Origin of the sequence: Komarekiella delphini-convector SJRDD-AB1, from assembly GCF_014831675.1 — a bacterium.
GTDB lineage: Bacteria > Cyanobacteriota > Cyanobacteriia > Cyanobacteriales > Nostocaceae > Komarekiella.
The window spans coordinates 55,324-112,994 of record NZ_VJXY01000001.1; the positions used below are offsets into that span (position 1 = coordinate 55,324).

General features: G+C 41.1%; 49 protein-coding genes and 2 pseudogenes (1 of these 51 running past the window's edge). 29 read left to right on the plus strand and 22 right to left on the minus strand.

Translation table 11 applies throughout. The features are described from left to right. The 7 genes and pseudogenes from psaB to FNW02_RS00265 all read left to right on the plus strand — a co-directional run. A pseudogene (gene psaB, locus FNW02_RS00235) lies at positions 1–194 on the plus strand (photosystem I core protein PsaB); the annotation flags it as partial. A gap of 287 nt (positions 195–481) precedes the next feature. Beyond that, positions 482–853, plus strand: a complete 372-nt coding sequence (locus FNW02_RS00240; protein WP_191755601.1) for a zinc ribbon domain-containing protein — start codon at positions 482–484, stop codon at positions 851–853. A gap of 335 nt (positions 854–1,188) precedes the next feature. Continuing rightward, positions 1,189–1,986, plus strand: coding sequence for an ion transporter (locus tag FNW02_RS00245; RefSeq protein WP_191755602.1), 798 nt, complete (start codon positions 1,189–1,191; stop codon positions 1,984–1,986). Between the two features lie 271 nt (positions 1,987–2,257). Continuing rightward, the gene (locus FNW02_RS00250) at positions 2,258–3,265 is read left to right on the plus strand and encodes a mechanosensitive ion channel family protein (protein WP_191755603.1); all 1,008 of its coding nucleotides are present in this window, start codon (positions 2,258–2,260) and stop codon (positions 3,263–3,265) included. Then, the gene (locus tag FNW02_RS00255) at positions 3,262–4,608 is read left to right on the plus strand and encodes a DUF2254 domain-containing protein (RefSeq protein WP_191755604.1); all 1,347 of its coding nucleotides are present in this window, start codon (positions 3,262–3,264) and stop codon (positions 4,606–4,608) included. The genes FNW02_RS00250 and FNW02_RS00255 overlap by 4 nt, the downstream gene beginning before the upstream one ends. A 46-nt stretch (positions 4,609–4,654) precedes the next feature. After that, positions 4,655–5,245: a hypothetical protein gene (locus FNW02_RS00260; RefSeq protein ID WP_191755605.1), complete on the plus strand. Its 591-nt coding sequence runs from the start codon at positions 4,655–4,657 to the stop codon at positions 5,243–5,245. A gap of 73 nt (positions 5,246–5,318) precedes the next feature. Then, positions 5,319–6,613: pseudogene (locus FNW02_RS00265) on the plus strand (HhoA/HhoB/HtrA family serine endopeptidase). A gap of 32 nt (positions 6,614–6,645) precedes the next feature. On the opposite strand, the gene FNW02_RS00270 reads toward FNW02_RS00265, so the two are convergent. From FNW02_RS00270 to FNW02_RS00280, 3 genes are all read right to left on the minus strand, one after another. After that, positions 6,646–7,743, minus strand: coding sequence for an AI-2E family transporter (locus FNW02_RS00270; RefSeq protein WP_191755606.1), 1,098 nt, complete (start codon positions 7,741–7,743; stop codon positions 6,646–6,648). 237 nt (positions 7,744–7,980) lie between these two features. Continuing rightward, entirely contained in the window at positions 7,981–9,822 is a 1,842-nt protein-coding gene (locus tag FNW02_RS00275) for a response regulator (protein ID WP_191755607.1), read from the minus strand. A 381-nt stretch (positions 9,823–10,203) separates the two neighbouring features. Beyond that, positions 10,204–12,372, minus strand: a complete 2,169-nt coding sequence (locus FNW02_RS00280; protein WP_191755608.1) for an ATP-binding response regulator — start codon at positions 12,370–12,372, stop codon at positions 10,204–10,206. A 182-nt stretch (positions 12,373–12,554) separates the two neighbouring features. On the opposite strand from FNW02_RS00280, the gene FNW02_RS00285 reads away from it, so the two are divergent. The 10 genes from FNW02_RS00285 to FNW02_RS00330 all read left to right on the plus strand — a co-directional run bounded on the left by FNW02_RS00285 (position 12,555) and on the right by FNW02_RS00330 (position 21,267). After that, positions 12,555–12,926, plus strand: coding sequence for a response regulator (locus FNW02_RS00285; protein ID WP_191755609.1), 372 nt, complete (start codon positions 12,555–12,557; stop codon positions 12,924–12,926). A 392-nt stretch (positions 12,927–13,318) separates the two neighbouring features. Further along, on the plus strand, positions 13,319–13,888 hold the full coding sequence (locus FNW02_RS00290) for a DUF3611 family protein (RefSeq protein WP_191755610.1): 570 nt from the start codon (positions 13,319–13,321) through the stop codon (positions 13,886–13,888). Between the two features lie 330 nt (positions 13,889–14,218). After that, on the plus strand, positions 14,219–14,863 hold the full coding sequence (locus tag FNW02_RS00295; protein ID WP_191755611.1) for a hypothetical protein: 645 nt from the start codon (positions 14,219–14,221) through the stop codon (positions 14,861–14,863). A 199-nt stretch (positions 14,864–15,062) separates the two neighbouring features. Further along, the gene (locus FNW02_RS00300) at positions 15,063–15,866 is read left to right on the plus strand and encodes a hypothetical protein (protein ID WP_191755612.1); all 804 of its coding nucleotides are present in this window, start codon (positions 15,063–15,065) and stop codon (positions 15,864–15,866) included. Positions 15,867–15,954: 88 nt separating this feature from the next. Beyond that, entirely contained in the window at positions 15,955–16,041 is an 87-nt protein-coding gene (locus tag FNW02_RS38290) for a hypothetical protein (RefSeq protein ID WP_225225360.1), read from the plus strand. 244 nt (positions 16,042–16,285) lie between these two features. Next, entirely contained in the window at positions 16,286–17,479 is a 1,194-nt protein-coding gene (locus FNW02_RS00310) for a trypsin-like peptidase domain-containing protein (RefSeq protein ID WP_191755613.1), read from the plus strand. A 215-nt stretch (positions 17,480–17,694) separates the two neighbouring features. Beyond that, on the plus strand, positions 17,695–17,847 hold the full coding sequence (locus tag FNW02_RS00315; RefSeq protein WP_225225315.1) for a hypothetical protein: 153 nt from the start codon (positions 17,695–17,697) through the stop codon (positions 17,845–17,847). Positions 17,848–17,988: 141 nt separating this feature from the next. Then, a complete protein-coding gene (locus FNW02_RS00320; protein WP_225225316.1) occupies positions 17,989–19,332 on the plus strand; it encodes an Nramp family divalent metal transporter in 1,344 nt (447 codons plus the stop codon). Between the two features lie 50 nt (positions 19,333–19,382). Beyond that, on the plus strand, positions 19,383–20,234 hold the full coding sequence (locus FNW02_RS00325; protein WP_191755614.1) for a DUF1206 domain-containing protein: 852 nt from the start codon (positions 19,383–19,385) through the stop codon (positions 20,232–20,234). A 172-nt stretch (positions 20,235–20,406) separates the two neighbouring features. Then, a complete protein-coding gene (locus FNW02_RS00330; protein ID WP_191755615.1) occupies positions 20,407–21,267 on the plus strand; it encodes an HAD family hydrolase in 861 nt (286 codons plus the stop codon). A gap of 503 nt (positions 21,268–21,770) precedes the next feature. Here FNW02_RS00330 and mutS read toward each other — a convergent pair. From mutS to FNW02_RS00350, 5 genes are all read right to left on the minus strand, one after another. Next, positions 21,771–24,377 carry a DNA mismatch repair protein MutS gene (mutS, locus tag FNW02_RS00335; RefSeq protein ID WP_191755616.1) on the minus strand — a complete coding sequence of 869 codons (2,607 nt, stop codon included), beginning with the start codon at positions 24,375–24,377 and terminating at the stop codon, positions 21,771–21,773. A 101-nt stretch (positions 24,378–24,478) separates the two neighbouring features. Further along, positions 24,479–25,108, minus strand: a complete 630-nt coding sequence (locus FNW02_RS00340) for a DUF4276 family protein (RefSeq protein ID WP_191755617.1) — start codon at positions 25,106–25,108, stop codon at positions 24,479–24,481. Further along, positions 25,105–26,310, minus strand: coding sequence for an AAA family ATPase (locus FNW02_RS00345; RefSeq protein ID WP_191755618.1), 1,206 nt, complete (start codon positions 26,308–26,310; stop codon positions 25,105–25,107). Before FNW02_RS00345 ends, FNW02_RS00340 begins: the two co-directional genes overlap by 4 nt. Before the next feature lie 204 nt (positions 26,311–26,514). Continuing rightward, positions 26,515–26,691 (minus strand): hypothetical protein, encoded by a 177-nt coding sequence (locus FNW02_RS39850; protein ID WP_348535352.1) that lies wholly within the window; start codon positions 26,689–26,691, stop codon positions 26,515–26,517. A gap of 95 nt (positions 26,692–26,786) precedes the next feature. After that, the gene (locus FNW02_RS00350; protein ID WP_191755619.1) at positions 26,787–28,388 is read right to left on the minus strand and encodes an alkaline phosphatase D family protein; all 1,602 of its coding nucleotides are present in this window, start codon (positions 28,386–28,388) and stop codon (positions 26,787–26,789) included. Positions 28,389–28,671: 283 nt separating this feature from the next. On the opposite strand from FNW02_RS00350, the gene FNW02_RS00355 reads away from it, so the two are divergent. After that, complete coding sequence (locus tag FNW02_RS00355) at positions 28,672–29,223, plus strand: PEP-CTERM sorting domain-containing protein (protein ID WP_191755620.1); 552 nt, start codon at positions 28,672–28,674, stop codon at positions 29,221–29,223. 342 nt (positions 29,224–29,565) lie between these two features. Here FNW02_RS00355 and FNW02_RS00360 read toward each other — a convergent pair whose 3' ends face one another. The 3 genes from FNW02_RS00360 to FNW02_RS00370 form a co-directional block, all read right to left on the minus strand. Beyond that, on the minus strand, positions 29,566–30,669 hold the full coding sequence (locus tag FNW02_RS00360; RefSeq protein WP_191755621.1) for an AI-2E family transporter: 1,104 nt from the start codon (positions 30,667–30,669) through the stop codon (positions 29,566–29,568). Positions 30,670–30,902: 233 nt separating this feature from the next. Next, positions 30,903–31,331, minus strand: coding sequence for an NUDIX hydrolase (locus FNW02_RS00365; protein WP_191755622.1), 429 nt, complete (start codon positions 31,329–31,331; stop codon positions 30,903–30,905). Between the two features lie 34 nt (positions 31,332–31,365). After that, positions 31,366–31,857, minus strand: coding sequence for a hypothetical protein (locus FNW02_RS00370; RefSeq protein WP_225225317.1), 492 nt, complete (start codon positions 31,855–31,857; stop codon positions 31,366–31,368). A 454-nt stretch (positions 31,858–32,311) separates the two neighbouring features. On the opposite strand from FNW02_RS00370, the gene folD reads away from it, so the two are divergent. The 3 genes from folD (at position 32,312) to FNW02_RS00385 (ending at position 34,920) form a co-directional block, all read left to right on the plus strand. Beyond that, positions 32,312–33,187 (plus strand): bifunctional methylenetetrahydrofolate dehydrogenase/methenyltetrahydrofolate cyclohydrolase FolD, encoded by an 876-nt coding sequence (folD, locus tag FNW02_RS00375; protein WP_191755623.1) that lies wholly within the window; start codon positions 32,312–32,314, stop codon positions 33,185–33,187. A 257-nt stretch (positions 33,188–33,444) separates the two neighbouring features. Then, positions 33,445–34,374, plus strand: coding sequence for a geranylgeranyl diphosphate synthase CrtE (gene crtE / locus FNW02_RS00380; protein WP_191755624.1), 930 nt, complete (start codon positions 33,445–33,447; stop codon positions 34,372–34,374). Between the two features lie 90 nt (positions 34,375–34,464). After that, the gene (locus FNW02_RS00385; protein ID WP_191756021.1) at positions 34,465–34,920 is read left to right on the plus strand and encodes a divergent PAP2 family protein; all 456 of its coding nucleotides are present in this window, start codon (positions 34,465–34,467) and stop codon (positions 34,918–34,920) included. A gap of 346 nt (positions 34,921–35,266) precedes the next feature. Here FNW02_RS00385 and FNW02_RS00390 read toward each other — a convergent pair whose 3' ends face one another. Together FNW02_RS00390 and FNW02_RS00395 are read right to left on the minus strand one after the other, a co-directional pair. Further along, a complete protein-coding gene (locus tag FNW02_RS00390; protein WP_191755625.1) occupies positions 35,267–36,040 on the minus strand; it encodes a hypothetical protein in 774 nt (257 codons plus the stop codon). A gap of 236 nt (positions 36,041–36,276) precedes the next feature. Continuing rightward, a complete protein-coding gene (locus tag FNW02_RS00395; protein WP_191756022.1) occupies positions 36,277–36,684 on the minus strand; it encodes a hypothetical protein in 408 nt (135 codons plus the stop codon). Between the two features lie 64 nt (positions 36,685–36,748). On the opposite strand from FNW02_RS00395, the gene FNW02_RS00400 reads away from it, so the two are divergent. Continuing rightward, positions 36,749–37,414: a class I SAM-dependent methyltransferase gene (locus tag FNW02_RS00400; RefSeq protein WP_191755626.1), complete on the plus strand. Its 666-nt coding sequence runs from the start codon at positions 36,749–36,751 to the stop codon at positions 37,412–37,414. A 213-nt stretch (positions 37,415–37,627) separates the two neighbouring features. Here the strand turns inward: FNW02_RS00400 and FNW02_RS00405 are convergent, their stop codons facing one another. The 3 genes from FNW02_RS00405 to FNW02_RS00415 form a co-directional block, all read right to left on the minus strand. Beyond that, positions 37,628–39,343 (minus strand): fasciclin domain-containing protein, encoded by a 1,716-nt coding sequence (locus FNW02_RS00405; RefSeq protein WP_191755627.1) that lies wholly within the window; start codon positions 39,341–39,343, stop codon positions 37,628–37,630. A 716-nt stretch (positions 39,344–40,059) separates the two neighbouring features. Further along, positions 40,060–41,745 carry a M14 family metallopeptidase gene (locus FNW02_RS00410; RefSeq protein WP_191755628.1) on the minus strand — a complete coding sequence of 562 codons (1,686 nt, stop codon included), beginning with the start codon at positions 41,743–41,745 and terminating at the stop codon, positions 40,060–40,062. Positions 41,746–41,848: 103 nt separating this feature from the next. Then, positions 41,849–42,787 (minus strand): EamA family transporter, encoded by a 939-nt coding sequence (locus FNW02_RS00415; RefSeq protein ID WP_191755629.1) that lies wholly within the window; start codon positions 42,785–42,787, stop codon positions 41,849–41,851. Positions 42,788–43,006: 219 nt separating this feature from the next. Between FNW02_RS00415 and FNW02_RS00420 the strand changes: the two genes are divergently transcribed. Next, entirely contained in the window at positions 43,007–43,357 is a 351-nt protein-coding gene (locus tag FNW02_RS00420; protein WP_191755630.1) for a hypothetical protein, read from the plus strand. Between the two features lie 66 nt (positions 43,358–43,423). On the opposite strand, the gene FNW02_RS00425 is transcribed toward FNW02_RS00420, so the two are convergent. Then, positions 43,424–44,434 carry a cyanophycin synthetase gene (locus tag FNW02_RS00425; RefSeq protein WP_225225318.1) on the minus strand — a complete coding sequence of 337 codons (1,011 nt, stop codon included), beginning with the start codon at positions 44,432–44,434 and terminating at the stop codon, positions 43,424–43,426. A 602-nt stretch (positions 44,435–45,036) separates the two neighbouring features. Between FNW02_RS00425 and FNW02_RS00430 the strand changes: the two genes are divergently transcribed. Further along, positions 45,037–45,273 carry a hypothetical protein gene (locus tag FNW02_RS00430; protein WP_191755631.1) on the plus strand — a complete coding sequence of 79 codons (237 nt, stop codon included), beginning with the start codon at positions 45,037–45,039 and terminating at the stop codon, positions 45,271–45,273. A gap of 42 nt (positions 45,274–45,315) precedes the next feature. On the opposite strand, the gene FNW02_RS00435 is transcribed toward FNW02_RS00430, so the two are convergent. The 3 genes from FNW02_RS00435 to FNW02_RS00445 all read right to left on the minus strand — a co-directional run bounded on the left by FNW02_RS00435 (position 45,316) and on the right by FNW02_RS00445 (position 49,317). Beyond that, positions 45,316–46,344 (minus strand): phosphotransferase, encoded by a 1,029-nt coding sequence (locus FNW02_RS00435; protein ID WP_191755632.1) that lies wholly within the window; start codon positions 46,342–46,344, stop codon positions 45,316–45,318. 82 nt (positions 46,345–46,426) lie between these two features. Next, positions 46,427–47,473 carry a DUF2891 family protein gene (locus FNW02_RS00440; protein WP_191755633.1) on the minus strand — a complete coding sequence of 349 codons (1,047 nt, stop codon included), beginning with the start codon at positions 47,471–47,473 and terminating at the stop codon, positions 46,427–46,429. A 2-nt stretch (positions 47,474–47,475) separates the two neighbouring features. Further along, on the minus strand, positions 47,476–49,317 hold the full coding sequence (locus FNW02_RS00445) for a tetratricopeptide repeat protein (RefSeq protein ID WP_191756024.1): 1,842 nt from the start codon (positions 49,315–49,317) through the stop codon (positions 47,476–47,478). A 223-nt stretch (positions 49,318–49,540) separates the two neighbouring features. On the opposite strand from FNW02_RS00445, the gene FNW02_RS00450 reads away from it, so the two are divergent. The 4 genes from FNW02_RS00450 (at position 49,541) to FNW02_RS00465 (ending at position 53,060) form a co-directional block, all read left to right on the plus strand. Further along, positions 49,541–51,124, plus strand: coding sequence for a DEAD/DEAH box helicase family protein (locus tag FNW02_RS00450; protein WP_191755634.1), 1,584 nt, complete (start codon positions 49,541–49,543; stop codon positions 51,122–51,124). Next, positions 51,054–52,271, plus strand: coding sequence for a DUF790 family protein (locus tag FNW02_RS00455; RefSeq protein ID WP_191755635.1), 1,218 nt, complete (start codon positions 51,054–51,056; stop codon positions 52,269–52,271). Before FNW02_RS00450 ends, FNW02_RS00455 begins: the two co-directional genes overlap by 71 nt. 116 nt (positions 52,272–52,387) lie before the next feature. After that, entirely contained in the window at positions 52,388–52,624 is a 237-nt protein-coding gene (locus FNW02_RS00460) for a hypothetical protein (protein ID WP_191755636.1), read from the plus strand. Next, positions 52,611–53,060 (plus strand): type II toxin-antitoxin system VapC family toxin, encoded by a 450-nt coding sequence (locus FNW02_RS00465; RefSeq protein WP_191755637.1) that lies wholly within the window; start codon positions 52,611–52,613, stop codon positions 53,058–53,060. The genes FNW02_RS00460 and FNW02_RS00465 overlap by 14 nt, the downstream gene beginning before the upstream one ends. Positions 53,061–53,118: 58 nt before the next feature. Here FNW02_RS00465 and FNW02_RS00470 read toward each other — a convergent pair whose 3' ends face one another. Beyond that, positions 53,119–53,808, minus strand: coding sequence for a PD-(D/E)XK nuclease family protein (locus FNW02_RS00470; protein ID WP_191755638.1), 690 nt, complete (start codon positions 53,806–53,808; stop codon positions 53,119–53,121). 208 nt (positions 53,809–54,016) lie between these two features. Between FNW02_RS00470 and FNW02_RS00475 the strand changes: the two genes are divergently transcribed. Beyond that, positions 54,017–54,553, plus strand: a complete 537-nt coding sequence (locus FNW02_RS00475) for a PEP-CTERM sorting domain-containing protein (protein ID WP_191755639.1) — start codon at positions 54,017–54,019, stop codon at positions 54,551–54,553. A gap of 279 nt (positions 54,554–54,832) precedes the next feature. Here FNW02_RS00475 and FNW02_RS00480 read toward each other — a convergent pair whose 3' ends face one another. After that, on the minus strand, positions 54,833–57,671 hold the 3' portion of the coding sequence (locus FNW02_RS00480) for a beta-propeller fold lactonase family protein (protein WP_191755640.1). 197 nt of this gene lie beyond the right edge of the window; 2,839 of the gene's 3,036 nt are visible here — the last part of the coding sequence; its start codon lies beyond the right edge, outside the window — the gene reads right to left on this strand; its stop codon occupies positions 54,833–54,835.

Consider the following 57,671-nt stretch of genomic DNA (forward strand, 5'->3'; position numbering starts at 1 on the left):
GGCAAGAGTTGATTGAAACCCTTGTTTGGGCACACGAGCGCACTCCTTTAGCGAACTTGGTTCGCTGGAAAGATAAGCCCGTTGCTCTATCTATCGTCCAAGCGCGTGTAGTTGGTCTAGCTCACTTTACTGTTGGCTATGTCGTAACTTATGCAGCATTCTTGATTGCTTCGACTGCTGGTAAGTTCGGTTAATCTGGCTAAGCTAATGTGCGTCTAAATTGCATAACTACTTTTTGTAGTTGTTAACTGTTGACTGTTGACAGTTAACGGTTAACAGTCAACCTTAATATCGAGGTAATGGGCAATTCAAATACATAACAGCTTACTAGTTTTATAGATGAATAGTAAAAAACCCCTATCGTTAGGCAGGGGTTTTTTATTAAATTAGCTGAATATTAAGATTACAATGCTTGATACAGCTCCTTTTTCCCCGCAAATAGCTAAAATCAAAGTGTTTACTTACCCAATTTGCGCTGAATTTGGCTACTGTATCTTGTCCCCGTTGCCATCAACTCGTTGATAGTCAAGCTATCAGTTGTCCGTATTGCCGCACAACACTTAAAGCTTACGGACATCCTGGCATTCCCTTACACCGTGCCGCTGGGGATGAGTATCTGTGCGACACCTGCACCTATCACGCCGATGATACCTGCAACTTTCCCCAACGTCCCTACGCCAAAGACTGTACTCTCTACCAAAATATTGAAGAAATTAAATTAGAGTTGGAACAGCAACGTTACACCAACAGTTTTATCGTAACTGTGAAAAATTGGATAAAACGCAATCAACCTTTGTTGGTAATAGTAGGTTTATTATTAGTCTGTTTGTTAATGGTTTTATCAACATCTTGAACTAGGGATTGGGTACTGGGTACTGGGAAAAAGTTTTTTCACAATTTGGTTTGGGTTTGAATCCCAATCAAAATTCGTCACTACCCCAGTCCCCAGTTAAAAAATATTTCTTTGGGTAGTAGAGTTATCGCATTAAAAAGCTAGATGGTTAGCGGTAAGAGGGTAAAATGCGTCAACTCATTGTCTAGCGAAAAAATTCGCGTAGGCGCAGCCTAACCTAGGCATCGTCTCACCCAAGCAATTCAAACCCATTTATTGAAACAGGATTTTAACATCACACCTTTAGTTGATGTCAATGTCCTAAAAACCCTTGCTAGTAGCCAATAAAACCATTTATGAGTAGTTCAAAGCTTTTAGAAAAAGAACGTAGCGAAGTTTTGCAACAGTTGGAAGATTGGCTGGAAACTCCAATGCTGGTGCTGGGTTTTGTATGGCTAGCACTATTCATCATCGAGATTATCTGGGGGCTAAATCCTTTATTGCAAACCGTTAGTATTACTATCTGGATTATCTTTATATTAGATTTTTTACTGAAATTAGCGATCGCTCCTCATAAAATTTCCTATATCAAAAGCAACTGGTTAACAGCTATTTCTCTACTATTGCCAGCCCTGCGTACTTTTCGGATTATCCGAGTTGTAAAGATACTACGAACAGCACGCGCTGTGCGAGGGCTACAACTGTTGCGAGTTGTGACTCGTGCGAACCGAGGAATGCGAGTTCTCTCAGCAAGTATTAGCCGTCGAGGGTTTGGTTATGTTGTGGCGTTAACCATGATTATTACTTTAGTAGGAGCAGCAGGGATGTATGCCTTTGAAAATGAAGTTCCTAATGAATCTGGGCTACATAATTACGGCAGTGCTTTATGGTGGACAGCAATGCTCATGACGACAATGGGTTCTGAGTATTGGCCCAAAACGCCCGAAGGACGCGTGCTTTGTTTTTTCTTGGCGTTATATGCGTTTGCCGTGTTTGGCTATGTCACTGCAACTCTAGCGACGTTCTTTATTGGTCGTGATGCCGACGATGATGAAGCAGAGTTAGCCGGGGCGAAATCGATTCAGGTGCTTCAGGGTGAAATCGCAGCATTACGCAGAGAAATTCAAGAACTATTGCATCAAAATTCAGAATGATGATAGGACTTACGCAAAAACTCTCTGAAACTCTGATTTCTCCGTGCCCTCTGTCTTTAGAAGTTCTGATGCCTGTCTTGAAAAGTTTCCTGCGGAGGGAAACCCTCCCGCAGAACTTTTCGCTCTTGGCGGGCTGCGCCAACGGATAGCGCAGCGTTAGTGACGTAGGAGCGTCGGAAACCTCCGCTCAGACTTCTCGCTGTGTCCTCTGTGGTTCGTTCCGTTACCCGTGCGTAAGTCCTGGATGAAAATTAATGAGTGAGGAAACTACATGAATGCAGAAATCTCCGCAGCTTGGGACAAGGTTCAAAGCATGATCAACGGGTTCATAGCTTTGCTACCGAATATTGTCTTAGCGTTAATTGTCTTCATCTTCTTTTTGTTTATTGCTAGCAGAATTAAGGCACTGGTTAAGCGGTTAACTCGCAACCGTCGCCAAGCCCGAAATCTGGGACTAGTGCTGGGAAGGTTAGCGCAGGGGGTGACAATTTTGATTGGGTTGTTTATCGCCCTTTCTATTGTGATTCCTACATTTAGAGCCGGTGATTTGATACAACTATTGGGAATAAGCGGTGTTGCAATTGGTTTTGCCTTCCGCGATATTTTGCAAAACTTCTTAGCTGGGATTTTAATTCTGCTGACTGAACCTTTCCAAATTGATGACCAAATTGTTTTTAAAGACTTTGAAGGAACGGTCGAAAATATCGAGACACGCGCAACAACAATCAGAACTTATGACGGGCGAAGGATTGTCATTCCTAACTCTGAGTTGTTTATTAATTCTGTGACTGTCAACACTGCCTTTGATAACCGCCGATTAGAGTATGATGTCGGCATTGGCTACGGCGATGATATTGATGTGGCCAAGCAGTTGATGCTAGATGCAATGCACAGCATAGACGAAGTTTTAAGAGATCCGGCTCCTGATGTACTGGTAATGGAACTAGCCGAAAGCACTGTTAACATCCGCGTGCGCTGGTGGATTAATCCACCACGACGGATAGACGATCTTCATTCACGGGACAAGGTGTTGTCTGCAATTAAGAAAAAGCTCGTTGCAAACGGCATTGATTTACCCTTCCCAACTCAACAAATTCTGTTCCACGACCAGACCGAAGAGACAGATGGAAACCGCTCCCGTCAGCGTGAAGGTTGGCCATCTGGTAAAGGTGAAGTACCAAAGCCTCGCCGCATCAGTGATTCGCTTAGATTACTTGCTCAAGTACGCTCCTCACAAGATGACAACGGCAAAATAGATTCTCAAATTAACAAACAATGAGAAACGTCAAGTTAAGCAAACTTTGGGATCAGCTCCACTCAAGTTACTGGTTTATACCAGCAGTTATGGCGGTGATAGCTACTGCTTTAGCCTTTACAATGCTCACTCTTGACCGTACAGGCAAGGTAGAAATTGATTATTGGTGGGTTTACACTGGTGGAGCAGATGGAGCGCGATCGCTCTTAGAAGCTGTTGCAGGTTCAATGGTAAGCGTTTCTGCTACAGCTTTTTCAATTACAATCGTGGCGCTTCAGCTTGCGGCTTCCAATTTTGGCCCCCGCCTACTGCGTAATTTTATGCAGGATACGGGTAATCAGGTTGTACTTGGCACATTTATTAGTACATTCATCTACTGCTTGCTCGTACTGCGGACAATTCATGGAGAGGGAGATGGATACAGCCAGTTTGTGCCACAACTTGCGGTTACAATCGGCATTTTACTCGCAATTATTAGCATTGGTGTTTTGATTTATTTTATCCATCATGCTTCAACAATAATTCAGGCATCTAACGTAATCCAAAATGTTAGTGCAGATTTACATTCAGCAATTGAGCGGCTATTTCCAGAAAAAATTGGGCGTGGTGAACCAGAAGATAGCCTTGGAGTTGAAGAAATTCCCATGTCTTTTAAGGAGGAAGCTTTACCGATTCGAGCTAATAATACTGGTTATCTACAAGCGATCGATGACCAAGAATTGATGAAAATTGCTTGTAAGCATAATTTGCTAGTACGCCTTAAAGTTCATCCGGGAAAATTTGTGGTTCAAGGTAGCGATTTAGTCTTGGTTTTTCCTGGTAAAAAAGTCAATCAAAAACTGGTCAAAAAAATCAATGATGCCTTTATTTTGGGTAAAGAACGTACAGAGCAGCAGGATGTAGAATTTCCGATCAATCAGTTAGTAGAAATTGCCCTACGTGCTATCTCTCCTGCCGTGAATGACCCATTTACTGCAATTCGCTGTATTGACCAATTAGGTGCTGGATTGTGTCATCTCGTTCAAAGGAATTTCCCTTCACCTTATCGCTACGATAATAATAAACTGCGCGTAATTACCGAAAGCGTAAAGTTTAAGGGACTAACTGATGCTGCTTTTAATCAAATTCGTCAGTATGGGCGGTCTGATGCCGCAGTAACTATTCGCTTGTTAGAAGCTATAGCTTTAATTGCTAGTTACACTAACAATTCTAAATATCAAGCAGCCCTGCGGCATCATGCTGACATAATTTTACAAGATAGCCGTGAGGGACTCTCACAAGAACAAGACTGCAAAGATGTGCAAGAACGGTATTACGAGGTTATCAAAACTTTAGATAAGAGCAGCACTATTAAAGATTGGGATTAACTAGAAAAATGGCATTTTAAATTAATAGTTTTATTTTAGATTAGGTATGAAAAGTATGAATTGGAAAGGTTTCCGAGTTATTGCGTGGTTTGGACAAGCTCTATTAGCAATATTTGTCATAGTCGCAGCAGTTCAAGGAAAGTGGTCAAATGCTTTGGGTCTAGCATTTTTCCTCATAGCATCTTTTGTGTTTGTTGTCCGAGATGATAAATTACCCACCTTGTTTGATTTTCTGTTTGTCTTGGCTGCATTGCTTAATGCTACTGGTTGGGTATGGAATTTATTTGGTATGCCGGGGCCTTATGACGAGATTGTTCATGCTTATACAACTTTTGCAATTACCCTCGCACTCAGTTTTTTAGTCTATAGCTCAATGTTAAATATTTTTCGGAATCATACACTCTTATATCTGGTGACAATTACTAGTTTTGGGATTGCTATTGGTGCTTTGTGGGAAGTTACGGAATGGTCTGCTGGTAAAATTCTTAATACTCAAGTAATTGAGAGCTTGGATGACACCATCATTGATTTAATTATGGACTCTCTTGGTGCTGGATTAGCAGCTTTAATTAGTCTTTGGGCATTGCAAAAATGGACAAGCCGTAAAGCAAATAATTCCCAAACTGAGACATATTAAATACTTAGGATAGATTAAAAACTATGAAAAATGGTTTAATTTAAAAATTAAGTTTTCAGGTTTGAAAGATATTATGAAACAACAGAATATACATGATAAGAATAATTATGATAACTCAAATTTATTTAATTCGCGAAGACAGTTTAATCAAAGAAAATTTGAAAATTTAGAGAAAAACTTATTGTGGAATAAATCAACAGCTCATTTGCTATCTCTTATAGGGATAATAGTAGGATTTTTGAGTAGTTGTTCGAGAGAGGTTCCTCCTTCGACTGTTCCTTCTCCTACAGTTAGTCAGCTACAGAATCAAAGCTCGCGCTCTCTTATACCAACTGCTGAGGACAGCAACTTTGTAGTTGCAGTTGTCGAAAAAGTAGAATCGGCTGTAGTTCAAATTAATACATCCCGAACTATCAGAACCGAAGTACCACAATTACCAGATACATTTAATGACCCATTCTTTCGGCGCTTTTTTGGTGAAAATCTCCCTACACAGCCTCAAGAGCGAGTAGAGCGCGGTGTCGGCTCTGGTTTTATCATTGTCCCAATGGACGAATTCTCACCAATGCTCACGTTGTCAACAATGCAGATACGGTGACGGTATCATTTTCTGATGGTCGTACTGTTGAGGGCAAAGTGCTAGGCCAAGATTCGGTGAGCGATGTTGCAGTTGTGCAAATTCCTGGTAATAACTTATCAGCAGTAGAAATAGCAAATCCTGACTCTGCAAAACCAGGACAATGGGCGATTGCGATCGGTAATCCTTTAGGTTTACAACAAACAGTAACAGTAGGTGTTATTAGTGCGATTAACCGTTCCTTAAATCTTTCCACTAGACCTAGTAGCTATATTCAAACTGACGCAGCAATTAACCCCGGAAATTCAGGCGGGCCACTCTTAAATGCTCGTGGCCAAGTGATAGGTGTCAACACTGCAATTATTCAAGGTGCTGAAGGTATTGGCTTTGCTATTCCTATAGATACAGCTCAACGAATTGCCCAGCAATTAATTACTCAAGGCAAAGTTGAATATCCTTACTTAGGTCTTCAAATGCTAACACTAACACCAGAAGTCAAACAGAGAATCAATAATTATCCCAACAGTAACGTCCGCATTTTAGCAGAGCAAGGAATTCTTGTTGTTCGCGTTATCCCTAATTCTCCTGCTGCAAGAGTCGGACTGCGCCCAGGAGATGTTATTCAAATAATTAACAATCAATCCATCACCCCATCTGAAGAAGTTCAGCAGATTCTCGAAAAGAATGGCTTAAACAATAACTTACAAATCCAAGTGCTACGCAACGGACAGAACTTACAATTTACAGTAAAACCTGAACCACTGCCATCTCCAAATAATACCCAGTCTTAAGTTTGTCAGGTAGGTAATTACTACCTGACTTATTAACTGTTTTCAACAGATGATTCAGACTTGCTATTTACCACAGTTATTACTTTTTGTTCGTGATTATTGTTTTTATTTTCATGCCAGTTGTTGAGTACATCCTCGACCAAAACTTCTTTAATCCAAGTCTGAAAGACAATTACTAACGGAACAGCCAGAAACACACCTAAAAAACCGAAGAAGCTGCCAAAAAAGACTACTGCTACTAAAGTAACTGCTGGCAAAAGAGATGCTTGGCTTTTCATCACTAAAGGCACTATAACTAGACTTTCAACCTGTTGAATTCCAAAGTACAAAGCTATAACAGCGGCAATTTTCCAAGGTTCTTCACTTAATGCTAGCAGTGCAGGTGGAATCACACTTAAGGTTGGCCCAACATTTGGGATAAATTCTAATAATCCTGCCAAAATAGCATTGACTAATGGCAATGGTATTCCCAAAATCAAGAGTCCAATATAGCTCAATGTTGCAATGACCAGCATAGTAAGAAGCGTGCCTTTTATCCAGCCAGTCAACGAGATTGCACACTTATTTAGAATGTCATCAACTCGCCGACGATAAAAGGCAGGAAATAGCATTATAAATCCCTGCCGATAGGGCAAGGGATTGGCTAATAACATGATGGTGAGAGCTATAAAAAGCAACAAACCTAAAATAATAGAAAGCGAGCTACTGACCAAGCTAAAAAAGTTGTTTATTAGCCGATTTAACCAATCTTGTAAACCTTGAGTCAGATACCTAAGTCCCTGAATATTTTCTAATAGTTGGTCAGGAATTACATTTTGTAACCAGTTGTTCCACGATCGCAACCGTTCTAGCGCCATAGGCATAATATTACCAAATTGTTGCAATTGGTCAATAAGACGCGGTACAATCAGTGCAAAAAAACCGAACAAAACGATCAATAAAAGAATAACTGATATGGTAACTGCAATTCCTCGCTTGATACGAAATCTTTGAAAAAAGCTCACTAATTGATTTAGAACTGTAGCTAAAACCACCGCTGCAAATATCACTAAAAGTATTTGCCGAATTTGCCATAAAATGTAAAGAGATATAACAAGAGCAAGAAACCCAATTAATTGTCCGAATCGCACAATGCATCCTCCGATTTTTAATATTTTCAGTGATTGTGCTGACTTTAGTTATTTAAAATTAGCTGTATTACTATATTAAAAAAGCCACTAAAAGACAGATTTTTGAAGAGTAGTGTTATATCTACCTTCCGATATAATTTAGGTATTTTATAGCTGGTTTTTTATTCAGCAACTACATTACTCTTTGATTACTCTAGCTGGATTGATTTTATTCCCTTCTTAGCTCACTGGAATTTTTTAAGGTTTTAATTTTAAGCCAGTAATTAATTTAATCCGCTCCAGACGGTTTAAAATACGGGCAATCAGTTGTGAGTCTACAATAGGTTTGCTCACACAATCATCAGCACCGATCGCAAATATTTGCTCAACAATATCTGCTTGTAAATTATCAACTAGAAAAAGTACTGGTAAAAATTTCCAGTACGGATCGTTACGCACTACTTGACAAAGTTCAATACCATTGATGTGAGGCATTTCTACATCTAAAATTAGCAAATCTGGGGAAAATTCTGTTAGAGTATCCCAAAAGTAGCGTGGGTTTTTAAGAGTTTTTAGAGTAAGTCCTAAATTTTCTAGAGATTGTTTTATAACAGTTAATGTCTGTGAATCATCGTCTACAACCATGATTCTCGCTTTATTAATACGAGGTTGCTGTAAAACTTGAGTCACTGACTCCAAAATTTCGTTAGGAGGCATGGATTTTTGCAAAAAAGCACGTCCGCCAATTCGTGCAATCTCTAGGCGATCGCTAAAATTATTTCGTTCTGTAAAAACTAACACGGGTATTTGTGGCGTTGGCGTTTCGCCCATCGTAGGTGTTCGCTGGGGTAATTCTGTTATTAATTGCAAGCTATCTTGCACACTATCAAGATCAAGTAGCACCACATCGGGATTTAAAGATGGGATTATACTTCTGGCGGCGGCGAGATTAGTAGCAATCTTAACTTGTAGTTCCTGATTTTCAGCCTCCTTTATCAATTCCTCAACTAATTGGCGATCGCTGCTAATTACTAATAGTAGATTTTGGGTTTGTTCAACAGGATTTTTTTCTAACTCTCGTTGCAACTCCATCAAGAGCTTATCTAAGTAAAAACATTTAGCTTGGCTAAGAAATTTTTGATTTTGAAATAAATCTTCTATCTCATTAGCTAATAACGAGCCTTTTGGAAAGCCAAAACTACCTAACGAACCAGCTAACTTGTGAGCTTCTTGCTCTGCTTTTTGCCGCAGTTGAGCATCAAGTGTACCTTTTCTGAAAGCATCAGCTGCTAGCTTCAATACTGCAATGCGCGAACCAACCTTAGCTTTAAAAGCTTCCCGTTCTTTAGCAACGGCTGCTAGTAGAATTTGCTGCTGCTTTAAATCTATTTCTGGCTCATGTGTCTGAGAGGTTGGCTCATGATATAGAGCTTTTAAACGATAACCCATTCCATAAATAGTTTCTATAAAATCGTAGGGCGCACCCACTGCTTTTAACTTCTGTCGTAAACTTTTGATATGAGATTTAATCGTATTTTCTTCAGGTGGATCTTTTTCAGCGCTCCAAAGTTGATCTACAATTGCACCCCGACTAAAGATGCGTTGATTATTGCGTAAAAATAGGTCTAAAAGACTAAATTCTTTTGCTGTTAAATTTAGTGCAATGTCTGCATAAGTTACCTCACAAGTACTAGGATCAAGGCGTAATCTTCCCCATTCTAAAACTGGAGGTAAAGCAGTATTTCCCCGACGTAGTAAAGCACGAATCCGCGCTGATAACTCTTGAAAGTCAAATGGTTTAACTACATAGTCATCGGCTCCGGCATCTAAACCGATAACTTTATCAGTTTCAGTATCTTTTGCTGTTAAAAGAAGAATCAGCATTTGATAGCCTTCTTGCCGTAGTTGCCGACAAAGACTTATGCCATCCAGCTTCGGCAGAACGATATCTAATAAAATCAGGTCATACTTACAAACACTTACCAACTCCCAACCGGCTTCACCATCAGCAGCAATATCAACTACATAATTTTGTTTAGTTAGAACTGTTGCCAAAGCTTGAGCAAGCGAATTATCATCTTCTACTAAAAGAATTCTCATGCTGAATACTTGCTCATCGAAACACTCCATTAGCAAATAGCAATATCCACAAATTGAATATCCTTGATACTTTTATATCTTTTCGGATTAATCTGACATCTATCAAAGGGTTAGTTAAACCCAGCTATATGTGTTTTACATTATTTTTGCTGACTCTGAAAGCTAAAAAGTTAAGCACATATTTAATTGTTACTAATTAAACTACAATATGTGAGTTATATATTAAGATGCTACACATTTGGTATTGGTAAAATTTAATTATTAAAATCAAATCTAACACCTTACTGATCATGAGGCATAAAGCACCTTACGTGGATTTCAAAAATCAAATATGAGTCCTATAGATTGCATTTAATCTTATCAGTGAAAAGTTAAAACATCTTAAAGTTTACCAGACATTTTACCCAGGCTGGCAACAACTGCAATTAGCTCAGCGGCTCTAACTGGTTTCGCTACGTGTAGCTGAAATCCTGCTGCTAATGCTTTTCTGTAATCTTCTACTCTGGCGTACCCTGTTAGTGCAACAGCAGGAATGCCTCCGCCTAGCTCTGGTTCAAGTTCTCTGATTTTACGTATCAGCGCGTAGCCATCTTCATCTGGCATTCCAATGTCGCTGATTAACACATCTGGATGTAATTCTTCTAGTGCCTGAAGTGCCTGCCTTGTAGAGCTAAAAGCAGTAACTTCCGCTCCACACTCTTCGAGTACTACGGTAATCCACTGCCGCACATCCGCCTCGTCATCTACAACTAGCACTTGCAAGCCAGTAAGAGGGCTGGGGACTAAAGGCTGGGGAACTCGGGGCCCCCTTTGGGGATAAGGGGCAATGGGGACTAGAAATTGGGGAGATGAGGGTGGAGTGTCAGTTATTCTCTCCTGCTCCTCTGCTCGTCTACTTTCTTCTAAAACGGGCAACTTGACTGTAAATGTTGCTCCTTGCCCTATTCCTTGGCTTTGGGCTTGGATTGTGCCACCATGCAGTTCTATCACATGATGTGCGATCGCCAGCCCTAAACCCAGTCCTTTATTTGACCGAGTATGGCTACTATCTGCTTGGCAAAAGCGCTCAAATACGTGCGGTAAAAAGTCAGCACTGATACCCTGGCCTGTATCACTCACTTGAATTTGAGCATAGTTAGAGATTGGGTATTGAGGAAAATTTTCCCCAATACCCAATCCCTTTGACAACCGCACCTCAATTCGTCCGCCGTTGGGTGTAAATTTGATCGCATTGGTGAGTAGATTTAACACAACTTGTTGCAAGCGGTCTGAGTCGCCCCAAATTTTTTTTCTTGAAGTATCAAGTATAGATTCAATTTGAATATCTTTAGCATCAGCCAGTGATTGTACAACTTCAATTGCGGCTGTAATCACTTCCACTAAATCTACCAAGCCAATGGAGAGTGAAAGCTCTCCTCTAACAATACGTGAAATATCAAGTAAGTCTTCAATAAGTTGCATTTGCAAATTAGCATTGCGTTCAATTGTCTCCAGCGCGAGATTTGCTCTAGCGTTATCTAACGCACCCGTTTGCAACATCCCCGCCCAACCGATAATTGCAGTCATAGGAGTACGTAATTCATGAGAAACTATTGCCAAAAAGTCGTCCTTGGAACGATTTGCCGCTTCTGCTGCACTTTGTGCCGCTTCGCTAACGGCGCGTGCAGCTTGTTCTCGCAGCAGCAGTTGCTCTTTTTCTTCCTCGGCTTGTTTGCGCTCAGTAATATCTTGCATGATTTTAGAGAAGCCGCGCAGATTTCCATTTTCATCTCGTAAAGGTGTGATTACACAATGCGCCCAGAAAAATGTCCCATCTTTGCGGATATGCCAACGATTTTCCCGCGAAAAACCTTCAGTTATGGCTTGTCTCAATGCTTGTTGTGGTTGTCCACGCTCAATTGCTTCGGGTGAAAAAATCAACTCAAAAGGTTGACCAATAATTTCTGCTTCTTGATAGCCTAAAATACGTTCTGCTCCAATGTTCCAACTAGTAAATTTACCATTTGGATCTAGCATAAAAATTGCGTAATTAGTGACTCCTTCTATTAACAAGCGATAACGTTCTTCACTTTGACGCAGACTGTCTTGACTTTCACGTAGACGCTCATAATTTTGTAGGGCTGTTCGCGCATTAATTAGGGCTTGCGATCGCGCCTGACGTAGTGCAGAGTTAAGTGAGCTAATCAACAATCCTACTAACACAAACTGAAGTAAACCCACTATACTAAACCCACTCACAGCCAGAGAATAAAAAGGTGGTAAAAAGAAGTAGGCGCAGACTATAGCAGACAAAAAAGTTGCTAATAATCCTGGATTTAAACCGCCATACCAGGAACTAACCATGACAGCAGCTAAAAACAGTGGGTAAATCGAATTGAGCTTGTGTAGCTGCCATAGAAGCAGCGTCAGTAGTAAAGCCAGTAAAACGCTTAAGAATGCAATGCCATAACCTTGTAGTTGCGATCGCGTAGCGTCTCCGTAGGAGAATCGCCATTCGCGAAGCGTTCCGTAGGAAAGGCGGGACGAAGCCCATCGCGTCAATCTCCACATTTTCTATTACTTCTGGTTATGCCATAGGTTTATTAGGGTTCTGCACGAGTTTTCCACTTTCGAGTTTTATCTTAGAAAATGAACCTTAAGAATATGGTATTTCTAAACAGTGCCCCTCACGATATTGGAGAAATTGAAGTAGGCAACAATAATAATTTCAAACTCCAAGGAAGATAATAATAATGAATACTAAACAAATTTTAGTTATTGATGATGAAGATGACATCCGTCAATTGATTCAGACTTGTCTAGAAATAATGGGGGGCTGGAAGGTGTTGACTGCTACTTCAGGTAATCAAGGATTACTCTTAGCTCAGTCATCTCAACCCGATGCCATCCTTTTGGATGTAATGATGCCTGATATGGATGGTTTAACAACTTTTCAACAACTACAGGCTAATCAAACAACTAAACATATACCTGTGATTTTGCTGACAGCTAGGGGGCGCACAACTGACCAGCGTTTATTTACTCAACTCGGCGTTAGAGGCATAATCAGTAAACCTTTCAATCCTCAAAAACTAGCTGTTCAAGTAGCAGCAGCCTTGAACTAAAGTAAATTTAAAAATCATACCGACTGTTTCAAGTTCAACTATTCTTACCTCTAAATTGAATAACGCTAGCACCTAAATTTTTAAGCATCTTTGCTTGAGAATTAGTCTATCTATAGTTTTATAAACCTATTTCCTAAGTAGTAGTTTTTTTAAAAAATATCTATTCTCCACTAGTTTTCCACCTTTTTTATTTAATTTAGAAATCACTTGGTTTAGTAATCCTATCTGAATTTGTGAAAATTATTTTTTATCAATAGACGCGTTCTCCATTAAACATTGCCGCAGGTCAGCGTCTTACGGTAAGGGTATTCATAAAGACATGGAGAACACACAGAAAGATTTTCACAAGTGATTTAGGACTGCTATGTTAGCTCTTGATTTAGGAAGTGTAAATGTTAAATAATTCAGAATCCTTTTCACGTCCACCGAGCAAACAAGAATTTGCTGCTACCTTTCGTTTAGTAAGTCAAATTAGCTTTTGGGTACAGTTATTGCTAGGTGGTATTTCTGCCATTACTTTGTTATTAGCATCCTTTAGCCGTAATATTACTACTCAAACAAGCAATGCAGGCATAGGGTTTGGTATATTTTTAGCTATTGTTGGTATTTTATTGCTGTGCTTTCGAGTATACTGGGCTTTCCGTTATAGGAAGTTAGCTAAACTTTTACAAACACCAAATTCTCAAAACCATCCTAAGAGAGAAGACGTAATTCAAAATTTACGAATTGGATTAATTGTGAGTTTAGTAGGTATATTAATAGCTTTTATTGCTTCGGAAGCGACAGTTGCAATCATATTAGGAAAAACATTAGCTCAACCTCAAGGTGTCGCAATTTATCAACCGGAAAATGTCATTCGTTCGCTAGATATTTTTGTAATGTTAGCAAATGTCAACATGATTGGCGCTCACTTTTTTGGAGGAGTTACTTCTCTTGGTCTACTCTATTGGGTAGAAGAATAATCGATTCTATATTTGTTCATGTCGCTAGCTATTACTATTGAAGTAGTAATGCTATTTCTAAAGTAGTATTTGTGAAAGGTGTTTGAATTCTCCACGAATTTTCCACCATTAAGACTTAACCTCAAAATACAGTCTGTTTTTCATAACTCCTTTTTGGGTTGAGCGGCTCAACTTTACCTAAATTACATTTCAAAGATTTAGGTTATTACAAAAATCATAGTCAGATATTTGCTCTGGGTATGTATTAGCTTATTTTTACATCTAGTGACAGATGTAACTCTTCTAATATTCAATTGAAAAAATTACCAGGAGGTATTTCAGGAGGCATTTATGTACAGCAAGTTAAATCATGTTGTTTTGAAAAAAATTGGATTATTAGGAACAATTTTTGGAGGTTTAATAGTTGGTTGGTCTGCAATTCCTCAATCGGCATTAGCGCAGCAACAAACTTCTAAGATTAACCCTTGTCCTAGTATTTTCTACGAAGAACCACACCGTAATCGAGTCTTGGTTCCAGCAGGATGTCCACCAAATGCTGCAACTTTAAGATTCGGAGGACAACAGCAAACTACTGGTTCTCAGAGTGTTATTGTTCCTGTTTATCCTATGAATGGAAGACGCTCAATTATACAACCACCGTTTTCAGAAAGTAGGCAAAGTGCAATTGCAACTCTTACACCAACAGCAGGTACAGTCAATGTGAGATTGAAAAATAACACAAATGCTGGTATCTCTTATCAAGCAATTGGTCATACACAGCCTCGATTTCTCGCAGGTGGACAAGAGTTTGTTTTACGGAATCTACCAACCCCTATCAGTATCACTTTGGTTCGTCAAGATGGTGGACTACTAAAAGTTATGCCTATGTCTACCTCAGAGGGTACACTTGCAGTCTCGTTAGATGAAACAACCAACTTCGATAACAACCAAGGCGTATTGAGAATTCAAAAGGATGGTCAAGTCTTTTTGAATTAGTGTAGTTTTACCGCCGCATTGATTTTGAATACGTTAAAACGCTGGCTACAAAAAATCAAAAGTTTTGTAGTCTTCCAATAATATCAGGTTCGGTTGAAAACTCATTACTCAGACTGATGCAAACACATAGTGAGTTTTAAATAATAAGTCGTGATCTGAACTTGATAGAAATATAGTCAACTTGAATGGAGATTTTGAAATGACCAACTTTCTTCAAACTAAATGGAGTTCTAAAGGGGCTATTACTTTAGCACTTTTTGCAGTGCTGCTTGGAGCTTGTACCAACAATTTAGAGCGAGAAGCCGCAGTACCAGAAACCAACGTTACTACAGAGGAAGTCGCAGACAATACAAAGCAACTAATCGGTAAAACTGTAACAGTTAGAAGTACACCCATCAGAAAACTGGGCCCATCGACTTTCACAATTAGCGATAAGCAATTTTTTGGCACTGAACCGATTTTAGTTGTGAATGCTTCAGGTAAAGTTTTTACCCTGCCTACTGATCCAAATACACCAATTCAAGCGACAGGCCCAGTTCGTCAATTTGTGGTTGCAGATATTAATCGAGATTACAATTTGGGCTTAGATCCAAACTTGTATAAAGAGTATGAAACTCGACCTGCAATTATTGCTCAATCAATTGCACTTGCTCCTAAACCGGGTGAAATTACCACAAACCCCAACTTATATTATGGTAAGAACTTGGCGGTAACAGGCGAAGTAGAAGACATTAGAAACGCGAATTCTTTCACTCTAGATGAAGACAAGTTGTTTGGCGGGCAAGATTTGTTAGTGATACGCGCCGGTACTCCGAAAGCAACTGTCAACGAAGGTGAGAAAGTCGCTGTAACAGGTGTGTTGCGTCCGTTTGTTGTAGCTGAATTAGAACGAGAATATAACCTCAAATGGGATTTGACTTTACAGAAGCAGCTAGAAGCAGAGTACAGAAATAAACCTGTGTTAGTTGCGGATGGAGTTTACCCCTCAGCAATTCCGCAATAAAGTATTTCTTAATATTGCTGAAAACCAGTATTGTCTATCAAGAAAGTTGCGCCAAGTAAAAGGTGATACTTGGGTACATTAGGCGAAACTGCATCCAGAGGAGCATATTTATGGTTTGGGGGAACGGGCCGCACCTTTAAATCTGCGATCGCAGTCTCGCAGAAGCTCAAGATGAATTTGAAGCCGATCAAAGAGGACTGAGGACTTTAGTCCGTACTGGTTATGCTCAGTCTGCAATGATTGCTTTACGGTCTTCTCCCAAGCTCTCGGGGTGAACCTCCAGAGCAACTGACATTAGGTTAGGAGCGTCACCCAAAGGGCAAAAAGCAATGCCTATTGAGCAGAGTTTTAAAAACTGCTTTCTGCTTTACTTATCCACGTAGCATCCCGTAGGGAAAAGCTAAGAAAAAATCGATCCCATGAACACTTCTTATGACAACAAAACGAAAACTTACTTTTTGTTAGTTACTATTGGCATACTAGCAGTAGGATTTATCAGAGGATACTCAATAGATTTTTCTACAAAGCTTCGGTCTTCAGACATTACTTCTTTAATATCTCCAAAAATCATTCAGGAGCCAGAAAAGCAAAGTAACCTCTTTATTTTACCCACCGTTGGCGACACAAATTTTGTGGCTAAAGTTGTAGAAAAAGTGCAACCTGCGGTGGTTGAAATTAAGGTCGCCAGAAGTATAAGAACCCAGGTTTCAGATTGGTTTGATAATTCATTTCGGCGACATTTTTTTGGTGAAGACATACCAATACAAATACAGGAGAAAATTACACATCGTCTTGGCTCTGGTTTTGTTATCAATCCTAATGGTCAGATTCTTACTAATGCTCATGTGGTCAAGAATGCCGATACGGTTATGGTATCGCTTCTCGATGGTCGTACTTTTGAGGGGAAAGTGCTGGGATTAGATTCTGTAACTGATATCGCAGTTGTACAAATTCCTACTACTAATTTGCCATTCATAGAATTGGGAAATTCCGACTTTGTACAATCAGGTCAATGGGCGATCGCTATTGGTAATCCCTTGGGTTTCCAAAGAAGTGTTACTGCTGGTATTATCAGTGCTGTAGACCGTTCTGCTAGAGATATAGGTATTTCTAATCAACATATTGGTATGATTCAAACTGATGCCGCTATTAACCCCGGAAACTCTGGCGGCCCACTGCTAAATGCTCGTGGGAAAGTTATTGGTGTAAATAGTGCTGTAATTTCTACGGCTCAGGGACTTGGCTTTGCTATTCCTATTAATACAGCTCAAAAAATTGCCCAGGAATTAATTACTAAGGGAAAAGTTGAATACCCTTATGTAGGTATTGAGATACAGCCTAACAATAATTTCAACATTTTTGGCATCCAAAAACGAGGTGTTCTGATTGTCAATGTTGTTCCGGATTCTCCAGCAAACAAAGCAGGATTAAGATTAAAAGATGTAATTCTAGAAATCAACAATCAGCCTGTGAATACAGTTGATGAAGTTATACAGTTAATAAAAGAAAGCCAGGTAGGTAGCAACTTAAAAATACAGGTATTGCGTAAATACAGACTTTTAAAACTAGCTTTAAAAATAGAAGAATTTCCTACTTTTACTGAAAAAGTATAGCAGGCATTTAATATTTAATTTAAATTAATGATAAAGATAATATTTTTTTATTAATTGCAATTAAATAACACAATAATTGAAAATAAAACTTGTTGTCAATTTAGAAAGTTTTTGAATTATACCAGAATATCTTAAATATTTAGGATACACAAATTTATGAATACAAAAAGTCAACATCAAGGGTTATTAATACGACTCCAGCAAAAGCAATTCAAGTGGGTAGTCGAGTTCAATTTACAGGAATTGTGCGTCGATTTGATAAAGACGAAATAGCTAAAAAATATAATCTAGACGCGGTTCGTTCAATTCCAGCATTCTCAGAAAATATGCTTGCGATTGTTGCTCCATCTACGAAAGTGTTGCAGTAAAGGAAAATTGAAAATCACTGTTTTAAAGCAGTCTCAATGTGAGTGAGATAGCAAAAAATGAATCATCAAAGCGATGTCTAAGATGAGCTGCGCCTACGCAATTTATCAACACACACTAGTAACAAACAGCAACCACAAAACATGATAAAGATACCAGATTCACCCCAAGGTTGGGAAAATTTGAAATGGCTAGGGCCGAGTTTTTTGTGGATGCTTTCGGCTGCGGGTTCAGGTGAATTGCTATTTACCCCAAGAATTGCTGCACTTTACGGTTACACCCTTTTATGGGCGCTACTTGCTGCTGTGATTCTAAAATGGTTTATTAATGGTGAAGTGGGTCGCTTTTCTGTTTGTACCGGCGCAACTATCCTAGAAGGCTTTAAGCAGCTTCCAGGCCCTAAAAACTGGGCAATCTGGCTGATTTTGCTACCGCAGGTAGTGGTAGCAATTTCTACCGTTGCTGGACTTTCAGGAGCCGCCGCTACAGCGCTAATTTTGGTTGTTGGGGGAGGTGTCCAACTTTGGACGGTAATTATCATTGTTGTGACAGCTGCGATCGTACTTTTAGGGCAATACAACTTAGTCGAAAAAATTTCTTCTTATGTGGGGATTGCTCGTACTGTAGCAGTGGTAGCCGCTGCTATTTTCGTTTTCCCTAATGTTCGCCAACTAGCATCGGGACTAGTCCCGCAAATACCGCAAAACGTGCAGTATCAAGAAATACTACCTTGGCTAGGTTTCATGTTGGCAGGAGCCGCCGGGTTAATGTGGTATTCCTACTGGGTAGAAGCTAGAGGATATGGCGCTGCTAGTGTTAAAGGACAAGAGAGCATAGACCCCAAGCAACTCAACCAGGAGCAAAAAAAGAAACTGCGCGGTTGGCTAAATCTGATGACTATATCCAATACCTTAGCAGTGGTTGGAGCACTGTTGGCGGCGCTATCTTTCTTAATTCTTGGTGGTGAGTTGTTGCGTCCACAAGGACTTGTACCACAAGAAAATCAGGTAGCGGAAACTCTGGGTAGCTTGCTAGGCGACCTTTGGGGGCCGTTTGGCTTTTGGTTTATGGTGGCGATCGTTTTTATCACCTTCTGTAGCACCGTACTTTCAGTAGAAGATGGTTTTGGACGAATGTTTGCCGATGGTACGCAGATTCTTTTACAAGGGTTTGGGGTGCGAGGACGCTGGACAAATGAAAAGTTTTTGCAACGTGTGTATATTGTAGTGCTACTCGTAGCTTTACCCATTGCCGTTTATTTATTTTTCGGTGAACCAGTTGCTTTGCTACAAACCGCAGGTGGAATTGAAGCTGCTCACATCCCCATCGTCACTGGACTGACTCTTTACTTAAATCATCGAATGTTGCCTAAAGAACTGCAACCATCGAAGATAATTTTTGGTGGAACAGCGATCGCTGGTATATTTTTTGGTGTGTTTGCAATTATTTATCTGTTACAACTGCTTGGTATCATTGGCTCAGGTTGATAAACACAGTCTGGAGAGCAGTTTCATTTTTTTAATAGTCATTATGCCGTATGACACTACCCGATTCACCCTTAGAACAAATTAAGCAACCAGTTAAACAGTTAACTTCTCTACTTTGGTTTGAACGACTAGCACGATTAGGATACGCAGCAAAAGGCGTCGTTTATTTTATTGTTGGGTTACTAGCAGCCCAAGCAGCCATTGGTTCTGGTGGTAAAACGACGAATACAACTGGTGCGCTAAAGGCAATTGTTGTCCAACCCTTTGGAAAATTCTTGTTAAGTATCCTTACCCTCGGAATTATCGGGTATGTACTGTGGCGTTTAGTTCAGACATTTTTCGACCCTGAAAAAAGTCAGCAACCAATTAATGCTAAACGAATTGCAAAACGGATTGGTTATGCTATCAGTGCTTTAGCTTATACAGGTTTGGCTTTGACGGCTGTGAAACTGATTATAGGTTCAAGCATTGGCGATAGCGAATCAATCGAGGATTGGACGATATATCTCTTGGCTCAACCCTTTGGGCGATGGCTAGTAGCTCTGGCAGGGGTGACAGTAATTTGTGTTGGTATTTATTATTTTTATCAAGCGTATAAAGGGAAGTTTCGCCACTCTTTCAAACTTTCCCAAATGAGTCAGACTGAGCAAAATTGGGCAGTGGGTACGGGTAGATTTGGGATTGCTGCCCGTGGCGTAGTTTTTGTTATTATTGGCATTTTCTTGATGCTGGCGTCAATTCAATCTAATGGTAGAAAGGCCAGAGGGCTGGGCGGTGCATTAACAATTCTTGTACAGCAACCCTTTGGTTCTTGGATTCTGGGCGTAGTGGCTTCCGGTTTGATTGCTTACGGTATCTATTCAGTAATACAGGCTCGTTATCGGCATATTGCTAACTTATAAATTTACTTAAGACTGATCTTTTTAACGCGCTCGCTAATTTTTGCCAAATTTGTGACGCTGGGTATTCTACTATTAATTGTTTGACTTTTAACTAATTATCCTGACCACTTTGGTATTTTATCTAAAATTACCAATACTTTTGCTAAAAGACCATAGTTGAGAATCTTTTGTTATGACTGTTTCGACCAAAATCCTTTCTAATCGCATCGCTATAGTTTTCGATTTTGATGATACTCTTGTTCCCGATACCGTTGATAGTTTGTTAGAAAGTTTAGGGATTGACGCTCTGAAGTTTCGCCAAGAAAAAATTCAACCCTTAATTAACAAAGGTTGGGATAAAATTCTCGCTCGATTTTATGCCCTCATTGCAGAATCAAAACGACAAAACAACAAAATTACACAGGAATATATCGCCAGGTTCGGTCAAGAATTAGCTCCTTTTGATGGTGTTACTAAAATGTTTGACCATTTGCAAAAACGCGCCCATGAATTAAATCCAAAAGTAGAGGTAGAATTTTACTTAATAACTTGCGGAATGGTGGAAATTGCTCGTAATAACTGTATTGCTCCAAATTTTAAAGCAATGTGGGGCTGTGAATTTTCTTATGGCGATCGCGGCGAAGTAGAGTTTTTAAAGAAAATTGTGACTCACACAGAGAAAACCCGCTATCTGTTCCAAATTGCCAAAGGTTTTGATGATTACCAAGATGATGGTAAAACATTTGTATATCGAGATTTACCACCAGAAGAATTGCACATTCCACTGAGACAGGTAATTTATGTTGGTGATGGTGAGTCAGATATTCCCTGCTTTTCCCTGATGAATCAAGAACAGGGTACAGCGATCGCATTATATAAAGACAGCACTCCAGAAGAATGGGGACAAGAGTTAAAAATTACTCAAAGTCAACGGGTTGCTAACCTCGCGCCTGTTGACTACAGCGAAAATTCTGAATTGATGCAGTCTCTTACACTGGCGGTAGAAAGTCTTTGCAAGCAGATTTCTTTGCAGCAATTGAGCGTAGGTGAATAGAAACGTCGTAATGCAAAATTTTTGGTATAAAAAAAGTTCTTCTGGCTTTGGTATAGGAAAAAGCATGAACACTGCAATATGTGCGATCGCCTTAGCCTCATACATTTATTTTCAGGCAAACTACGATTCCTCAAAGCGACACCGCGCAGCCCTCAAAACGGAACAAAAATAAATGCTGACTGCAATGGAGCAGCCAACGTTTGTAGAAAACGGGACTTACGCACGGGTAACGGAACGAACCACAGAGGACACAGCGAGAAGTCTGAGCGGAGGTTTCCTCCGCTCAGACTTCTCAAGACAGAGGGCACGGAGAAATAAGAGTTTCAGAGAGTTTTTGCTTAAGTCCTAGAAAAGTAGCGATAAAGCTAGGGTTAAATCTTAGTGGAATCAGTAGAGGCGCTTTGATATTGCCGTTAAGATCATTGATTTGGTCTTAAGAATCTCCTAGTTTTCCGAGCAAGTAAGCGTAGCGAAACTTGTTCAACCAGGGGCGTGTCAGTCAACTAATCTAGACTTTGCAAACCCATCGCAATCTTACTGTGTTTCTCAATTTGCCCCATCACTTGTTTTGCCCGTTGAATTACCACCGCTGGTAAACCCGCTAATCTTCCCGCTTCAATCCCGTATGACTTATCAGCACCTCCTGGTTGGACTTGGTGCAAAAAGATAATTTGGTCGGGTAACTCCTTCACCGTCACTTGATAATTAGCCACATTCGGCAAAATACTAGCCAGTTCGTTCAACTCGTGGTAATGAGTAGCAAAAATCGTCCGCGCCCGAATATCCACAGCTATATACTCCGCTACAGCCCAAGCAATGGATAGACCATCAAACGTCGCCGTTCCGCGGCCAATTTCATCCAACAGCACCAGCGACCTAGAAGTGGCATGGTTGAGGATATTTGCCGTTTCATTCATTTCCACCATGAACGTAGATTGACCAGTTGCTAAGTCATCTACTGCACCTACACGTGTGAAAATGCGATCGCATACTCCCAATTTGGCAAACCTAGCTGGTACAAAACTACCAATTTGCGCCATTAACTGAATCAATCCCACCTGGCGTAAATAACAACTTTTGCCACTTGCATTCGGCCCAGTGAGGATGACTAAATCAGGATTGTCATTAGTCATTTGTCCTTGGTCATTTGACGAATGACTAATGACTAATGACTCTTGACCTAACTGCGTCGAATTCGGCACAAAGAAACCCGCAGGCAAAGACTGTTCCACCACCGGATGGCGACCATCAACAATATTTATCTCCCGTCCTGGCAACATTTCTGGACGACAGTAGCCTTGATGTACCGCCAACTCAGCCAAACCACACAACACATCCGCCGCCGCCACTGCGCGGGAAAGATTGCGAATTACCTCCGCCTGTTGTCCCACATCTTCGCGCAACGCTGCAAAAACCTCATATTCCAACTGATTTAAATCATCCCGCGCAGTCAAAATCCGCGCTTCCCGTTCCTTCAACTCTGGCGTGATATAACGTTCCTCATTCGTCAGGGTTTGCTTGCGGATGTAATTAGAAGGTACTTGGTCAGCTTTGGCGCGGGAAATACTTATGTAGTAACCAAATGTTTTATTAAATCCTACCTTCAACGTGGGAATTCCAGTTCTGGCCCTCTCATCAACCTCCAAATTGGCAATCCATTGTTGGTCTGCTTCTACAGTTGCCTTTCTTTCATCCAATTGAGGATTTACACCAGCGCGAATTAATCCGCCTTCTTTAATCAGAATCGGCGGCGACTCTACAAGATGCACGTGTAACTTTTGTGCCAATTCTGACAACACAGTTGGCACTTTCTGCAAAGCTTTCAAAAAAGGAGAATGTGTATCAGTCACTAAGCGAGACAATTCCGGTAGGCGTGACAAAGAATCTGCTAAAGCAACTAAATCTCTAGCATTTGCAGTCCCAGAACCCGCCCGCCCCGTCAGCCGTTCCAGGTCATAAATTTGCCGTAACAACTGCCGCAAATCCTGACGCAGGGAAGTATTTTCCATCAATTCTTGGATGGTATCTTGCCGCGCCCGAATACCCTTAATATCGAGTAGCGGTTGCAGCAACCACCGCCGCAAAGCACGCCCGCCCATCGCTGTACTCGTTCTATCTAATGCCCAGAGAAGGGAACCGTGAAAAGTGCCATCACGAACAGTTTGGGTAATTTCTAGGTTACGACGGGTTTGTCCATCAACAATCAAATAATCGGTGGTTGTGTAGGTGCGTAGTCTCTGGAGAGAAACTGGGTTTTCTTTTTGGGTATCTTCCAAGTATTCCAAAAGACCGCCAGCCGCGCGGACAGCGAGAGGCAGATGATCGCAACCCAATCCTTCGAGCGATCGCACTTTAAATTTCTGCAATAATCTAGGTCTAGCTTCACCTTGAGAAAAGGGTACTTGCGATCGCAAACTATAGCAAAATGATGGTGGCAAACACTGCGGTAAATGCGGCGAAGTTTCTCCCGGACGCAGCAAACTACCTAAATCAGGCGCATTGGTGGGAACCAGCACCTCCGAAGGCTGCAAACGCATTAATTCTTGTGTCAGGTGTTCTAAATCACTACCTTGAGTCGTGAGAAATTCGCCTGTAGAGATATCTGCATAAGCTAAACCCCAATGGTTAGCAGCAATTACCACAGCCGCTAGGTAATTATTGCGACCTGATTTCAGCATTCCCTCTTCTAGCAAAGTCCCAGGAGTCAGGATGCGCGTTACTTCCCGCCTTACTAATCTCCCAGCTGCTTCTGAAGCATCCTCTACTTGGTCGCAAATTACCACTGCATAACCTTTTTCTACCAGCATTGTCGCGTAGCGTTCCCAAGCGTGGTGCGGAACACCAGACATCGCCACCCGTCCCTGTTCCCCAGCTTGTTTACTAGTGAGGACTAATTCCAATTCTTGTGCTAGTTTTACAGCATCTTGGAAATAGCATTCAAAGAAATCTCCTACCCGATACAACAACATCGCGTGAGGATATTTATCCTTCGTCTCGACATAGTGCAAGTACATTTGACTTAGCTTGCTGCGGTCTACCTGTCGATGATCGGAAATAAAAGTACTTGAGTCGGGCTTGGTAGATGGAGTTTCAGAGTAAGAAGCGGTCATAGATGCTAGGAGTTACGCACGGAAATTCCACAATATCCGATGATAACGTGATGTGAAAGTTGAGGGGCGATCGCTCAAGAATTTTTTACCCTTCGTTATATTTAGCTTGCTGAGCTACCCATTTTTGCGGCTAGTGTAGTGAAGAGGCGATCGCAGTACGGAGAAGCTTGGCGAACTTTAGCTACATCTAACAATGCTAACAATTTGAATGCGTGATTTATTTTGTGATACTCACCCTTGGAGGTATTGCAAGTAGCTTTCTGTAGGCTATCAAATAACTTGTCTTTGTCAATATTTTCCACATTAGAATTTTTGGGAATTACATTTTCCCTAAATCCCTGACCATAATATTTTGTTAGGGTTTCAATGTCAGCAATAAACCAAGCATCCATTGTTTGAACCATTAAATGGCAATAACTATCATCAACGCTTGCTGGTGCATCCCAATTATCCCTAATCTTTAAATGCTCCCAAGGAGACTGTGTATTAACAGGTGCTTCTGCGTCAACAAGCAATACATTAAAGGCTGCTGGATGAGATTTCAAAGCATTCCTAAAATCCCGAAAAGCGTTATTTCGAGAACCACAGATAATAATATTCCATTTAATTTTTTGACTTTTAGCTATTTCTACAAGTGGTTTTAAAAATTGACTAAATCCTTCCCTAATTAAAGCTTTTGTATTCTTTCCATCCCCACCACCTTCTATATAAATTCTAATCTCTCTTATCATCGATTACCCCCAATTTCACCCATCCGCCAGAGGTCGCCAAGAGTATAATTTTTTAACCAGTTTTTCAGTTTGTCAGGTTCAAGGCGGCGGAGGTGAGATCCTTTTTCATCGCGTTCACACACCAACACTGATTCAGGATATTCACTCAAAGCAGAAACTAAAGCATCAGAATGGGTAGTAACTATGATTTGAGTTCGCTCTGATGCTTCTATTAGCATTTCTGCAATAGTAGGTAAAATATCTGGATGCAACCCTATTTCTGGTTCTTCAATACATATAAGTGGCGGTGGAGTTGGATCTAAAAGTAAAGCCATTAAAAATAAATAACGCAGGGTTCCATCAGATAAACGATTTGCAGTAATTGGTTGAATAAGACCCTCTTCACGAATAAATATCTGCACTGTACCGCCATATATCCTTACACTCAGTTCTTCAACTGCTTCATACAAATTTTTCAATTTTTCAATAATTTTTCTATTACCTATTTGGTGTTGTAAGTTATTTAAAACTAAACCTAAATTACTCCCATCTTCCAGTAGAGGATGTTCGGGCAAGTCAGTTTTTTGAGCATTTCTTGGTTCTGAATATCGCCCCATTTGCCAATGACGATATAAACAAATCTTAGAAAATTCGTTACTGAGATAAGAAAGTTCTGGATACAAATCTGGGTCTTTTCGTTGAGATAAAACTGACTGATCTGGAATCAAATCTTCTCGCCGAAGAGTACGAGTACGTTGAACTATTCTTTTTAAATCATCATCTAATTTATTAATATTTAAAATAGGCCGTCCATTTTGGTAACGATAGTAGAAATAAACATCATTTGCTCCTGCATATGCTTGCTCATTTTCTACAGCTTCGTCTACTAATTCTAGCCTTTGACCAATTGCAGTCAAGCTAACCTGATAACGTAAATTTTGGGGTCTTTGAGGGTAATCTAAAGTAGCTTCAATGGTAGCTACTGGATTTTCCTGTCCACCCTTCCATAGAAACTCACTTACCCCTCCACCTTGACGAAATGGGGCAGGTAAGTCTGTGGGTGTTGCCTTTAAAATTCCAATTGCTTCAATTAAATTCGATTTACCAGAAGTGTTAGCCCCAATTAAAACATTTAGCGGTTGCAGTTCAATTTCTTCACCGTCACTTCCATAGGAAAGAAAGTTTTCTAATCGCAGAGAACGAATAAATGTTTTACCATCCATGAGATTTTCCTATTTAGTTAATCATCCATATTTTATTAATGTCATAGATGCTAGTAACTATGCATGGAATTTCCACAATATCTGATGATAAGGTAATGTGAAAGTTTAGGGGCGATCGCTCAATGTTTTTTACCCTTTCTTGCGACTACTTCGACGCGTAGGTGCTGGGGTAGGTGGTTCATAAGCCTTCAGTCCTTGACTTTTTTATTTCGACAGGCTTAATACTGCGCCCCTCTGCGCCAAACTCCGCGTCCCTCTGCGTTTAAATTTAACCTGAAGGTTGATACCAGCAATTACAGGAATGGTTAACCCCAAACGTAACCGTAGCGCCAGCCAGTCACTTAAAGCTTCTCTTAATTCCCGCCTACATCCTTCAACTATTACATCATCACAGCCAAAAACAACAAAACCAGCAGATAGAGTAAATACGTAATTACTCTATCTAACTGGCTACATTTCACTACGCTTTTAACGACTTATTTTTCTGGCGGTAAATCTACACTATAAACAGTCTCCCCAGCCAAGTTACGCAGTGTTACCGTCATCACATTTGTATAAGCATTAATTTTGACTCCTCCGAAGAATTGCAAACCTTCACTTGGAGGTCGATTTGCTTTCGTATCTGGAGGAAGGCTTTGAAATACCAATTGTGGCCCAAAAGTATTTTCCAATTGATTTGGCCCAAATGTGCCAGAGTTAAGAGGCCCAGCGACAAACTCCCAGAAAGGCTTAAAATCAGTAAACTGTGCTTTAGCGGGGTCGTAATAGTGAGCTGCTGCATAATGTACATCAGCAGTTAACCAAACAACATTCTTGATATCCTTATTTTTGATAAATCGTAGTAAGTCAGCAAGCTCTAATTCCCTTCCTAAAGCTGGGCCATCTCCGTTAGCCCAAGCTTCAAAATCAGTGCTACCATCTCGAACTATCAATCCCAAAGGCATATCGCTAGCAATGACTTTCCACGTTGCTTTTGATGATAGTAATTGTCTTTTCAGCCATTGCACTTGTTTTCTGCTGAGAAATTCCGTGTCTTTACTTGGTACTGGCTGATTATTGGGAGTATTTACTCCCCGATAGGTGCGCTCATCAAGCATGAAAATGTCTAGGAATGAACCATACTTGAAAGAGCGATAAATTCTTGCTTTGTCTGGATCATCAGTTTTATACCCAATAGGCATATATTCTAAAAATGCTTGCCTTGCCCTTTGGGCTAGTAAGTTAACATCCTTGACTACATAACGTTCATCGTTGAGGAGAAATTCGCCAGGATACCAGTTATTTGTGGTTTCGTGGTCGTCCCACTGTGCCAAGATGGGAACTTCAGCGTTAAAGCGCTTAACATTTTCATCCAATAAATTATATTGATAGTTACCACGAAACTCTTTTAGCGTTTCTGCTACTTTTGATTTTTCTTCTGTGGTGATGTTTCTCCAGATTGTGCCATCGTCCAGCGTTACTTCTGATGAAATTGGGCCATCAGCGTAAATATTATCGCCAGAATGGATAAAAAAGTCGGGTTTTAGTTGGCGCATGGTTTCGTAAATTTTCATCCCACCGAAATCAGGATTAATACCCCATCCTTGACCGGCAGTATCTCCACCCCAGACAAAGAATATATCTCGACCATGTGTGGGAGGAGTTCGGAAAGTGCCATTAACAGGAGCGCTGTAAATATTTTGATAATTTAAATCTTGGAAAATCACCCGATAGAATATATGTTGGTTTGGTGGTAAGTTGTTGAGATTAAGTCTAGCTGTAAAGTCGCTATTTGCTAAAGCATTGGGGCCGAGAACGCGCTGCACATTGCGAAAAGATTCGCTGGTAGAATATTCTACGATCATTTTTGCAGGGCGATCGCTACGACTCCAAATTACAATATTACCGTTGGATACATCGCCGCTAGCTACGCCATAAGGTATGGCAGGACGCATTTTGTCGGAGGTGATAATTGCAGGTGCTTGGGCAAAAACTCGTGATTTTGATACAAGATTTGTAGAAATAATTCCACCGGCTGTGATAGCTGAACGTAGCAAAAACTGGCGACGGTTTAGCTTCAATGGGTGATTGGATTCCATATTAATTAATGGCAAGCTTAAGCGAAAGTATTATAGGATAAGTATTTACCATATCTGGTTATGCCAATCAGTAAAGGTTGAGTTATCCAAGGGTTAATAAAACATTATTAAAACAATTCAATATTACCTAACATAATATTATCTTCACCTCTGATTAAAGTCTGTTTAAACCAATCCAACCAAAGTGAGTTAGTTCCAAAGACTTGGAAACGTGGATTAAATAAAACGCAAAATTTTATAGTGTGTGCATTGCTTGCAGAAGTTCATCGTGAGGAAAACTGAAATGAAATTGGTTCCGCAAATAGTTCTTGCTACTGCTACTCTTGCTTTAGGTTTTGCTACCATAGATGCAAAATCTGCCTCCGCCGCAATTATTAGTTACGCTTTCACTGTTGATAGTCCGATAAATAAAGGACAAGGCTTTTTTAGCTTTGATGACTCAGCTTTCAGTAATGACAACATTCCAGAAACAGCAGTGAAGTCTCTCTATTTCAAGTTTGATGGTGACTCAACTGTTTACACAGAGCAGGATGATGTTAATTACCCAGAGTTTCCTCTTGTATTTTCAACCACATTCTTAACAGGACAGCCATCTGTGGGATTAGAATATCTATTTGATGATAAAGCTAATCCTTCCAGTTCCATAAGTTACGAAATCGTTGGTGATGATTTTACAATTTTTTCCAGAACTTCTCCAAATAGTGAAATCGTTTCTGGCAAACTTTCTTATAGTAAAGTTCCAGAGCCAACAACTTTAGCTAGTACTCTTTTCGCTTGTAGTCTTGGCTGGATTTTGAAGAGAAAGGCAACATTAACAAAAAATGTTAAAGCTTAACCTTTGTTTAGGCAACAGCGAATGTAGTTGTGTAGTAACCGCCTAAAATCATAAAAAATTGATTACTTATAAAGAATGAAGGCTAGTCAATTTGGACTTCATTCTTTATTTATTAATGTCTTTTTTAGCTCTATGCTTTAATTAATTTATGTTAATTTTTAATTAATAAATCTAGTGGTTATTACTTGAATAAAGTACACAAAGAATTAATTAACCATAGATAAAGATAGCGGAAAGTTTACGCGTCCGGGTAACAGGAGCGCAAAACTTTTCAAAACAGATAAACACTGATAAATTTGTACCTCAGATGATTAATTAGGAAACGCTACATCAGGATGAATTTTAGCTATAAGTTCCTACTACATCACTTTCAACCTTTGCAGATTCTAACTCGATATCATTTATCTTATTTAATTCTCCCGCACGCCAGCTATCTGTTATATCCTTGATAAAACTGGCAAAGGGTATAGCAACTAACAAACCCAACACGCCTCCCAATTTAGCTCCCAGCAGTAAAGAAATTACAACCCATACAGGATTTAAACCAGTTAAATTTCCTAGAAGCCGAGGTGCAATGAAATTAGAATTCACTTGATCAATTGCAACAGCTACACCCAAAACTTCTACTCCTAGCCAAAAATTTTGCAACGCTACCAACAGACTTACTATGGCGATGCCTATCCCCGTACCAAAGGGAAACAGAGAAAACAAGCCGATACCGATGCCAAAAAGTAGAGCCAAGGGAACTTGTAGTACCCAAAATGCTAGTGTAACTGTCAATCCTAGCACAGCACCCAATGTTGCTTGACCGATGAAGTAATTGTGAAAATCCTCTCGTAATAATTGCCGTAATTTGGAGCCAATATTATGAGGAAACCACTGAAAAACTCCGTCCCAAAGACTTTCACCATTTAATACCAAGTAAATAGTCAACACCACTGCTAATAATACGTTGACTACAGTACCAATAGTATCGACAGCAAAGCCGAGAATTCTACCAGTAAAGGACTGAAGTTGGTTAGATAAGCGTTCGAGAACTTCACTAACCAAGCCACTTACATTAATAGGAAGCTGCTGTTGATTTAATGCCCAATCCTGAAAAGCTTGCAGTTGTAGAGTACCAGAGTCAATCCAACTGGGCAAAATATTAGCTAGCTCGTTGAGTTGTTGTATGATCAAGGGCACTAAGGTGATGCCTAAAGCCACTAAAACCACTACAGTCAAAAGCAACACTCCTCCAATAGCCAGGTTGCGTTTTACTCCTTGTTCCTGGAGAAATTGGATAGGATAATTCAACACAAAAGCCAGTAAAATAGCGGCGGCAAAAATACTAACCAGAGGTTGAAAATACCGTACAACCTGGATTAATAACCAACCGTTGAGAATAGCCAGGGGAAATACCAATCCTAAAGTAATCCATCGCGGCAGTTTATTTGCTGATTGCATTAGTGATGACTCCACAAGAGTTCTAACTTTATTTTGGCGGGGATTTGGGATTGGGGAACTCGGGGCCCCCTCTGGGGATAGGGGGCAATGGGGATTAGGGACAATGGGGAGGCAGAGGGGCAGGGGGGCAGAGGGGCAGGGGGGCAGGGGAGGCAGGGGGAGTAAGAAAAGTGATTTGTATCAATATTTTTGTGAAATGGTATAACACCTACAACAATCAATTGTTGGGGTTATTACTTTTTCTTGATAAAATCCAGTAAAATACGCTGATGCACATGCCCCAAGGGGCGGACTTCTCCAGCGTTTTGCGAATAACAGTTACCCTGACGAATATCTTCGAGCGTCATCAACCCCATATCCCAGCCTTCACTCAGAATTAGTTGATTTAATTCCACTAAGAGTGGTGCTTGAAAGACATGACGGACAACTTTTTCATCGGAATAACAGCCAAATTCAAAAAAGGGTGGTAGGGTGTAGCCAATTTCTTCTAAGATTTCTCGCTTTACTGCGACATCTGGAGTTTCGCCGGGTTCAATATGACCGCCAAATAGTCCCCAGTAACCAGGGTAGAGAATACCAGGAATATTATCCCGCAGTTGCATGAGAAACTTGTTTTCTTGGTAGAGAATAGCGATCGCTACATGCACTGGTTGATTGTTCATAAATTTTTATTTGGCTGTATTTCTGTTAAAACTATTACTCTTCTTCTATATAAACTTCCCCCAACTCTTGGCCAGCTAAGGGGATACTTTGGTAGCGAACTTTACCCTTAATCACTACCTGCGCTCCCTCTTCCAGACCAGTTTGGTTGGTGACAACCCAGATTTTGCCAGTTGAGTCATTGATTTGATAAGCCTGTTGCTTCATCAGGGGAGCTTGCTTTTCTACCTTACCTTGGATGTAAACTATAGCCTGATTGTTTTGCTTTGGCTTAATTTCTCGAATCGGGGTAACATTAGTGCCAATTTTTAAGGGCAGCATCCCACTAGAGCCAGATGATGTCATTCCACAACTATAAAGTCCCATTATTAGGAAACAGATCAATCCTAGGTGGTACATAGACTTCTTGCAGAAATCGGGCAAGCTGTCCTCGTACAAAAACGAAAGGGAAAAATTTTTTGTTTGTTGCATGAAAGCCATCGGTTGAGCAAATTTTCGCATCATTGCTTGCCTTGTCGCCAGTTTCATTAGGTCAGTTCCCATTTATTGGGGATTGGGGACTGGGGATTGGGGACTGGGGATTGGGGACTGGGGACTGGGAAAAGGGAGAAAGGAGAAAGGAGGATGGGGATTAGGGAGTGAGAAGAAATTCTTTTATTTTCCCCCCTGCCCCTCCGCTCCCCTTGCCCCTCCGCTCCCCTTGCCCCTCTGCCCCCCTGCCCCCCTGCTCCCCATTGTCCCTAATCTCCAGAGAGTGCCACGTGTTGCCCACTCCTATTTAATTCATCAAATGATGGCGTTGATCTGAGAAGATAAACATTATGGACTTGCTATGAAAAAAACGCTACGGCATTAAACAGCGACATCATGATGGTCAACAGCCAATAGTCAAGAATCAATGATTTATTTAGTGGACTTTGGACTCTTGACTGAGCATAGCGGCTGGACTTTGGACGTAAGGCGAATATAGCTGGAAATTCTAATGGAAACAAAAACTGCCAAACTTCTTGATGGTAAAGCTTTAGCTGCAAAAATTCAGCAAGAACTTTCTATTGCCATTACACAATTGCAACCAAAAATTGGGCGACCTCCTGGTTTAGCCGTGCTGATGGTTGGTGATAACCCAGCGTCAGCTGCTTATGTACGCAATAAAGAAAAAGCCTGCACTAAAGTAGGTATTGCTTCTTTTGGTAAACATTTTTCCACCGAAACTACCCAAGCTGAACTAGAAGACGTGATTGCGACACTCAATGATGATGAACGGGTGGATGGCATTCTCGTACAGCTACCTTTGCCTAACCACTTGGATGCTGTAACTCTGCTACATCAAATTGATCCCGATAAAGACGCTGATGGACTGCACCCAGTTAACTTGGGGCGATTAGTACGGGGAGAAGCTGGTTTACGTAGTTGTACCCCAGCTGGTGTTATGCGGCTTTTACAAGAATACGAGATTCCTTTGCGGGGAAAACAAGCAGTGGTGGTGGGACGCAGTATTTTGGTGGGTAAGCCAATGGCATTGATGCTACTAGAAGCTGATGCTACAGTCACGATCGCCCACTCGCGATCGCACGACCTCAAAACCATCACCCAGAATGCTGATATTCTAATTGCAGCAGTGGGCCGTCCCGGATTAATCTCTGCTGATATGGTGAAACCGGGCGCTGTTGTGGTAGATGTGGGGATGAACCGCGTTACCGATGCTAATGGCAACAGTCGGTTAGTGGGTGATGTCCACTTTGAATCAACTGCTGATGTGGCAGAATTTCTCACCCCGGTTCCTGGCGGTGTTGGCCCGATGACTGTGGCCATATTGTTGCAAAATACATTTATCAGTTATTCAAAGGCAGCAAGGTAGTTAGGAGTGATGAATCGAAGGAGATAGGAGATAGGAGACAGGAGATAGGAGTCAGAACTACTTCTTTAGTTAAAGATTATGAGTAATTTTCCTAATTTTTAACTCTTTGAAGTTCTGATGTCTAACGACAAGCCGCTTTGCGTCTACGCAGGAAGCTTCCGCTCAGAGTTCTCTTTAACTCCTCACTTTTTCAGCACCAGAGCACCTTAAAATTGTGACGTATACGACAAAAATTCTAAAATGTCAGGAATTTAAGAATGGTAGCAACAGATAACGTTTATAAGACACCAGAGGAAGCCACGTTTAACTTAGCACTCTATCTAAAACAGCGACAAAAGCTTTGTGATACTGCTTTGGATCAAGCGATCCCGATCATTTATCCAGAAAAGATTTATGAAGCAATGCGCTACTCGCTATTAGCTGGAGGTAAGCGTGTACGTCCTATACTCTGCCTTGCTACCTGTGAAATGTTTGGTGGCACAATCGAAATGGCGATGCCAACAGCTTGTGCTGTAGAGATGATCCACACAATGTCGTTGATTCACGACGACCTTCCGGCGATGGATAATGATGATTACCGTCGCGGGAAGCTGACAAATCATAAGGTCTATGGCGACGATGTGGCAATTTTAGCTGGGGATGGCTTGTTGGCTTTAGCTTTTGAGTTTGTCGCAACTCAAACTCCCCAAATCGTTGATAGATCAAGAGTTTTACAGGTAGTCGCTCGTCTAGGAAGGGCGCTGGGGGCTGCTGGCTTAGTCGGCGGTCAAGTGGTTGATTTAGAATCGGAAGGCAAGTCAGATATTTCTCTAGAAACGCTGAATTTCATTCATAGACACAAAACAGCTGCACTTTTAGAAGCTTGTGTTGTCTGTGGGGGGATTTTAGCCGGAGCATCATCTGAAGATGTGCAACGATTGACTCGTTATGCTCAGAACATTGGATTAGCCTTCCAGATTATAGATGATATTTTGGATGTCACTGCTACTCAAGAGCAATTAGGTAAAACTGCTGGCAAAGACCAAAGAGCTAAAAAAGTTACGTATCCCAGCCTTTGGGGACTTGAGGAATCCCGTTTAAAAGCTCAAGAGCTAGTTAAAGCAGCTTGTGCAGAATTAGAACCATTTAAGGAACGAGCCGAGCCAATGGTGGCGATCGCTCACTTCATTACCAGTCGCAATCACTAGGTCAATTTTGGATTTTGGCATTTGGGTTGCATCAAAATGTTTTTTCAATTAACAACCGCTGCTAATATTTACAAACCTAACCAAAATACCATGCAGGACATAGGCGACATCTTAGACAACCGGGTGCTGATGGTTGCTCTGATAGCTTGTTTAATTGCTCAAGCATTAAAGCTCATAATCGAGATAGTCCAACATCGCAAACTGAATGTGCGTGTTTTAGTGACAACCGGAGGTATGCCTAGTGCTCATTCTGCCCTAGTTACAGCTCTTGCAGCTGGTGTAGGGCAAACACTTGGTTGGGCATCTCCTGATTTTGCCGTTGCTGTGGTTTTTGCCATCATCGTCATGTATGATGCCGCAGGAGTACGCCAAGCTGCTGGTAAGCAAGCTCGTATTCTCAATCAAATGATTGATGAGTTATTTCATGAAAAACCTGACTTTAGCCAAGACCGTCTAAAGGAGTTACTTGGACATACACCAGTTCAGGTAATAGCTGGGTCGGCTTTAGGCATAACTATCTATTGGTTAGCTAGGTCTGCTTATTAAACTACAGTTAATTAATCGTTGTTTGAGTGTTTTTTGATAATTGGTAATTGGTAATTGGTCAACTATCATGGTTGTCATTGGCTATCATAAAAACGACTAGCAACTGACTGTAACTATTACCTATTACCACTCTAATCGATCACATTAATATTCTAAAAATAGACTTGAATTACCGAAATAGTGCTGTAATTCTTTGTGTGGGAAAGCAGAGGCGGATTGTTGATCGTTTTTATTAAGGAAATAGCGATCGCTCGTGATTATAACTGGCGATCGCTAATTGATATAAGTTGAGTTAAAGTTAGAAAACCTAACATTTACTTCCACTTACTCAGCAATAATTAAGCAATTAGGCTGATTTAAAAAATCGAATAATTTCGCGGACATTATCAAGAAATTGCCCGTCAGTTGAAAGTTGCGCGATCGCATTTCTGGCTTCTCTTGCCAAACGTTCATGTTCAGTTTGATTTGTAGCACGTAATTCTTCTAAATTAGCAGCTATTCGAGCTAAGTCTCTGCGAGTTTCTTCGGCAAAGCGTTGTTGATTTGCTGGTAAGGAATAGGGTTGTTCTGGATTAAGTTGATCTTCTATTTGCCGAACCTTGTCTTCTAGAGAATTGAAGCGATTGCGAAGTTCTACAATATCTTCGCGAGGATACTTCCATTCTTGGCGAATCATTGTCAAGCGTGCATACAAATATTCATAGGCACGGATAGCTGGACGTAGGATAGTTAATAATAAAGCTGCACCAGAACTTATATATCCCACGCTACTAATACCAGTGGCAGCAAGAGTATAAAGACCAATAGCTGAGAATAAGTGTAAACCAATGGCAACCCAAAGCGATCGCTTTGCTAACAGTTTGACGTATTTCTCTTGTTTCTCATCGACTGGAATTCCTTTCTCCGCTGACTGTGCTGCTTCTGCTAAAACTTCTTTGGCTTGAAAATGCACATTCCACGGTACGGTAACAATTACCAACAACCACCAAAAACTTGCACCACCAATCACCCAGTCGAGAAAATTGCCAGCAGGTATATGCAACCATTGCAGTAAGCCAAAAGCCGCCAACACTACAACCACAATTCCAGCAATGGAACTGATGAAAAAGTTAATATACATTTTGTTATATCTCTAGTGAAACTATTACCTCGATCATGGCTGCGAGTTCGTAGTTATACAGATATACCTGTGATGGTTTTTCTAGTTGCACATATACAGGGGGCATAGAGCAGAGAAGCAGGGGAGTGGGGGAAGTAACTGAACAATTACTCTTGTTCATTTATTCAATATCTTCCCAGTCCTTAATACCCAGTCCCCAGTCCCCAGTCCCCAGTCCCCAATCCCCAATCCCCACTTCATTGAATTAAATAGCTGTGCCAAATAGGTTGATTATTTTTACTTCCTTTTTCTGGAAGTAGCAATCGCCAAGTTTTGCCTTCTTGCTGAATTTGCAAGTAAACTTCAAAGGGTTTTTGTGGTTGCGTTAAGCTTCGTTTTGGTAGCTTGACAATTAAGTCATAGCTGCCTCGAACGCGAAAAGCTGGTAAATTTTCAATAGTCAGGGGTTGTTCTTGGGTAATTGATAAATGCTTGATTTCAAAACTTTGAAAATCTAAATCTAGCTGTTGGTTAAGTTTTTGTTGGGTTTGCTTTAGCTCAAGTGCGATCGCTTTTTGTACTAACTGACTAGTTGGCAGCAGTCCAATACTGCCACAAGCTGTTAATAACACAAGCAACATGACTGTTAAAATCAACCGCACCATGTAATTTCTGATAAACTTTCCAGCGTTAGTATAGCGGTAAATGCCTTCAATTCTCTCATCTACCATGCCAAAACAGACTATTGGTCTTGATAACAAACTCTACAATTACCTTTTATCTGCTTCGCTGCGAGAGCCGGAGATTCTTCAGAAGTTGCGTCAAGAAACAGCCAGCCATCCTAGCAGTGGAATGCAGATATCACCGGAACAAGGGCAATTTATGGCTCTATTAGTGCAGCTAATTGGAGCAAAAAAAACTCTGGAAGTTGGAGTATTTACGGGTTATAGCTCACTCTGTATAGCTCTGGCGTTACCTGCTGATGCCCAGATTGTTGCTTGTGATGTGAGTGAAGAATTTACTGCGATCGCACTACGGTATTGGCAGCAAGCAGGGGTTGCTCATAAAATCGATCTCCGATTAGCACCTGCTTTGGAAACTCTAGATCAGCTCTTGGCAACTGGACAAGCTGAGACATTTGATTTTGCTTTTATTGATGCCGATAAAGAAAATTATGACGGATATTATGAGCGATCTCTGCAATTAGTGCGTCCAGGTGGATTAATTGCTATTGATAATGTTTTATGGTCTGGACAAGTTGCTAACCCGCAAATTCAAGATGAAAGCACTCAATCTATCCGCGCCCTGAATGAGAAACTACACCACGACAAACGAGTAACTCTTTCCCTCGTCCCCATTGCTGATGGACTTACGTTAGCGCTTAAACGACGTTAGAAGTCAATGTATTTTTTTTGTGTCTTAGTGTCTTGGTGGTTAAAAATTGACTTTTTAACCACCCTCCGGGTGACGCTCCTTCTCTGCGAGACGCTATGCGAACGTCGCTCTAAGCGTAGCCATGCCGCAGGCTTTACGCTGCGCTAACACCAGTCGCCTACGGCGGGAAACCCGCCGTAGGCGACTGGTTCACTAAAACACTAAGACACAAAGTTAAAAGTTGAAGCCGACTCCTAGTAGTAACCCGACATCAGTTTCATCTAGAAAAGCTGCGTTTACAGAACCAGTTGCCGTAAATCGAGAACCTAAAGGAATATCAACGCCACCACTTAGCAGTAAACCAAACTCAGTGTCGCCAGTAATTTCAACAGCTACACCAGCACCTATGTAAGGAGATATGGGGAAGGCTGGTACAGCCCCGGTATCTGCTGTCCGTGGAGCAAGATCTAAGGTGAGAGGAACTAGAAACAGTGTATCGTCTCCAAATAGCGCCGATGGTCGTACCGATACGTTGCGTGTCAAACCGATTTTGCTGATAGCTGCAAAGTTACTTTCACCTAGAGCTGAGCCACCGAGTAAACCAATGTTACCAGCAACACCGACGTAGCTAGGGCCACCAAGGGTAGTTCTACCTGGCGCAACTCCAGAAGGAGTTCCTGGCTGTTGATTTAACTGACTGAGGTTGATATCAGGTGGTATCAGAACTTGGTTAATTGCATGAATTACACCATTGCTGGCTTGAATGTCTGGCTGGATAACCCTGGCATCGTTTACTGCAACTTGATTGCTAGCGCTATCAATTTGAATATTGACGGGTCTATCTTCAAAGGTTTTCAGTTCCCCAGCCGAGAGTTGATTAGCTGTTACTGCACCAGGAACCACATGATATCTCAAAATCTTAATCAATGTTTCTCTGTTCTCTGGTTGCTGTAATTGCTCTAGTGTTGCAGCAGGTATAGCAGCAAATGCCTCATCTGTGGGAGCGAAGACTGTATAAGGGCCAGGTTGTTGTAGGATCTCCGCTAGACCTGCTGACTTTATTAAAGCAGTCAGGTTTGTAAAAGAACTACTGGATGCAGCAAGAGAAACAATATCACTACCGGTTTGAGTGCCACCAGGAGTTGCTCCTACAATATACTGACTAGCTGGAAGATTGCTAGCAATGGGTTGTACCCGTCCTTGCCTAACTAAAGCTTGATACAAAAATGCCGCTGCTTCAGCACGAGTCAGCGGCACTTGTGGATTGAGTTGTTTTACGTCTGGATAGTTGACAACAATATTGGCTTGTGTCGCTGCTGCTACATTATTAACAGCATAGTTCGGGATAGCTGAGGCATCGGTATAATAGGTGCTAAGAACACCTGATGCATCATTGCTACTGCTCAAACCCAAGCCATTCGTTAAAGCGACGATCGCTTGTACTTTAGGAATTTCTTGATTTGGCAGAAATAAGTTATCAGGGTAGCCTGCCATGAATCCAGTTTCGTAGGCATTCTGAATTGCAGAAGCAGCCCAGTAGTTAGCAGGCACATCTCTAAAACCACCTGCACTCAATTGCCGAATTCGGTTTTGGTTACTGAAGGCTTTTTGAATCATCGCCGCAAATTCAGCGCGGGTCACAGATTGATTCGGCTTAAATGTGCCATCAGGAAAGCCACTAATTACATTATTGGCAGCCAAAACTTGAATGAATGGAGTTGCCCAGTAATCTGAGGCAACATCAGACAAGTTAACCGTTGGAGTTGATGATGGTGTAACAGGAGTTGGAGTAGTTGGAGTGGTTGGAGTAGTTGGAGTAGTTGGAGTTGTGGGAACAGTATCTTGAGACGAAGCTGGCGCAGAAATCAAGATGGGAGCTACTGTAGCAGTTATCACTCCTAGAGCTAGCAAAGGGGCGCTTGCTGATGACCAACGAAAGAAACTAGACATGAAAATCTCCTCCAGAAAAAAGTAAAGTCATTTCTCAAATTTATTGATTGACTATGGAAAAACACCACACGCAAGGTTAAGGAGGGGCACAAATATCAAGATGATTGTTTGGCTTACCTTATGATCAAAACCAAGATTCGGAACTGTAACTCTTGAAAATCCCAATGTTTGACATTCTAGTCATCTGCTCTTGCGTCCAATAATACCTCTCCAACTATTTATTACATATAGTAGTCCTAATTGAGTTGTAATAGTTTGGTTTTTTAAAGAACCCTAGATAAATTAGTACAAGTCCATAACTTTACCAATTTTGGGTCGTGGTCTTGTAGTAGATGAATTAGCATTTGAGCGGCGTCTCTCTGTAGTTGCTGATAAATGTTAATGCCGTCAAACTTGAGCTGCATAAGATTTAGTAATATTCTCAATGAGAAATATGTGTAATTCCAACACATATAGTATTTTGAATCTATCACTCCAATTACACAACTAGCTAATGACTATAGTTTGAGATTATTTTTTCACTCTTTAGATAGTTGACTGTAACGGTAAATTGAGAATTGGTAGATTGTAAATGAGCGATCGCACTTGAGAATTTAGAGCATGATTAATCAAATATTTTAGAAGTTATGCACTGTACAAATCAACATAACGTGAATTCTAAAATTTAGTCGTTTTAAATCGAGAGCATTTCATCCTTTATCTTTTCTTCGGTCAAATCACGCGAATGTCAGCTCTGTGCGAACAACTCCAGCCCGCTCATGACGAGCTAATAGTTTAACTGTGCTACCCAAGGGCGCACGCACTACCCATTCTACTTTTGCTCTATCCTTGGTGGAATCCCCCTGCCGTCTGGCAGGAGCCGAGGGCTTGTAGGCACGTCCTTCTAATTGACTTAACTCTTCAATGGGCTTACCTGTTTCTAAAGTTGCACCAGGAGGCAGTGTAATTTCACAGATACAACCTCGCACCAGCTTTTTCTCCAAGGCTTTTTGAGTGATGTAAGTGGGTAGCCAGCCTGTGTTATGTATAACCAGCCGTACCCGATAAGTATGATTACCTAAGTTGGAGACACTGGCTTCGTAAATCTCTAAGCAAGGGGAAATTAATAAGTGCCACACCAGCCAGTCAGGGAAGCGGGCTATTTCCTTCTCCAGAAACTCTGGGGGTGGATTTGTCCAAGCATACATACTATCCCAACCGCCTAGTTCAATTTGACCAAGTTGGGGATGATTGAAGGTATACCAATCTACATAGCCCTTACCTGCGAGTTTTTCATCGTTCCAGCGCAGTAACTTCAAGTCATCTTCTAAAGGATGTTCCCGTTGCCAATCGATATATTTGTACTCGGTAATTCCGGCTTGACGTTGAGGACTCCAGACTTCTACTGTCCAGGCAAATAGACCTTGGTATTCATAAGCCCAGTCGTCAAATGTGCCTGTAATTACATCTTTGGGGTCATAGCGAAACTCATGAAAGGCAGAGATGGCAGGGTATTCTGTGAGTTCAGTGCCTTTTGCGCCAATACGTTGGTAAGTGTGGAGGTCTTTGACAGGTAATTCTTCATCGCTGAGGTGAGTGTAGGGGCGAATCAGAACACCGCTGAAGGTGTGGAAAGCGATCGCCCCTGTAATGTTGGCATGAGTTGTAATAAAATCTACAAGCGATCGCACTTCTGTTTCAGATGTAGGATAAGGCCCAGCCCCCGGTTGCTCAGATTCTTGTCGCCACAAAGCTGGAAAATTCCGGTTTAAATCTAGCCCTTCCTTAGAAGGCTGAATCTGAATTTCAACCCCATCGTAATTTTCTATCCGACCTTCCGGTAGTAAGCGATAATACTGATCACCTATTTCTGTCGGCTCACGACGCACCAACAAGCGTGATTCTGTAGGGCAAATTTTCCAAGCACCATTAGCATCCGGGATTCGCATGAGTAAAATCCGACCATCGCCATCGATGTCTTCCATCACTAACCCGTCGCTATGTTCATCATCATGGGGATAGGGACGGGTTCCAGAGCGAATAAATTTCGGTTTTTCAGCTAGCGCCAACTCAGCACCATCGGGGTTAACACGGGGACAAATGTAGAAGGTGCGCGTATCCAAGCAACGTGTGATGTCTGAGTTAGTGCCGTAAGCTGTGACTAATATTTGCAGCAGATATAGACAGACACTCGACGGTGCTAGTTCAGTGGCGTGGATGTTGCCATCAACCCAAAGGGCTGGTTTTTCTGTATCTGCACCATTGGCAAAGTTAGTAACTGTCAATAGCCAGATATCACGTCCTTCGTAACTCTTGCCAATGCTTTCTATGCGTACTAGCTGGGGAAATTCTTCAGCGTAACCATGCAGAATGCGTGTCAGGTCTTCGTAACGGTAATATTTATTAAACCGAACGTCTGGCATAACAAACCTCATCATGCACCCGTTAATCATCATCTAACATACCACTATCAGTTATTAGCTTTGATAAGTTTAGCTATCAACCAAAGGAACTCACTTATATTAGCTATTTCAGGTAAAACAATAATCCAATCCCTGCGATCGCAATTATCACACCAGATATTGCTCTCCAACTCACTTTTTCACCCATACAGATAGCGATGGGGATGACAAATAGTGGACTAGTCTGCATTAAGGTTGAGGCAATTCCCGCAGCTGTGAATTTAATTGCTGTCTGTTGCAACCATATTCCTAAGAAAGTTCCACAAAAGGCAGCAAAGAAACTTGCGAAGATTACTCGCCGCGATCGCCAGTAGGGATACGATAATGTAACATCTCTGCGGTTAGGAATCCACGCCCATACTAAGATAATCAATACACCTGCACTCAATCGTAACAAGGCAGCCCATAACGGGTTAATGCTTGCTGTTGCATAGGCTACACGGGAAATCACAGTTCCAGTAGCATTTGTCATTGCTGCTAACAAACCAAAGCCGATTCCTTGCCATAGCTGCGTTGAGGAGACATCGGTTGTACCAGCAACTCGTTCTGTCACTACCCAAGCAACTCCTAAAATGGTGAGCAAAATCCCACACCAAGCATTGATATTTAGCCGTTCCTGGAGAATAATTGTAGCAGCGATCGCCGTCATTGGTGGCGAAAGGGTTCCCAGGAGTAAAACACGACGCGCTCCCAAATAATTTATGGCAGTCAGGAAGGCTGTATCACCTAAGCCTATACCTATAGCACCACTTAGAAAAAGTAGAAATACAGGCAAAGGGGCCAAGGTTGGCAAAAAATCCCCAGTCAGCAAGATAGTTAATAGAAGTAGGGCGATCGCAATTATCCCTTTAATCAGATTCAGTTGCAGTGGCGGAATACGTTGCCCCAAAAGTCCGTACACCACTGATGCTATAGCCCAAAAACAGGCAGCAAATAAAGCTGCCACTTCGCCTTTCCAAGCTGTAAGCGAAATAATTAAAGAATTATTAAAAATAATATACACACCTGAATTAATGCCTGAAACTCTTTAATACTACATCAAACAATGGAATAAATATTAGCACTCACAGCTAGCAAGTGCTAATTTGTGACTGAATTTTAAGACTTTTGATATAGGCAAAAACTCTACTTTTTTCAGATGTAATTTGGGCAAATTTTTTGAGATGATTTCTTTAAAAGAATAAGATTTTTGGGCAACTGATTAACAAAGGTAAAGGCTAAAATGAAATATACTTTTGATATTGTAGGCGTATCTCAAGTTTTGTACTTTTTTAATCACCAACAGCAAAGTTGGCAAAAATCCCCACAACAAGGCGTGGAATATCTGGGAACGCATACGTGTACTTTAGATGCATTTTTAGAATCTGTGGAATCAGTTCCAGCAAAGTGGGGCTGGAATTTTGATCAAGTAGTAGATACAGTAATTCAGTTTTGGTTAAATAACTCAGAGAGCGTTAGCTATTGGAAAGCACGTTTAAGTGATGCAGGTAGAGATAATTTACTAGTAGCTAGGGTAGCAGATATTAAGGCTTTACAAGCGGAATTTGAATCTCTACTAGGTAAGGACTGGTGATTTGCAACAGTCGTAGCAACTGCTAAAGTTTATAAATATATGGTTTATATAGTGGTTGCTATGTTTTCACGCTAATTTAGTGTTTTGCCCGTTCTCAAGTGCTTTAAGAACTTTGAGATATAAATTTTCTACTCTCTTAGTTTGAATCTCACCAGTTGAGGCATAGTGAGTTAAGCCAGGAGAGGCATTTACTTCGATAGTTGTATAATATAACATTGGCAATGTTATATCATTAGTAATAATATCCACACCTGCTAATCTCAGACCCATATCTTTTGTGATATTTACTGCTAACTTATGAAAATCTGGATGAATATTTTCAGTTAAATCTACCGCCTCACCTCCGCTTGATAAATTTGCATTGTCTAAAAGGTAAACAATACTATCTTCGGATATTACACTATCAAAATTTAGCTTCTGTCTTTGCAACTTGAGTTTGATTCTGTAATCTTCAAAATCTATAGTTTTTTTTCTACCACTTTTGAGAAAATTTTCCTGTTTTTGGCGCATCAGTTCCAAAATATTAGATTTCCCATCTCCTTTAATAAATAAGGGAATTCTTTGATATGCCGAAAGAACTTCGTCATCCAACACCACAATTCTATAGTCATTGCCATTATAAAATCGCTCGACGATTAATCCTGAATTGTTTTTCAATATTTTCTTAGCTACTTGATAGTATTCTTGTTTGTTATAAACCTTCGTCACAAACATTCCTTGACTGAGGTTAATCGGCTTAACAATTACAGGAAATCCCAATTCTTTCGCATAATCAAATCCGGCATCAATATTCTTGGCATTAGATAGTTTTTCACAAACTTTATAACTAAAAAATCTTTGACCTTCAGTAACCTGATATCCAAATTGCTTGAGAAAAAAGTTTGAGACACCTTTGTCTTTTGCTATTGCTGCTGAACCAAAATAATTAATATCAAATGTAGCTGTATGAAAAAATGTTTTATTTCCATTTTTAAATGTAATATGTCCAACAAAGCTATATTCTGGATCAGTTACAATTACTGCTCCTATTTCTTCTGCTAGTTTTTTAATTGTTGAAGTTGTAAATGGTATTTTCATTATAAAAGGTTTAAATTGTACGAAAAAATTTTATCTAATTTATAGTAATAGGTCAATATACTCTGAGTTTGTAGTGAGCGATTCATCGCTTAAAACAAGGATGATCAGGACTAAAGTCCTTACTACAAACTAAACTTTAATTTATTTACACTTAGCTACTTAATAATAGGAAAGTTAAGAGTGTGATGTTTGTTGATTTGCTGCTTCGGAAATTTTGTACATCGAAAACTGAGCTACTTTTACGGGAAGCCACCGTTTAAAGTATGAATGTATTATTTGAGACTCAGTTTATCATTTGATCACTGCTACTAGCTCTATTTGTGTTTATTTATCTAAATCGCACAGACGCAATACTTGTCATACCTTCAACTTTGTTGTTGTTTATTCTTAGCTTTCCTTGTATCAGTTGCAAATTAAGGCTTTGAGGTTGATAGCTGAGGGGGCATTGCAATTTAGTTGGTCTAAAATGTAGCCCTAAGTGTTGACAATTTATAAATAATCGAATAACAAGGTGGCAGCATCATTAAATAAAAAGCGTTAGTGCATTCCTACCTAGAAACTAATTAACGCCCTCTACTAAACTTCATACGGATAACATAATCATGCCAGAAAATACGGATAACAAAGCTTCCAAGTCAGACAATCAAGCGATCGCTTACAAAGAGCGTCTTAACTCTTGGGCGATCGCTCGTTTACTTCCTGACACACAACGGGAGATTGTCGCCCGCTTCCGCAGTCGTTCTGATGCAGATGGTTATATGCAGCACCTACGCCAAGAGAAACCAAACACTTCTTTCATGGTTGTCTTTGATTGTCAACGCGAAGAAGTTGTAGTTTAAATTTCCGAGAGAGGCGAGTCAAGAGACATCGCCTCTGTGTATCTACGCAGTTGGAGCAATATAACTCAACAGCTTAGTTGTATTTTCTTCCAACCACACTTCTAACAAACTTGTGTTTTTTACTGCATCAATCACACTTTGGTGAGTTGCTTTACCCTCACGAAGCCAACCCGTCCAGTAAACAATACAACTTACTCGCTGCAAGCGCCAAACTAACGTCAATGCTTCTGCTTCTGAGTATGTCAGAGAATTATACTTGGCATATCCTGTGCTGAAAGCTTCCACAAACTCCAAATTGGGTGCATCTTTCCAAGAAAATCGAGTGAAATGATCGAGTGCTGCAACATAATCCATTAAGCGCAAATCTGAAGTAGCAAACTCAAAGTCTAAAACCCCAACTACACGATTATCTATCAGTAAAACGTTAGGACAAAGGAAATCTGCATGAGTTGTTTGAACTGGAAGTGTTCTATACAGGTTGGGCGCAGCTTCAATAATTTCTGTCAGTGTTTTAACAATGTACTGTTGCTGTGTTAGAGGTAATTCAAGTGATTGTGGCACTTCTAATGGATCTGTCACCAACGGATGAATATGATAAATATCTCCCCACGCAGGTAATTGAGCCATTTTTCTTGTTGAATCGAATCCAGCCAAGGCGTGATGTAGTTCGCCAAGTGTTTGACCGATAGCATGGGTATGAGCGATATTTTTGCGATCGCCAGGCTCACCTAAAATGAAAGGAAGCAAAGCAACGCGCAGTAATGAGTTATTTTTATTAACTAAAATCAATGTTTTGCCCAACTGAGTTTGTATAGGAGTTGGAACCGCGAACGATAGATCAGATGATTGCAGATATGTCAGTAATGAGTGTTCATATTGAATTTGTGCAGTGGTTATAGAGTCGTTGTATAACTTTAGAATAAAATTGCCTGCTTGCGTTTCTATAAAAAAGGTTGTATTGACTGTACCTTTGTTTGTTGGTTTAACTGTTAAATTACCAATAAATGACCATGCTTCAAGTAGTTCAACAACATCTTGTTTAGATAACTGCGAGTTTTTGGGCTTATTCATAATTCATAATTCATAATTCATAATTCATAATTCATCTGGGTTTTGAGGTTTCCATCTGTAGTCTTATTTTGGGGAATTAGTATTAGCTAACATATTGTTTTTGCAACCCACGATTCGTTATCAGGTAAACAGCAAAAGTTCCTAGCCAATGACTAGCTGCATAATGTTGACTCACAACATCTGCTAGTCCATTTCGACGATGGTGAATAGCAGCAAAGCGGAGTGTTTCTATCCGCTGGTCATCATTGGGTAATTTAGAAATAATGCCCTCAAGCATCCAAGCACGGCTAAGATTAAGACCGTGGAAGTGTGATTGCATATAGTCTTGAGGATTATCCACTTTGACGGGTTCTAACCAATTTACTGTATTTTCAGTCGGTATTTGTGGTAGAAAATTAGTGAGCCAGTCAGTAAAAGCTGTTGTTGAGAGTACGCGCCGCATCAAGTCTGCTTGGGCAAGGCCAGGAGAAGAAAAATCGTACCCAAGTGGCTCAAATTGTAAGGAATAATTGCGATCGCTCAGATAAAATTGTCGTGCTTTGTTCTCCACTAACCGAGTGAAGTCAGCATTTTCGGTAATCCTTGCCCAATCCAGAATCAAACCAAGTGCAAAAGCTGTTTGGTTATGCGTCCCTGTACGATTTGGCAGTTGTAATCTGTCAATCCAGTGGTGTAAGTTACTTGCAATCAACTTCTCTAACGGTTCCAATACAACTCGCCATACTTTCGCTTGAGGATGATTCCACTCATGAAGTTCCGCAGCCAGTTGCAGAAGCCATGCTATACCATAAGGACATTCAAAAAAGGGCAACCGCTGGAAGTGGGCAATCTCTCCTTGAATTTTCTCAGGCGTTAGACTCTGCTCAAGTGCTTGCTTTGCCGCTGCACTAAACGAGGCTTCAGGAAAGTGACGCATCAGACGTACCAGTAACCAGTGACCATGTACGGCTGAATGCCAATCTAAGCAGCCATAAAAAACAGGTGTCAATTGACGTGGCGGTTTGATATCTTCGTCGCTATCAGCCCAACATATATTACTGTGGGGATACTCCCGCTCGATACAATCCAGCACTAACTGAGCAAATTGTGCCGCAGTCGTTTCATTAATCTCTAAATTATCGGCTGGCATGATCATATATCTTGCTTGTATTCTGCTAATAATTGCGGAATGTGATCATACCCATCTACACCAATAATAGAAATAATTTTGGGGCGATGTTGCTGTAATATATTATGGAAATCTTCTGTCCCTATTTGTCCTTGCAAAATTGTTAGTAAGCCTGCTGATTGACGCCATTCACTAGAAGCAATTTGTTCTAAAAGATACATTCCTAAACAGCCAGTGTAAATAGTTTTTTCAGCATTTTGCAGATGATAATAAGCTTGGGCTAAACAAGCTAAGTTGCGTCCTTGGAGATATAAATCACCAGAAACTTGGGCTGTTTTAAAGCCATCTTCAAGATATTTAATTGCAGCTTGATGTTGTCCAATTACTACATAGGCAATTCCTAGGCTGCTCACACATAAAGCTTTACTTTGAATATCACCTAATTTTTCTGATAACTTTAAACCTTGTTCTAAATAATTAATTGCGGCTTCATAGGTTTCTGGTTCGATGTTTTCCAGTTCTTGAGCCTGCATAACTTCGCTGTAACCTAAATTTACCAGTGCATTGGCCTCGCCTGTACGATCGCCTGCTTGCCGACTCAAAATTAATGCCCGTTGACTGTAGTTAATCGCCTCGGCGTAATCTTGCTCTTGCACGTAGGTGCGGCTGAGGTGGTTGAGATTAGCGATTTCACAGGGGCGATCGCCTGCACTCCTAGCTATCTCCAATGCTTCCTGATGAAAATCAAGCGCACGTTGATATTGCCCTAAAGCACGCTGCGAGTAGCCTAAAAGTGTCAAAATCCGTGCCTTTTCCTGGGTTCCCTCGACTTGTTGCAGCGGTTCATCTAAATAATCTAGGGCATCCCGCAAATAAGTACCAGAAAAAGAAGCAAAAATTCCACCGTAGAAAGGGAAATATGGACGCTGGGCAAAGGTTCGTAGAATCTGGAGCATAATTTGCGAACAGGCATCACTGTACACTGTGCCAATGCTCCGAAAACCACTCGCTAACTGACTCCAAATCACTGCGAAGGTCAAGAAAGTCGAAATGGACAACTTTGGCCCTGCTTTAACATCGTAGGCTTGTTGGTCAAACCAGTTAATCAATCCCCGTTGCAAGTACTGTAAAGTTATTGCCATCTCCACCCAATCTCTGAGGGTGACACCGCGCTGCTGTTCGGCAAATGAAATTACAGATTCTTCCATTGCCAAGGTGCGAAATAGTCTTTGGGGTAATTCACTATTAACTTGCTTAGCCCAACTTGCCCAAGGGCCACGTTCTCCAGGTACGCCACCAAATCCTAATCCCTGGTTTTGCTCGTACATCCAACTGATCAAGTTGTCTTGCAATCGTTGCCAACAACTCAAACCACGAGTAATACCTTCAGAGAATTGTTGTAAATCAGAATCAGCCTGGGCAAATTGCTGTAAAGATTTTGATAACTGCTGTAATTGTGACAGATTCAGCGGGTTCTTCTGATTTGGGTCAGTAACACGTAAGAATATAGCTAGCCGCTCGTCTGCATCGGCTGTGGTAATTTCTTTGACTGCGGAGGCGATCGCTTCTGTGGTTTTGTTTTGCTCTTGCCAACGTTGCCATTGACTTTGGATGGTTTTAATCGCTCTTAAACTCCGGGTAGCCTTGGCTTTTTTGAGTTCATCCTTTTCGCTGTCTACTTGGCTTTGGATGGCATCTAAGCGATCGCTTAAAGCTAGCTCAAACACTTCTCCTGTACCGGAAGTTATACCTTTAAGCAGCATTTGATACACCATATCCACAGAGCTAATCTTGCCCTTGAGGGTGGTTTCAACAATTTCATCGATTAAAGCGAGATAGCGATCGCGCAATGGCAATTCTGACACTTGAGCCACTAGAAAACGTCACATCAATTCTAATTCTAGACCTGGCAGCAGAAGTGCGGCAGAGAATTGGATGAATCATCCACTTTTTGCGTTATTAGTAATCAAGGGACTAGGTACTGAAGAGGCAAAGGAGCAGAGGGGAAAGATTGTAATTGTCCTTTTTCTAACCTGCTCCCCTGCCCCCCTGCTCCCTTGCTTGTTCCCCAGTCCCCAATCCCTATAAATGGCTCGCACTCCCACATTAACTTTTGATCGCGGTACGTTAGTTTTGCATCCACCACCACGTGGCAAAGCTTGGATGGACTATGCTACATGGGATGATAGAGTTGAAAAATTCCGCATTCCGGCAATTAGATACCGCTCTTTGGTGGAAGCGCTACAGGCGGAAGACACTTACTTTATCGACGAAGCAAAGAAATTTCATCCCATAGATTTGGTTGCTACTTTGGAAATGGAACCTTATCCCCACCAGAGTGAGGCTTTAGCAGCTTGGAAACTGGCGGGAAGACAGGGGGTGGTAGTGCTTCCCACCGCAGCGGGAAAGACTTATCTAGCGCAAATGGCAATGCAAGCGACACCGCGCTCAACGTTGATTGTTGTGCCAACTTTGGATTTAATGCATCAGTGGTATGCACACTTGGTTGCGGCGTTTCCTGATGCTGAGGTGGGATTGTTGGGGGGTGGTTCGCGGGATAGGACACCCATCTTAGTGGCGACTTACGACAGTGCAGCAATTCACGCTGAGGCGCTGGGGAATAAATATGCTTTGGTTGTTTTCGATGAATGTCATCATTTACCGACAGATTTTAATCGTGTCATCGCTGAGTATGCGATCGCACCCTATCGTTTAGGACTCTCTGCTACACCAGAACGCACTGATGGCAAACATGCTGAATTAAATATTCTCATTGGTCAAGAAGTATATCGCAAACGCGCTGAAGATTTAGCGGGGAAGGCGTTAGCAGAACACGAAATTGTCCAAATTAAGGTGAAGTTATCGCAAGTTGAGCGGGAAAGATACAATCAGTTAATTCAAACCCGCAACGACTTTTTAAAGCAATCTCGAATTTCTTTGGGGAGTCTGCAAGGTTGGCAAATGTTCGTGCAAATGAGTGCGCGCTCGCAAGCTGGACGTAGAGCTATGTTAGCGCACCGAGAAGCTAAAGATATCGCTTTGGGTACTGATGGAAAGTTACGAATTCTTATCGATTTACTGGCAGAACATTACCCTGCAAGAATTTTAATTTTCACTGCTGATAATGCCACAGTTTACCGCATTTCCCAAGAGTTACTTATTCCGGCAATTACTCATCAAACACCTGTGAAAGAACGACATGAAATATTAACTAAGTTTCGGGAGGGTGAATATAATACTTTGGTTGCTTCTCATGTTTTGAATGAGGGTGTTGATGTGCCAGCGGCTTCTGTGGCAATTATTTTATCGGGGACTGGTTCGGCAAGGGAATATATTCAGCGTTTGGGGAGGGTTTTGCGTAAGGGGAATATTGAAAATAAGCAGGCGATTTTGTATGAGGTGGTGGCAGAGGATACGAGTGAGGAGGGGACTTCGGCGCGGCGGCGTGGTGAGAAGAGAGGGGAAGCAGGGGGAGAAAAAGATAGGAAAGGGAATTTGCAGGTTGTGTATGGGAGTGGGAAGGAAAAGAGTTTGAAGGCGGCGGAACAGTTAGAAATCAATTATTCAACCGAAAATTTAAAATCTAAAATCAAAAATTCAGATGTTACCGACAGACTTACTGATGCATCGCCAAAATGGGGAGGAGATCATCCCGAAGAGACTGAAGATTGATCAGAAAACTTCGGAGTTGGCGATTGAGTTAATTAATTATTTTCAAGCAGCAGTAGGTAAGACTCAAGGTGTGCTTGAGCGTCAACTAGCTGATTTTGAAGGAGATACGACGGATTATCGTGTGAAGCGAGGATTAGCTTATATTCTCAAAAGCAGTTTTTGCACATTTGAAGTGGTGAGTCCGCTGGAACCACAAATGTTAAGAGAACGGGTATTTTCGCTATCGGCAAAATCAGTTTCTAGTCGGGAATCAACACAAGTTACTCTTAGTAAAATTGCTGATGAGTTAACTCAAGAACTTGAGCGAGAAGTTTTACTAGAACAGGTTCGCAATGGGTTATATGCTGATTTAAATGAGAATAAAATTTTGACAGCTTTTGATGCACCAACACCGCCAGATTTGTTAAATCGATATAACTTATCTCAGGTGCAGGGTGTGTTTTATAAAGCCAGTCAACTTGTGTTGAATGCTCATCGGAATGTGCCGGGAGAATATAAGCTGTTATTTCGTTATTTAAAGTTGTTTCAATTGATGGCTTATATTGAGGGCGATGCTGATCACGGGTTTACAATTAGCATTGATGGGCCGACGAGTTTGTTTAATCCTAGTACGCGATATGGTTTGGCGATCGCTAAACTTATCCCCGCTTTACTTCACGTTACTAGATGGAGTCTTTCCTCTATTCTCAAAACCCGCGACGCCTACACAAATGCTTGGAAAACTGGACGCTTTACCCTCAATTCTGAATGTGGTTTGGTATCTCACTACCCACCAGGCAAGCCCTACGATAGTATGCTAGAAGCATCCTTTGCTGATAAGTGGGATGCTCTCAAAAGTGACTGGGCGTTAGAGCGAGAAGTTGATTTAATTCCGATTCCCGGTAGTGTGATGATTCCCGATTTCCGCCTAGTGCATCATGATGGTCGCACCTTCTTATTAGAAATTGTCGGTTATTGGCGACCAGAATATTTACAAAAGAAGTTTTCTCAGGTGCGACGTGCTGGACGTGATGACTTAATTTTGGCAATTTCCGAGCGGCTTAATCTTGAAAAAGCGGGAGTAAAATTAAACGATGTTCCCGCGAGAATTGTTTGGTTTAAAGATAAGTTATTGCCGAAAGCTGTTTTAGCTGTGATGGATTTATAAGTCAATGGGTGTAAGTGATATTAAAATATGTTGTAGTTTGTAGTTAGTGCTTTAGCGCTAACTACAAGCTACGAACTTTGATTTATTAATGTCTAGCTATTTCCAGGAGGAATGATATGAAAAGTATAGAAACAATTGCCACAGTAACAAAAGATGGTAAGATTACAGCCCAATTACCACTCGATATCCCAGAGGGTGAACATCAGGTAGTGATAGTGATTGATGAAAAGCCTTTGCTAGAGAAAGCAGAGAGGAAAGATCAGAAATTACCTCTTAAATTTTCCGCCTATCCTGTAGGATTAGTCTCAGAAAGCCTGACTTTCCGCAGAGAAGACCTTTATGCAAACGACTAATAAATCTGTCTTCATCGATACGAATATTTTAGTTTATGCAAATTTAGCTTTGTCACCATTTCATGTACAAGCTACAGAACGACTTCAGGCGCTTGCAGAACAAGGTCTTGATTTATGGATTAGTCGCCAAACTTTGAGAGAATATTTGGCAGCGATGACAAGACGAGGCGACTTAACCGGGAAAATTCCTGTTGCATCTTTAGTAGCAGATGTGAGATATTTTGCTAGTTATTTTCGCTTGGTTGAAGATAACTTGCTGGTGACAGAAAGATTACTGGTACTCATGGAACAAATTTCTATTGGTGGTAAGCAAGTTCATGATGCAAATATTGTCGCCACGATGTTAGTCTATGACATTCCTCAGTTACTCACTTACAACACAGATGATTTTGCCAGATTTTCTGAGTTAATTACTGTTTTGCCATTGCAAAATTAGATCGCCTCACCTCAAAGCAGTAAAATTCAACTTCTCAGCGTCTCTGCAATCGCATTTACTAACCCCAACTTTTGCGTTGCCAATATTCAGCAACTCTTTTCTCCCACTGTTCCCAGTAATTTTTAATAACTGTTGGTTCAAACCAAAAAACTTCAGCTGACATTTTTGGAATTGCCACCACTAACAGAGCATGGTTTAGCTGAATGCCATAATCTCGATAATACTCGTTAGCTGCACCTATGTATGCTGTAAGTTGTAGTGGATGTTCATATAAATGTTCAATTGAACCTTTAGGTTTGTCTGCCGTTTTCCACTCGCAAATACAAGGAATGCCTTGATAAGTAGCAATACAATCAACTTTGCCAGAATAGCTCAAATCATAATGAAAAACAGAGCCTTCGACGAGTCTAACTGTGTTGATTTCTTGTAAAATTGGTTTAATACTTTCCCAATAAGGAAGACTCGCTTCTAAACAAACAGGATTTTGACCGAGGAGGTAGCGCTCAATTTGTTTGTGTGTTTGAGTTCCCCGACGGCTGGCATTTGTAGAAATGCGAGTAGCTTCTTCTGTACCAACACGCGCTTTCCAGTTTAATAATCTATCACGGTCTGCTTGTGGTTTTGTGGCATTAAGTATTGTTGTCACGCTAGGGAAGCGATTTCCCTTTGCATCTACATAATATTGTTTACCATTTTCTCGACGAGATGTGGCATTAATGCGAGGTAGCAGTTGGGTATCAAATTGCATTAGAGATCATTTATAAAGTAAAAATTAAATTACTGTGGTAGCCTTGCCACACCACTACTTAAACGACTTAAAACAAAAAACTTTCAAATCTATTCACTATTTTCTACTATAGATGTTATTTTTACCTTTAATTAAATTATACTTAAACTCAGTATATTAATTTTGCCTGGAGGATAGTTTAAAGAAATTTAACTTGAGGAAAATTAATATGAAATTGGTTTCACGATTAGCGATCGCTACTGCTAGTTTTGGTCTAATTGTTACTAGTTTTGGGGAAAAATCGGCATCTGCCGCAATTATTTATTACGATTTTACTGTAGATAGTCCCATCACTAAAGGAAATGGTTCTTTTAGCTTTGATGACGCAACTTTCAGTAATGATAATATTCCAGTCGCACAAATTAAGTCATTAAATTTCCAATTTGACGGCGAATCTAATATTTACACTGAACGTGACGATACAGAATACCCCACTTTCCCCCTCGTATTTCCAACCACATTCTTGACAGGAACAAAATCTGTGGGATTGGAATATAAGTTTCAGGACAAAGCTAATCCTGCTATCGATTACGAAGTTAATGGTTACGATTTCACCATTACTTCTGCAAATAACCAAATAGGCTTAGGTAAAGTTTCTTATAAGATAGTTCCTGAGCCGATCACCCTAGGTGGTAGTCTCATAGCTGGCGGCATTGGCTGGCTCATGAAGCGAAAAGGAAAATCAGTTAAAAAAATTGAAGCTTAACCTCTACGCCTCTGTCTTGAAAAGTTCAGAACGCTATGCGGGTCTTACTGCCCAACCGTTCTAAAAGAACGGTTGCCTTGTGTCCTCTGTTCACTGCTGAGAGGCGCAAGGCTTTGCGCCTCTCAGCAGTGAACAGACCATCGCCGTAAGCCGGCGCTCCGACTTTTCGCTGCGCCTCTGCGTGAACCTAAAAATTCTCTTTTCAAATATTCGTGCAAGAGGTCTAATAAAGCATGGGGAAAAATTATCAATGCCTCATTCCCCATGCCGAAAAACTAATTAGTCTGCTTGAGCAGTGAGGTAATCTGAACTCAAACGCCATTCTTCAAGTAGTTGCGCTCGATTTTGGCTGAGATTTACATGGCTGCGCTCATTTGGATAAGGCGCAGTGTCACCTTTAATGCCAGCCCAAAGTACGCGGTTGAATTTATCAGCATCAAGCTTATCTTCGACTTCAAAGTAAAAGTCTTTGGTTGCTTGCGCCCACCACTGTTTGTTATGCAGGGAAGGAACAATCGCGCTCTTTTCTACATTCTTGTCTTGACAAGCTGGCACTAGTTTAGGATCTACAGGTTCAGCACACAAGTTACCTGGTACAACAGCTGTGTAAGGAGTAAAATCCGGTTCTCTAGTGAAGGCATCCGACATTGGTTTAGCATTGGCATCATTCATTCCCAAGTAGCCAATGTTTAACAGATCCTCCATCGTCCGCAGCACGCTGACAGTATTGTAGTTGGTGCTAACAACGGCATTTCGCTTGGTGTAAGGCGAAATGATATAAGCTATAGAACGATGACTGTCTACATGGTCAGGGCCGTTCTGACAATCGTCTTCCAGCACAACGATCGCAGTCTCTTTCCATAGAGGAGATTTGGAGATTTTTTCCACTAGCAAGCCGACGGCATAATCATTATCAGCCATTTGCAGTGGGGCAGTATTCAAACCAGCTAGAGCATTGCTGAAATCACCAAAGTGGTCGTGAGGCAGACGTACCAGCGACAAGTTAGGCAGTTCATTCCTCGCCAGATAGCTATCGATGTCGCGTTCCCACTCATTATATAGATAAATGTCCGGTTCCTTCTGGTCATATCCCCGGAAATAGATGTCAGTTTTATCTGACAGCACAGTTTTAGCAGCTACAGCTTGAGGAATATTATCGGCAGCAGGATTTGCAGAGATAGGGATGTAAAGTGGATTGTTGGGATCGGGTTGTGTGGGATCTTCTTGAGCTGTGCCGTAATTGCCATCAACGTAGAAACCGTAATTACGTACAGTCTTACCAGCACGCAATGCTGCATCCCAAAGATAGCCACCAATTGTATTTGATGTTAATTCACCATCGCCTGCGGGGGCGTTCACATCTATGTTTCCAGGCAAAATAGCAGATTGACCAGAAGGATCTAAAACTCCCGTGACGCGTGTATTGAATTGAGAAGGATTAGAGGAAGTTTGCGGTAAAACAATGTTGATGTTACGGTTAGTCCCTTCGTAGTCGTAAGTCAAACCGCTAAACCCAGCGTTGCCATAAAGTACTGACTGAGTTTTCTCAGTATAATCAGTTGTGCGTCCATAAGTAGACCAGTTCCAGCCCACACCACTTGACTCACCAGAATCGTAGAAGTTATCGAAAGTTACAAAGTCAAGAGCTAACTTGTGATGATTGGGTGACACGGGTTGGGGAAATAAAGCCAGGGCAGGGTCGCCGTTGCCAACAGGTAAATCACCGAGTACCTGGTCGTATGTGCGATTTTCTTTCAACACGTAGATAACGTGCTTTATCTTGCCTTGCAAAAACTTCATTGTCCGGTCAGGGCGACGATTGAAGAAACCGTTGTTCTTGTCTACCTGCTCTGAAAGCATAGCCAACGTCCCACTCTTGGGAACCGGAATAATGGAGATTCCAGCTTTTTCCAAAGCCCAGTTGTACTCGTTTCTAAAAGTGGTATTACGTGCTAATCCCGCCTCTGTTGTCCGGTTATTTGAAGGGTTGGGGCCAGAATTGCTCTTGGCATTGACAACGTATAGCTTTTGACCATCTCGGCTAACGCTGACAGAATTGGGATACCAGCCGGTGGGAATACGTCCAGTCACTTTACCAGGTTGCAAGTCTACAACAGCAACAGCATTCTCACCGCCAAGAGTAGCGTAAAGCGTGTGTTCATCTGGACTCAGAGCCAATGAGTTAGGATTTGCTCCTTTGTATCTATCACTTGCTCGAGACAGAGAGATAGTCTGGACGACGCTGTTGTTATTGGTATCGATGACTGAAATCGAGTCACTATTACCATTAGCTACATACAGTCGGTTTTGGTCGGTTGAGAGCAGTACCTTGTTGGGTTGGCTACCCACGGGGACACGGGTAATTTCCCCAGAAGTAATGTCAACAGCCAGGACTTCATTATCGCGCTGACTACTAATGAAGGCTTTAGTCGCTGCACCACTGTTGGTATTCTTAAGGGCGACATCAAAAGGGAATTCTCCTGTTGCTTCTTTACCGCCTGGTACGAAAAATTTAATTTCCTTGACTACTTGACGGTTAGTAGTATTCACAATTGAGATTGAGTCATTCTCAAAATTAGCAGCTACTAAAGTATTGCCATCTTTACTAACAGCAAGACCAGCTACAACTGCTCCTGTGGCAACATTCTTAGCTGGTGTGTCTTTCAACAAGCCCCCATCATAATCAGGGAAAGGTGCGTTTTGATTAGAGTTGTGACCTAGCAGAATAAAGGGGGCTTCTGGTAGATATTTGTCACCATTTAAGGCATAGATATAAACGCGATCGTCTATTCCACCTGATACATAGAAGCGTTTACCATCTTTTGCCCAAGCTAAACCATTGTATGTATTGGGAATATTGAGTTGCTGCCGTTTAACTAACTTACCGTTGCTGACATCATAAACAAAAACCCATTCGGCTTTTCGGGTTGTCTCACTACTTGGTTTGCCAGTTAACGGGTCTAGCACAGGATAAGTGAGATCAGCGCCAGTATTTTGATCTTTGAAATTTTGATTGTAACCACTAGTCAGCACCAGTAGAGTTTTACCATCGGAACTGAGGGTTGTGGTTACGGCTTCGGCTGCATCAGCATTATTATCTGCACGCAAACCAGTTGCC

Coding starts and splice junctions, on each gene's coding strand:
- FNW02_RS00245 (WP_191755602.1), top strand. CDS start 1,189: ATGAGTAGTTCAAAGCTTTTAGAAAAAGAACGTAGCGAAGTTTTGCAA.
- FNW02_RS00250 (WP_191755603.1), top strand. CDS start 2,258: ATGAATGCAGAAATCTCCGCAGCTTGGGACAAGGTTCAAAGCATGATC.
- FNW02_RS00255 (WP_191755604.1), top strand. CDS start 3,262: ATGAGAAACGTCAAGTTAAGCAAACTTTGGGATCAGCTCCACTCAAGT.
- FNW02_RS00260 (WP_191755605.1), top strand. CDS start 4,655: ATGAAAAGTATGAATTGGAAAGGTTTCCGAGTTATTGCGTGGTTTGGA.
- FNW02_RS00275 (WP_191755607.1), bottom strand. CDS start 9,822: ATGAGAATTCTTTTAGTAGAAGATGATAATTCGCTTGCTCAAGCTTTG.
- FNW02_RS00280 (WP_191755608.1), bottom strand. CDS start 12,372: ATGTGGAGATTGACGCGATGGGCTTCGTCCCGCCTTTCCTACGGAACG.
- FNW02_RS00285 (WP_191755609.1), top strand. CDS start 12,555: ATGAATACTAAACAAATTTTAGTTATTGATGATGAAGATGACATCCGT.
- FNW02_RS00290 (WP_191755610.1), top strand. CDS start 13,319: ATGTTAAATAATTCAGAATCCTTTTCACGTCCACCGAGCAAACAAGAA.
- FNW02_RS00295 (WP_191755611.1), top strand. CDS start 14,219: ATGTACAGCAAGTTAAATCATGTTGTTTTGAAAAAAATTGGATTATTA.
- FNW02_RS00300 (WP_191755612.1), top strand. CDS start 15,063: ATGACCAACTTTCTTCAAACTAAATGGAGTTCTAAAGGGGCTATTACT.
- FNW02_RS00310 (WP_191755613.1), top strand. CDS start 16,286: ATGAACACTTCTTATGACAACAAAACGAAAACTTACTTTTTGTTAGTT.
- FNW02_RS00320 (WP_225225316.1), top strand. CDS start 17,989: ATGATAAAGATACCAGATTCACCCCAAGGTTGGGAAAATTTGAAATGG.
- FNW02_RS00325 (WP_191755614.1), top strand. CDS start 19,383: ATGACACTACCCGATTCACCCTTAGAACAAATTAAGCAACCAGTTAAA.
- FNW02_RS00330 (WP_191755615.1), top strand. CDS start 20,407: ATGACTGTTTCGACCAAAATCCTTTCTAATCGCATCGCTATAGTTTTC.
- mutS (WP_191755616.1), bottom strand. CDS start 24,377: ATGACCGCTTCTTACTCTGAAACTCCATCTACCAAGCCCGACTCAAGT.
- FNW02_RS00340 (WP_191755617.1), bottom strand. CDS start 25,108: ATGATAAGAGAGATTAGAATTTATATAGAAGGTGGTGGGGATGGAAAG.
- FNW02_RS00345 (WP_191755618.1), bottom strand. CDS start 26,310: ATGGATGGTAAAACATTTATTCGTTCTCTGCGATTAGAAAACTTTCTT.
- FNW02_RS00350 (WP_191755619.1), bottom strand. CDS start 28,388: ATGGAATCCAATCACCCATTGAAGCTAAACCGTCGCCAGTTTTTGCTA.
- FNW02_RS00355 (WP_191755620.1), top strand. CDS start 28,672: ATGAAATTGGTTCCGCAAATAGTTCTTGCTACTGCTACTCTTGCTTTA.
- FNW02_RS00360 (WP_191755621.1), bottom strand. CDS start 30,669: ATGCAATCAGCAAATAAACTGCCGCGATGGATTACTTTAGGATTGGTA.
- FNW02_RS00365 (WP_191755622.1), bottom strand. CDS start 31,331: ATGAACAATCAACCAGTGCATGTAGCGATCGCTATTCTCTACCAAGAA.
- FNW02_RS00370 (WP_225225317.1), bottom strand. CDS start 31,857: ATGAAACTGGCGACAAGGCAAGCAATGATGCGAAAATTTGCTCAACCG.
- folD (WP_191755623.1), top strand. CDS start 32,312: ATGGAAACAAAAACTGCCAAACTTCTTGATGGTAAAGCTTTAGCTGCA.
- crtE (WP_191755624.1), top strand. CDS start 33,445: ATGGTAGCAACAGATAACGTTTATAAGACACCAGAGGAAGCCACGTTT.
- FNW02_RS00385 (WP_191756021.1), top strand. CDS start 34,465: ATGCAGGACATAGGCGACATCTTAGACAACCGGGTGCTGATGGTTGCT.
- FNW02_RS00390 (WP_191755625.1), bottom strand. CDS start 36,040: ATGTATATTAACTTTTTCATCAGTTCCATTGCTGGAATTGTGGTTGTA.
- FNW02_RS00395 (WP_191756022.1), bottom strand. CDS start 36,684: ATGGTGCGGTTGATTTTAACAGTCATGTTGCTTGTGTTATTAACAGCT.
- FNW02_RS00400 (WP_191755626.1), top strand. CDS start 36,749: ATGCCAAAACAGACTATTGGTCTTGATAACAAACTCTACAATTACCTT.
- FNW02_RS00405 (WP_191755627.1), bottom strand. CDS start 39,343: ATGTCTAGTTTCTTTCGTTGGTCATCAGCAAGCGCCCCTTTGCTAGCT.
- FNW02_RS00410 (WP_191755628.1), bottom strand. CDS start 41,745: ATGCCAGACGTTCGGTTTAATAAATATTACCGTTACGAAGACCTGACA.
- FNW02_RS00420 (WP_191755630.1), top strand. CDS start 43,007: ATGAAATATACTTTTGATATTGTAGGCGTATCTCAAGTTTTGTACTTT.
- FNW02_RS00425 (WP_225225318.1), bottom strand. CDS start 44,434: ATGAAAATACCATTTACAACTTCAACAATTAAAAAACTAGCAGAAGAA.
- FNW02_RS00430 (WP_191755631.1), top strand. CDS start 45,037: ATGCCAGAAAATACGGATAACAAAGCTTCCAAGTCAGACAATCAAGCG.
- FNW02_RS00435 (WP_191755632.1), bottom strand. CDS start 46,344: ATGAATAAGCCCAAAAACTCGCAGTTATCTAAACAAGATGTTGTTGAA.
- FNW02_RS00440 (WP_191755633.1), bottom strand. CDS start 47,473: ATGCCAGCCGATAATTTAGAGATTAATGAAACGACTGCGGCACAATTT.
- FNW02_RS00450 (WP_191755634.1), top strand. CDS start 49,541: ATGGCTCGCACTCCCACATTAACTTTTGATCGCGGTACGTTAGTTTTG.
- FNW02_RS00455 (WP_191755635.1), top strand. CDS start 51,054: ATGTTACCGACAGACTTACTGATGCATCGCCAAAATGGGGAGGAGATC.
- FNW02_RS00460 (WP_191755636.1), top strand. CDS start 52,388: ATGAAAAGTATAGAAACAATTGCCACAGTAACAAAAGATGGTAAGATT.
- FNW02_RS00465 (WP_191755637.1), top strand. CDS start 52,611: ATGCAAACGACTAATAAATCTGTCTTCATCGATACGAATATTTTAGTT.
- FNW02_RS00470 (WP_191755638.1), bottom strand. CDS start 53,808: ATGCAATTTGATACCCAACTGCTACCTCGCATTAATGCCACATCTCGT.
- FNW02_RS00475 (WP_191755639.1), top strand. CDS start 54,017: ATGAAATTGGTTTCACGATTAGCGATCGCTACTGCTAGTTTTGGTCTA.